This is a genomic window from Vibrio sp. 2-Bac 85 (assembly GCF_037546705.1).
In the GTDB taxonomy this organism is placed as follows: Bacteria; Pseudomonadota; Gammaproteobacteria; order Enterobacterales; family Psychromonadaceae; genus Psychromonas.
Genome location: NZ_JALAAB010000019.1, coordinates 57,672 through 108,066 on the forward strand (window position 1 = coordinate 57,672; position 50,395 = coordinate 108,066).

Annotated in this window: 41 protein-coding genes (1 of these 41 running past the window's edge); 16 read left to right on the top strand and 25 right to left on the bottom strand. The window is 37.2% G+C overall.

Features of this window, described 5'->3' with window-relative positions; all coding sequences use genetic code 11:
• From MT390_RS16790 to MT390_RS16810, 5 genes are all read right to left on the bottom strand, one after another.
• On the bottom strand, positions 1–252 hold the start of the coding sequence (locus MT390_RS16790) for an EAL domain-containing protein (RefSeq protein WP_499442243.1). 3,147 nt of this gene lie to the left of the window's left edge; the window shows 252 of its 3,399 coding nt (coding positions 1–252); it begins with the start codon at positions 250–252; its stop codon lies beyond the left edge, outside the window.
• Positions 253–632: 380 nt separating this feature from the next.
• Entirely contained in the window at positions 633–1,064 is a 432-nt protein-coding gene (locus MT390_RS16795; RefSeq protein ID WP_499442245.1) for an ATP-binding protein, read from the bottom strand.
• A 251-nt stretch (positions 1,065–1,315) separates the two neighbouring features.
• The gene (locus MT390_RS16800) at positions 1,316–2,983 is read right to left on the bottom strand and encodes a methyl-accepting chemotaxis protein (protein ID WP_499442247.1); all 1,668 of its coding nucleotides are present in this window, start codon (positions 2,981–2,983) and stop codon (positions 1,316–1,318) included.
• A gap of 251 nt (positions 2,984–3,234) precedes the next feature.
• Entirely contained in the window at positions 3,235–5,586 is a 2,352-nt protein-coding gene (gene pbpC / locus MT390_RS16805) for a penicillin-binding protein 1C (protein ID WP_499442248.1), read from the bottom strand.
• A 97-nt stretch (positions 5,587–5,683) separates the two neighbouring features.
• Positions 5,684–10,723, bottom strand: a complete 5,040-nt coding sequence (locus MT390_RS16810) for an alpha-2-macroglobulin family protein (RefSeq protein ID WP_499442249.1) — start codon at positions 10,721–10,723, stop codon at positions 5,684–5,686.
• Between the two features lie 516 nt (positions 10,724–11,239).
• Between MT390_RS16810 and MT390_RS16815 the strand changes: the two genes are divergently transcribed.
• The gene (locus MT390_RS16815; protein WP_499442251.1) at positions 11,240–12,247 is read left to right on the top strand and encodes a zinc-binding alcohol dehydrogenase family protein; all 1,008 of its coding nucleotides are present in this window, start codon (positions 11,240–11,242) and stop codon (positions 12,245–12,247) included.
• A gap of 200 nt (positions 12,248–12,447) precedes the next feature.
• Here MT390_RS16815 and MT390_RS16820 read toward each other — a convergent pair whose 3' ends face one another.
• From MT390_RS16820 to MT390_RS16835, 4 genes are all read right to left on the bottom strand, one after another.
• On the bottom strand, positions 12,448–13,395 hold the full coding sequence (locus MT390_RS16820; RefSeq protein WP_499442252.1) for a LysR family transcriptional regulator: 948 nt from the start codon (positions 13,393–13,395) through the stop codon (positions 12,448–12,450).
• A 314-nt stretch (positions 13,396–13,709) separates the two neighbouring features.
• A complete protein-coding gene (locus tag MT390_RS16825) occupies positions 13,710–15,017 on the bottom strand; it encodes a TRAP transporter large permease (RefSeq protein WP_166369954.1) in 1,308 nt (435 codons plus the stop codon).
• A 20-nt stretch (positions 15,018–15,037) separates the two neighbouring features.
• A complete protein-coding gene (locus tag MT390_RS16830; protein WP_166369952.1) occupies positions 15,038–15,517 on the bottom strand; it encodes a TRAP transporter small permease in 480 nt (159 codons plus the stop codon).
• 68 nt (positions 15,518–15,585) lie between these two features.
• A complete protein-coding gene (locus tag MT390_RS16835) occupies positions 15,586–16,542 on the bottom strand; it encodes a TRAP transporter substrate-binding protein (RefSeq protein ID WP_499442253.1) in 957 nt (318 codons plus the stop codon).
• Positions 16,543–17,484: 942 nt separating this feature from the next.
• Here MT390_RS16835 and MT390_RS16840 point away from each other — a divergent pair.
• From MT390_RS16840 to MT390_RS16855, 4 genes are all read left to right on the top strand, one after another.
• Positions 17,485–17,799: a DUF883 domain-containing protein gene (locus tag MT390_RS16840; RefSeq protein WP_166369948.1), complete on the top strand. Its 315-nt coding sequence runs from the start codon at positions 17,485–17,487 to the stop codon at positions 17,797–17,799.
• Positions 17,800–17,840: 41 nt separating this feature from the next.
• Positions 17,841–18,260, top strand: a complete 420-nt coding sequence (locus MT390_RS16845) for a hypothetical protein (protein WP_499442254.1) — start codon at positions 17,841–17,843, stop codon at positions 18,258–18,260.
• A 12-nt stretch (positions 18,261–18,272) separates the two neighbouring features.
• Complete coding sequence (locus MT390_RS16850) at positions 18,273–18,518, top strand: hypothetical protein (RefSeq protein WP_499442256.1); 246 nt, start codon at positions 18,273–18,275, stop codon at positions 18,516–18,518.
• Between the two features lie 488 nt (positions 18,519–19,006).
• Positions 19,007–20,587, top strand: coding sequence for a BCCT family transporter (locus tag MT390_RS16855; RefSeq protein ID WP_499442257.1), 1,581 nt, complete (start codon positions 19,007–19,009; stop codon positions 20,585–20,587).
• Between the two features lie 253 nt (positions 20,588–20,840).
• On the opposite strand, the gene MT390_RS16860 is transcribed toward MT390_RS16855, so the two are convergent.
• Together MT390_RS16860 and MT390_RS16865 are read right to left on the bottom strand one after the other, a co-directional pair.
• A complete protein-coding gene (locus MT390_RS16860) occupies positions 20,841–22,466 on the bottom strand; it encodes a methyl-accepting chemotaxis protein (RefSeq protein WP_499442258.1) in 1,626 nt (541 codons plus the stop codon).
• 278 nt (positions 22,467–22,744) lie between these two features.
• A complete protein-coding gene (locus MT390_RS16865; protein ID WP_166369938.1) occupies positions 22,745–23,323 on the bottom strand; it encodes a phosphoribosyltransferase in 579 nt (192 codons plus the stop codon).
• A 119-nt stretch (positions 23,324–23,442) separates the two neighbouring features.
• Between MT390_RS16865 and MT390_RS16870 the strand changes: the two genes are divergently transcribed.
• Complete coding sequence (locus MT390_RS16870) at positions 23,443–24,036, top strand: phosphoribosyltransferase (protein ID WP_299664184.1); 594 nt, start codon at positions 23,443–23,445, stop codon at positions 24,034–24,036.
• A gap of 212 nt (positions 24,037–24,248) precedes the next feature.
• On the opposite strand, the gene MT390_RS16875 is transcribed toward MT390_RS16870, so the two are convergent.
• The 5 genes from MT390_RS16875 to MT390_RS16895 all read right to left on the bottom strand — a co-directional run bounded on the left by MT390_RS16875 (position 24,249) and on the right by MT390_RS16895 (position 29,633).
• Positions 24,249–25,205 carry a sensor domain-containing diguanylate cyclase gene (locus MT390_RS16875; protein WP_499442261.1) on the bottom strand — a complete coding sequence of 319 codons (957 nt, stop codon included), beginning with the start codon at positions 25,203–25,205 and terminating at the stop codon, positions 24,249–24,251.
• A 465-nt stretch (positions 25,206–25,670) separates the two neighbouring features.
• Complete coding sequence (locus tag MT390_RS16880) at positions 25,671–26,123, bottom strand: hypothetical protein (protein WP_499442263.1); 453 nt, start codon at positions 26,121–26,123, stop codon at positions 25,671–25,673.
• 100 nt (positions 26,124–26,223) lie between these two features.
• Complete coding sequence (locus MT390_RS16885) at positions 26,224–27,141, bottom strand: hypothetical protein (RefSeq protein ID WP_499442265.1); 918 nt, start codon at positions 27,139–27,141, stop codon at positions 26,224–26,226.
• Complete coding sequence (locus MT390_RS16890; RefSeq protein WP_499442267.1) at positions 27,134–27,766, bottom strand: sigma-70 family RNA polymerase sigma factor; 633 nt, start codon at positions 27,764–27,766, stop codon at positions 27,134–27,136. The genes MT390_RS16885 and MT390_RS16890 overlap by 8 nt, the downstream gene beginning before the upstream one ends.
• A gap of 43 nt (positions 27,767–27,809) precedes the next feature.
• Positions 27,810–29,633 (bottom strand): vWA domain-containing protein, encoded by a 1,824-nt coding sequence (locus tag MT390_RS16895; protein ID WP_499442268.1) that lies wholly within the window; start codon positions 29,631–29,633, stop codon positions 27,810–27,812.
• 306 nt (positions 29,634–29,939) lie between these two features.
• On the opposite strand from MT390_RS16895, the gene MT390_RS16900 reads away from it, so the two are divergent.
• Positions 29,940–31,136 carry an MFS transporter gene (locus MT390_RS16900; RefSeq protein WP_166369926.1) on the top strand — a complete coding sequence of 399 codons (1,197 nt, stop codon included), beginning with the start codon at positions 29,940–29,942 and terminating at the stop codon, positions 31,134–31,136.
• A gap of 86 nt (positions 31,137–31,222) precedes the next feature.
• Here the strand turns inward: MT390_RS16900 and MT390_RS16905 are convergent, their stop codons facing one another.
• On the bottom strand, positions 31,223–31,636 hold the full coding sequence (locus MT390_RS16905; protein WP_166369924.1) for a GFA family protein: 414 nt from the start codon (positions 31,634–31,636) through the stop codon (positions 31,223–31,225).
• A 92-nt stretch (positions 31,637–31,728) separates the two neighbouring features.
• Positions 31,729–32,130, bottom strand: coding sequence for an NUDIX hydrolase (locus tag MT390_RS16910; RefSeq protein WP_499442270.1), 402 nt, complete (start codon positions 32,128–32,130; stop codon positions 31,729–31,731).
• A 152-nt stretch (positions 32,131–32,282) separates the two neighbouring features.
• Between MT390_RS16910 and MT390_RS16915 the strand changes: the two genes are divergently transcribed.
• Positions 32,283–33,071 (top strand): hypothetical protein, encoded by a 789-nt coding sequence (locus MT390_RS16915; protein WP_499442271.1) that lies wholly within the window; start codon positions 32,283–32,285, stop codon positions 33,069–33,071.
• A gap of 120 nt (positions 33,072–33,191) precedes the next feature.
• Here the strand turns inward: MT390_RS16915 and MT390_RS16920 are convergent, their stop codons facing one another.
• The 4 genes from MT390_RS16920 to MT390_RS16935 form a co-directional block, all read right to left on the bottom strand.
• Positions 33,192–33,839, bottom strand: coding sequence for a LysE family translocator (locus MT390_RS16920; RefSeq protein WP_499442273.1), 648 nt, complete (start codon positions 33,837–33,839; stop codon positions 33,192–33,194).
• Positions 33,840–34,008: 169 nt separating this feature from the next.
• Positions 34,009–34,539 (bottom strand): redoxin domain-containing protein, encoded by a 531-nt coding sequence (locus tag MT390_RS16925; protein ID WP_166369916.1) that lies wholly within the window; start codon positions 34,537–34,539, stop codon positions 34,009–34,011.
• A 168-nt stretch (positions 34,540–34,707) separates the two neighbouring features.
• Positions 34,708–35,283: a YceI family protein gene (locus tag MT390_RS16930; RefSeq protein WP_499442274.1), complete on the bottom strand. Its 576-nt coding sequence runs from the start codon at positions 35,281–35,283 to the stop codon at positions 34,708–34,710.
• Positions 35,284–35,816: 533 nt separating this feature from the next.
• Positions 35,817–36,452 carry an SGNH/GDSL hydrolase family protein gene (locus tag MT390_RS16935; protein WP_499442276.1) on the bottom strand — a complete coding sequence of 212 codons (636 nt, stop codon included), beginning with the start codon at positions 36,450–36,452 and terminating at the stop codon, positions 35,817–35,819.
• A 558-nt stretch (positions 36,453–37,010) separates the two neighbouring features.
• Here MT390_RS16935 and zwf point away from each other — a divergent pair.
• The 3 genes from zwf to gnd are packed head-to-tail and all read left to right on the top strand — an operon-like array spanning position 37,011 to position 40,684.
• The gene (gene zwf / locus MT390_RS16940; protein ID WP_499442278.1) at positions 37,011–38,507 is read left to right on the top strand and encodes a glucose-6-phosphate dehydrogenase; all 1,497 of its coding nucleotides are present in this window, start codon (positions 37,011–37,013) and stop codon (positions 38,505–38,507) included.
• Between the two features lies 1 nt (position 38,508).
• Positions 38,509–39,246: a 6-phosphogluconolactonase gene (gene pgl / locus MT390_RS16945; RefSeq protein WP_499442280.1), complete on the top strand. Its 738-nt coding sequence runs from the start codon at positions 38,509–38,511 to the stop codon at positions 39,244–39,246.
• Entirely contained in the window at positions 39,236–40,684 is a 1,449-nt protein-coding gene (gnd, locus tag MT390_RS16950) for a decarboxylating NADP(+)-dependent phosphogluconate dehydrogenase (RefSeq protein WP_499442295.1), read from the top strand. Before pgl ends, gnd begins: the two co-directional genes overlap by 11 nt.
• A gap of 108 nt (positions 40,685–40,792) precedes the next feature.
• On the opposite strand, the gene MT390_RS16955 is transcribed toward gnd, so the two are convergent.
• The 3 genes from MT390_RS16955 to MT390_RS16965 form a co-directional block, all read right to left on the bottom strand.
• Complete coding sequence (locus MT390_RS16955) at positions 40,793–41,413, bottom strand: HAD family hydrolase (RefSeq protein WP_499442282.1); 621 nt, start codon at positions 41,411–41,413, stop codon at positions 40,793–40,795.
• A 507-nt stretch (positions 41,414–41,920) separates the two neighbouring features.
• Complete coding sequence (locus tag MT390_RS16960) at positions 41,921–42,271, bottom strand: Imm51 family immunity protein (RefSeq protein WP_499442284.1); 351 nt, start codon at positions 42,269–42,271, stop codon at positions 41,921–41,923.
• 410 nt (positions 42,272–42,681) lie between these two features.
• Positions 42,682–44,016 (bottom strand): ferredoxin reductase family protein, encoded by a 1,335-nt coding sequence (locus MT390_RS16965; protein WP_499442286.1) that lies wholly within the window; start codon positions 44,014–44,016, stop codon positions 42,682–42,684.
• Between the two features lie 458 nt (positions 44,017–44,474).
• Here MT390_RS16965 and MT390_RS16970 point away from each other — a divergent pair, with 458 nt between their 5' ends.
• From MT390_RS16970 to MT390_RS16990, 5 genes are all read left to right on the top strand, one after another.
• Positions 44,475–44,951 carry a response regulator gene (locus MT390_RS16970; RefSeq protein WP_166369900.1) on the top strand — a complete coding sequence of 159 codons (477 nt, stop codon included), beginning with the start codon at positions 44,475–44,477 and terminating at the stop codon, positions 44,949–44,951.
• Between the two features lie 142 nt (positions 44,952–45,093).
• Entirely contained in the window at positions 45,094–46,515 is a 1,422-nt protein-coding gene (locus MT390_RS16975) for an SLC13 family permease (RefSeq protein ID WP_499442287.1), read from the top strand.
• A 191-nt stretch (positions 46,516–46,706) separates the two neighbouring features.
• Positions 46,707–47,087 carry a hypothetical protein gene (locus MT390_RS16980; protein ID WP_299664147.1) on the top strand — a complete coding sequence of 127 codons (381 nt, stop codon included), beginning with the start codon at positions 46,707–46,709 and terminating at the stop codon, positions 47,085–47,087.
• A 314-nt stretch (positions 47,088–47,401) separates the two neighbouring features.
• The gene (locus tag MT390_RS16985; protein WP_499442289.1) at positions 47,402–49,036 is read left to right on the top strand and encodes a diacylglycerol kinase family protein; all 1,635 of its coding nucleotides are present in this window, start codon (positions 47,402–47,404) and stop codon (positions 49,034–49,036) included.
• Positions 49,037–49,332: 296 nt separating this feature from the next.
• The gene (locus MT390_RS16990) at positions 49,333–50,331 is read left to right on the top strand and encodes a mechanosensitive ion channel family protein (protein WP_499442291.1); all 999 of its coding nucleotides are present in this window, start codon (positions 49,333–49,335) and stop codon (positions 50,329–50,331) included.
• The last annotated feature ends 64 nt before the right edge of the window (positions 50,332–50,395 follow it).

Here is a 50,395-nt window from a genome sequence, read left to right on the forward strand (position 1 = left end):
GCCAATCACCCCCGCAATTAAGTCCATATCAACAAGCCCAAAAACACGGTCTCGCACTAATGATAAAGGGTCTGTAGAATTAACCGCGCCACCACAATAACCGATCACGTTATAATCATTTTTCTCTGCCACATGAGCCGCGCCACGCATAATTCCCTCTTGGTATGCTGATGACATTGAACCGACTAACACTGCAATAGTAGCGCGACCATTTTTTAAAACATGTTGCTCATTAGCGGAGGGATTATGCATAGACTTACTTCCTTAGTTTAAGGTCTTACCATCGAACTAAAAATAGATCTGTTTACTTTATTCAATCTGAAAAAGTCAATTAATCGGCAATCTTTTACTTTCAACGTGGTGAACCAGTAATAAAGAAGAACAGCTCTTAGCAGCAAAATTAAAAAAGAAACAGATACATTCAGTATTATCTATAAAGTAAAAACTGTGAAGTGGGTGATAGAAGCCGCGTGAGGAATGACACTATATTTGTGTTTTTATACACTATATTTGTATTTTCATACACTATATTTGTATTTTCATACAATAAATTGTGACATATTTTTGCTATTTAAAAATATTTAACGACTAAAAAATATTGTGACAGCACGGTGAATTGCAGTGACAGGTACTTATGCTTGCCACCTCTTTTGCATTTTTTTAATTGTTTCAGCAGGAACATCATGAATGCTGATGAACTTTCCTGTGCACACTTTAATTTGTAGAGTTGCATTATAGTGCTTGGCTAATTGTCTATAAGCTTTCATCTCCCATTGCTCCACAAAGGTATTAGCGACCACCACATTGTGCTGCAACTTTAAAAAATGCTGACACTGTTGTTGGCACCAATCATGAGCTTGTTTGAGTAAGGCAGGTTGAAATAGATAGCGACCACTGTCATTAACAAAAAACATATCTGCTTCTAAGTGCTGCGTTGTATATTGCGCTTCTTTAACTATTTTTTTAGCTAAAGTACTTTTTCCACTTCCCGGTAAACCTCGAATAAGTGTCAGGGTTAATGAAGGGTTAGATAAAGGTGTAGATGAAGGCATAGGTAAGGGCATAGATGACTCTTTTTATGTGTTTTATTCCTGCAATCATAACAAAGAAGTAACACTACATTAGAAAACAGCAAAAAAGAGTTAGTGTAGTATCAGAACTCGTTATTTTATAAAACTTAATTCCTGATACCTATGTAAACTTAGCTCATGATATCCATAGAAGATTAGATTCAAATAATAAAGCACTAACCATGTTAATTAACAATATGACGCAAACGAGCATATGAATAATATACTCGTTGCTCGTCATCAAGTTACTTTATTTTAAATTGGCCCACTAATTGATTTAGTTTGTTACCTTCAATTAATACACCACGCGCAATTTTTTCAGCTTCACTGCTACCTTCTGTTAATGAATTCACAATACTTTGGATTTGGTAAACATTACGAGTGATCTCTTCTGTCACAGAACTTTGTTCCGTTGCCGCAGTAGCAATTTGAGTACTCATATCATTGATAGAGGTAATACCAGAGTTCACCGAATGTAAACTGTCTGAAATAGCGCGCGATGAATCCACAGAACGTACACTTCGCTCTTGACTCAGTGACATCGCTTTGGCAGAAAGCTCTACTAAGCGATGCAATTCACCAAGCATTTCATTGATTTCAAGGGTACTCTTTTGTGTACGACTTGCTAGGCTTCTTACTTCATCTGCCACCACAGCAAAACCGCGCCCATGTTCTCCTGCTCGCGCTGCTTCAATGGCTGCATTCAATGCTAATAGATTAGTTTGATCTGCAATCGCACCAATCACACTCAACACCTTATTAATTTCTTGCGATTGTTCCGTTAAAGCATTCATACTGCTTGCGGCACCATTAATTTCCTCTACTAAAGCAGAGACTTCTGTTAATGACGTTTCAACACAACTTTGGGCGTGATTAACATCTTCTGAAACTGCGCGGGTTGCTTCCGCTACTTGATTAGTATTGCTTGCAACTTCATTTGCCGTTGATGACATTTCTGTCACAGCAGATACAACTTGCTCTGTTTCATTGTTATGATCTTTTAATTGTGTCGCAATACCGCGGCTTTGTTGGTCCATATCACGTCCAGCTTGATTGATGCCAATTGTCGCTTCACTGATATCAGTAATGATATTTTTCAATTTATCAACAAACAGATTAAAAGAACGGCCTAATTGTGCAATTTCATCGTTTCCATTAATTTCAAGGCGTCGAGTTAAGTCTCCTTCGCCTTTAGCAATATCATTTAAGTTATCAGCCATACGTTGAATCGGTCTTACCATTTTAACTGCAGCGATATAGATGATAATGGCAGTAACAATGATTAAGGTAATCGAAATCATGAAAGTAAACATTACTTTCTCAGATAATGCTTTCTCAGCTTTATTGGAATAGTTAGCGATTACTTTTTCAATATCATCAACATAAGCACCAGTCCCTATCATCCAATTACTATTGGGGATCATAGTTGCATAACCAATTTTCTCGATTTGCTCAGAAGAACCTGGTTTTTGGAAATAAAATGAATAGATGCCATCGCCCTTTTGAGCTGCATTTAATAAACCAACAATTAATTTATTGCCTTTTGTATCTTTTAAATCAATAAAATTTTTGCCTTGCATTTCAGGTTTTACTGCATGGAAAATACTAGTGCCTTTGGTATCATAAATATAAAAATATCCCGCACTACCAAATCGAATATCACGCAGTGCGGCATCAATATCACCACCACTAGGTAGAGATTTTTGATAAGCAATAATGCCTAACGCAATTTCAGTAACTTCTCTTAGTTCTTGCTTACGCTCTTTCATCAAGGATTGACGAAATTCAGTAACATCTCGCTCAAGTCCCTCTTTTTCTACAGAATAAGAGATAGAAGAAAGTGAAACAATAATGATCACTAATGGCAATAGGGTTAGTAATAACAGCTTTTGAAGAAGATTTAATTTATTCATACTCAGTCCTGATCCTCCTTTTAAGGAAGTGAAAATAATGCATAGGGGTAAACATTTGCGCTGAGTATAAGCAATTTGCATATTTTTGCTTACTTATAATGTAAAAAAGTAATCAATTAAACCCCACTTTAGAGTTAGATCTAACTTACTTTGTTTAACCGTATGATTACAAGGCAATTTATGGGCTTTATTAAGGCAGTTAGGTTTTGTCTAGGTAGTTATTTTTACAAAATAAACTACTTAGATAAAACCTAGAATGATATTAAATCATCTTTCATGGTAAAAGTGATCCGTCCCGTTACGCCGTGTTGATCAATGGCAACAAGCTCCGCTTTTCCTTGTAATTGAGGTAATAATTTTAAAGTGAATGCACCGGCTTGTGAGGCCAACCATCGCCCATTTAAATACCAGCTAACTTTCCCCGAAGCACCCGCGGCATAGACAGTTTGTAGAATTAATTCCTGTTGCTGTCTATATATTTGTTGTTGATTTAATAAACCCACAATAGTGAGTGCATCAGCTTGTTTGGGGATCACTAAACAGTGAGGAGAATAGATGGGAATACGGTGTCCTCTTTTTTCATTAACGGCAAGCCAAGGTTCTAGCTGTCGAGGCCATACACTGACTTTTTTATGCTTTGCCACTAACGCTGCACAATGCCCAGATAAACGCAACCCGCTATTGGTATCAATCATAATGTTTTCTATCGCTTGATGAAAAGCTAATCCCGATTCTATTTGTAGCGTTCTCGGTGTGACCCCTCCTTTAGTAAGTGCAACAAAACGGCGATCACAGCTACCTTCACTTAAATGGCTCGCTCTGCCATCGGGCCAACAAATTTCTTTTTCCTGTATGTTAAATGGCCGCTCAGGCATTGCTGAAACAGATTGAAGATCCGCTTGTTTTGCATTATTTAACATGCTCAACACAGAAAATAATGCCGGCGCTGCGGTGGTTACGCCTAGTGCACCTTTTAATGGCTCTCCACTGGGTTTCCCAACCCACACACCAATACTATATTGTTCAGTGCTACCAATTGCCCATGCATCCCGGCTAGACCAACTTGTACCCGTTTTCCAAGCAAGTACTGGACGTACTTGTTGTGAAACACCCCAACTAAATTGTGCAGGAGGAGTTAATCCGGTTAAGGTTTTCCAAGTGATCCAAGCTGCTTCATCACTAACTAATCTACGTCCTTTAACTGCATTATTTTTGCTATTTTTAGGCTTTTCATTAGTTTCGGGCTTTTTAAAAATAAGTGGTTTAACCCAACCTTGATTAGCAAAACTACTGTGTAAAGTCACAAGACTTTGTAATGAAATCCCCGCACCTCCTAATATAACGGACGCATTAGCTTGACCATTGGGAATACGTAATGGATACAATACATGTGCAAGTTTATTCACAAACTTTTGTTCTCCATAGGCTTCAATCAATTGCACAAAAGGAATGTTCAAAGAGCGTTGCAATGCATCCGTTACAGTCACAGGGCCATCAAACCCTTTAGCAAAGTTACCGGGTTGATAGCGAGAATTTAAACGAGGCACATCGGCTAATAAGGATTGTGAATGAATAAGGTTGTCATCAATAGCTAAAGCGAATAATAATGGTTTTAAAGTTGATCCAGGAGAGCGGATAGCTTGAATCATATCAACGTGGCCAGCACGACTTGCATCTAACATCGAGGCAGATCCTACATAACTGACTACATGTTGTGTTTGATTATCAACCACCAGCACAGCCATCGAAACACCAGCCCCCTGTAACATCGCATATTCTTGAACGTAACTACTAATTTGCAGTTGTAAATCACGTTTAATATAAGTATTGATAACGGCTTCATTGGGGTTTTCTTGATGTAATCGCCTTGCTAACAGCGGTGCTACAAAAGGTTGCTCAGGTTTCCATACTACCACTGGTTCTTGTTTTACTTGCTTTCCCTTTTGTGGACTCCAATCGCCCTGCTTGACTAGTCGATCAATGACTTTATTTCTTGCTTGCGTGGCACGCTGAGGGTAACGATCTGGTCGATATCGCGAAGGAGCTTGTGGTAAAACCGCTAATAAAACAGCTTCAGCTGGCCGCAACGCCGAGGCAGGCTTTCGAAAATATTGATAACTTGCAGCTTGCACACCTTCTAAAGTGCCACCAAATGGGGCGTAATTAATGTAAATATTTAATATTTCTTGTTTGCTTAAATACCATTCTAATTGTAAAGCGCGCAATACTTGCTGTAGTTTTCCCAATAAAGTACGCGGATGAGGGTGTAATATTCGTGCAACTTGCATGGTGATAGTTGAACCACCAGAAACAATACGTTGATGGATTAAATATTGCCATGCTGCTCTTAAAAAACTAATCGGATTAACACCAGGATGCTGATAAAAATAACGATCTTCATAGGCAATTAAGGCTAATAAATACTCATCGGAAATATTTTCTATATCGACTTTATAACGCCATACTCCTTGCAGATCCGCAAAGGCACGTAACGGGTAACCTTGATCATCTAATACCACGCTAGCGAAATCCTGTTGCTGATCAGACAATAGTAATGGATAACAACGATTAGCAATCCATAAACTACACAGCACTAAAATCATGAATAAAAAGCACCATGCTAAACAAAGCCATGGCCATTTTAATAAGCCTTGATAGGTTGTCTTTGTCACTACACCAGTAAACCGCTGAAACACAAGCTTAATCAAGTGCTTTCACGTCAATATGCTTAATGCTTCCACCAACACCGTATACAGAAGGTTGATACATAGATTCAACACGTACCGCAGGCACCACATATTTGCCGGGGTTTACTGCACGTGACAACACGTATAACGTTTGAATCTGTTGCGCACGCAAATCCAGCGCAGCCACATAACGATCATCTCTATATTCTTGATGTACAATATTGGCAGTCACTTCCACCTGCTCACCTTCAATCATAAGATCTGACAATTTTAAACTGTTGTTTAATTGTTGGTTTTCTAACTCCACCCCAGCCGGCATCAAATTAACCAGTAATGCATCTGCCACTCTTTGTTCGCTGCGCACTGTAATGCGCGTTAATAATAATTGCCCTGATTGTAAAGTACTATTATCAGGCAGCTCTATTGCACTGTTTTTATCCACTAAGAAATGTTGTGTAGTCACTTTAATACCATGGTCAAGGTCATAATCAGGCTGTTTTTTTACGCCAGACCAATCGAAGGAAGCATATACAGCTCTAGTGCCTGTATTTTTAAAACTCGTTTGAATCCCTTTGTTTTGATTATTATCGGTTGTAATATTTTGATGATATTCACCGCTTGTTTGTAGCGCTATATTGTTATCATTAATGAGCAGATCACCCTGCCATTTGTGTGCTGTATATTGTTTTTTCATGGTCATTGCCAAGGACAAAATAGCACTACGTTCTTGAGTGCTTAACCACTGTTTTTGCTGCATGTTTAATGCTAAATCAGGTACCATCTTTAATGCTATTTGTTGTAATGAGGCGTTTACTGAAGCTGAGGTTAATATTGCATTAATAGCCATCGCTTGATCGCGCAATTCACTACCATAATCTCCGAGGTAATCTTGTCCACGTTGTTGCGTTAATGCTTGTTTAATTAAAGCATTCCCCTCTTGTTCACTACCGGCCATTAACATCGCTAAACCAAGGTGAACACCAGGTAATTTACCGATTGCCGCTGGCATATCTTTTTCAGCAATATCACGTAATGGCCCAAGGGTAATACTATTTTGTTTTGCTAACACATAAGCGGCATAGGCACGATAAGCGGCATCATAATGCTGCGGGTTAGTAGACCAAGTGTTAACACGATGGCGACTACGAGAGCTTAAATAACTTTGCAAACGTTGTGTGGCTTTATCCAACATATCCGCTGGCACCGTCACTCCATTTGCTTGCAAATCATAAAGAAAGTCGGTGGCGTAAACAGTTAACCAGTGCTGCTCTGGTGAATGATTACTCCATAAACCAAAGCTACCATCAGCGCGTTGCAATTGACTGTATCGTTGAATTGCATCTTGCATTTTTTGTTGTGCCATCTGTGCATCAATAGCTTCTATATTGCTCACTGGACTGTGCAATGCAGTCACAAATGGACGTGATTTACTGGTGGTTTGCTCTAGGCAGGTATAAGGATAATCCGCAAGATATTGCCAGTGTGCCTGTGCATCTAAATGTGGGTTTAATGCCACTGACAATTGTAATTTTTTACTACTATCAGTAAAAGCAGAGAGCGAATCGTTTGGCAATGTCATTTGCTCATTAGGCATTAACAATGCTTTCTCTGAGTGGTATTCACTGGCTTGTGTTGGGCGAACAGGTAATGTCCAGTGACGCTCAATAACAACCTTCCCTAAGGCCATACTGGCATTAATTTCACCCTTCCCTATTGCTTGCTCAGCATCTAAAGAGAAATACAACGTCTGCTTTTTATGAGGCAATAAAGTGATATTTTTAACCTGTTTCTGCACTAATAATTTGCCACCGACACTGAAGGTGAACTCGCCTTGTAGAGGTTTATCTGTGCTATTACTTAAATCTACCGCAATCTGACTATTATCACCCTGCGCCATAAATTTTGGCATCGCCACTTGCATCACCACAGGTGAAGCAACCTTGACGGTTTTTTCTGCTTTAGCAAATTGTGCTTTATTGAATACAACCGCGGTCAAATTTAGTTGTCCATCAAAGGCAGGTAATTGTAGAGGGATCTCGGCGATACCTTGTTTAACCGATACTAACCCGCTGAATAGACTTACAATTTGTACTTCACTTTGTGCTTGTTCGCCACCACGGGTTAATGCAGCATCGCCTCCCCAACGTATGTTTGCCGAGTCTCCTAATAAGGGAGTCATCACTTGATCGTAAACATCGCTTATGGCGCCTTGATAAGCTCGCTGGCTATAAAAGAAATGATGAGGGTCTTCTACCTGATACCCACTCACGCTCAATACACCTGCATCAACGGCGGATAAAGTGACTTTGGCATCTCCGGTTACAGGATTACCCTGTGCATCTTTTACCAGTACTTTGGCCGTTACTTGCTGATTTGGTATCCAACTTAATGCAGTATCAATTTCAACATTCAATTGACGATCACTTCGATTCAAAGGCAAAGCAATAATACCAAAACTACGCTTAGTGATGGATTTGGATGCATTGTCAGCTGCTGAGACAACAAAAGCAGAAATGTACAAATCATGCCTAGCAAGATTTTTCGGTACGCTTAAGGATAACGTAGACTCACCTTTGTCTATTTCCACTAACTGTTGCCATAATACTTGGTCGGATTCTATTGTTACCAATGCACTACCCGATGTAGGCGAGCCAATACGTAATATTAAGTTTTCACCTGGTAAATAAGCGGCTTTATCTAACGCCAAATTGACGCGGTCAGGTCGGATCGTCGCACTATTATTTTGCCAATCGTTATACCAATCCTGTCCAGCGCGAAAATGATAAACAGTTCGCGCTTGCGTTGTTAAGTCAGTAAGTTGTAATCGGTAATCACCCCATTCAACTTGTTGTGATAAGTTCAGTGGTGTTGAGTCGACAAAGCTAAGTATACGGTCATCAACAACATACTCTTTTTCTATACGTTGATAGTGCCAGCCATTATTATCGTTATAGCTCCAAAAATAACGTTTTTCTTCACGTATCAATTCCGCTTTCACATTACCGGAGGTAAGGGGTTTCCCCGCTTTATTCAATTTTAATAGACTGAAATTTATACCACTATTACTTGCAGATTGGTCATTATCAAAGCCTGGTTTTACCGCAATAAAGCTGGCTTTAGGCCATAATAAATTATCATAATAACGGTTAATTGCACGTCCACCCGTTTCAAAAAGACTGTAATGCAGGCGCACTTTAACGGGTACATTCCAATCACTCCAATCTTTATCCACTTTCGTAACAACTTGCCCAGTTTCATCTAACTGAGCATCTGCCAATTCGAAATTTTCATTCCGAGCACCGTTAATATCCCCCACGTAATAATCAGGCCATTGTTTAAATGGATAAGTCCAAGCTGACACACTGACCTTAGTTTGTAATTTATTACCTGCGGCGGCCGCGCCATACAAATATTCTCCCAACACATTAACGGTTAGCTTTTGTGTGGCATTGAAACTATTTAGTTTAGTGGGGTTTAATGCTTCTTCGCCGTTAAAACTTAAGCGCATACGATCCGGTAAAAAATCTTCAACTTTAAAATGAAAACGCGCACTATATTGACTGTTACCTTTAGCATTAACTTTAGCTTGCCAATTACCCATTGGACCAGATTTAGGCAGATCAAGTTGATATTGATAGTAACCATTTTTTTTATCCGTTGCTTTCAACCAAATTGATTTGTAAGTGCTTCCATCAGGTTTAAACACAGTCACACTTAATTCAGATGGCAGTACTTGCCCATCCGCATTACGCTGTAGCATATTCAACCTTAAGGTTTCACCCGGACGGTAAATATCTCGTTCAGAATAAACAAATATTTGGCTATCACTGTGCGTTGGGCCAGCTACATTGTAATCCGAGAGGTCAAAACGTGGATGTTGGTAAGGTAATACAGTTACTTGTTGGTCATTACGCGCCACAATTAATGCTAAACGGTCACTATTATTAATACTGACTTTACCCGATGAATCGGTGGTTAATGAAGAAAATCGTGTTGATTTATTATCTAAAAAATCTATCTGTACATTCGAAAGTAATTTTCCGGTTTTAATATCTTGGGCAATCACATAGGTTTTTGTCGGGAATTGACGTATTTGTAAACCGATTGCAGACACCGAAAACCAAGTAGCTGCATCGAATTCAAAGCCCCCGGGTTTACCAATAGTGGCAAAATAAACGCCGCTTTCATTTGCCCATTTTTTATCTGCAATGGCAAACTTTGTAATATGGCGTTGATTGGCTTTACCTGCAGTTTCAATGCGAGCCGTATAGATATGTTCAACCATTTCCTCACGGTTTGCATTTTGATAATGATAGGCGCCGCTATTAGCAATATAATCGAAGTCACCAATAAAACGGCTAAGTTTATCGGCTTTAACGCGATAAATATTAAGGTTCGCAGCTTCAACATTGACTGAATAGATACCTAAATTTTCAGAGTGTCCCGGTACTAATATTGCACCCGCTTGCATTTTAAAACTAACAACTGGCTGCATTGCTCTTGTGGTGACTGAATATTGTGAAGCTTTATTAAGAGAGCTGTCATTTTCAGCCATTAATCCAGCAATCACATTAATTGCATAATCAGTTTGCGGTTGAATACCGAAAAATTGTAACTTTTTCCCGTCTTTGCTCAATACGGGAGTGGCTAATTTAGGGGAAGTTTCAACAAAACGGTCAAAGTTTTGTTCTGCTTGTAAGGGACTATTAAACAATAATTCGATGGCATTGCTATTGCCCACTTCACGCTCGGAGACATCCAGTAACCTTAACGCTACTGATACTCCGGTCGATTTTGAAGTCGATGTGGCACTGACAGCGCCAGCTTGTTGCGTAACTAATTTTTCAACCGGTAATTGCTCTGCAGATAATTGTTCGGCAGTCGAGGATTCAGCAATCGATTGTTCAAAAATCGATGGTTCAGAAACCAATGACTCAGAAACCGGTGATTCAGAAGTCGATGGCTCAGCAACTAATGGTTGCTCGGTATTTTCCTGGCACCCTAATAATAACAAACAACATAAGCTGACATTTAATACTTTATTAAACCACATGAGGACTCTCCAATTACTGTTAACTATGAGCTGTTAACTATCAGCTATAAACAATGAGTTGTTAGCTATCAGTTATTATAAAAATGACATTAAGTTTATCTTAAAAATTCTATCATAAACTATTTTGTTAACGAAAAAGTGTCCATTCAGTGATCAATCATGTTCAAAAAGTGGCAACGTACAGCGAAGTCACTATTGATGCACAATAATAAATAATAGTAATCCCTCATTGCTGGCTATCTTATCCATCAAATTCAAATAAAAATCATTTAATTCAATCATTTCACTATCAATTTAATTCTTAATATGAACTCTATTAATAAATTTTATTCATAGATAGCCTTTATTATTCATAGATAGCCTTTAATTGTGGGGTATTTGTTCCATAATAATTGGAACTTTCTTCTCTGTGCAACAGCAGCAGAACCCTTCAAAATGTCCCCATTAACGTAACTAGCAGCGTAACTAACAAGCGTAACTAACAAGCGTAACTCATTAAACTGAAGAGGATTGAAAATGAAAGCAATTGGATACCAACAAAATTTACCCGTAGAAAATGAATTATCTCTGCAAGATATAGAATTAGAGACGCCTGTTGCACAGGGACAGGATATTTTGGTTGAAGTTAAAGCTGTTTCGGTAAACCCTGCTGACTTTAAAATTCGTCAGACTGCCCCTGCTCCTGAAGGTGAATACAAAGTATTAGGCTATGACGCTACAGGTGTTGTTAAATCAGTGGGCGAAAACGTAACCTTATTTAAGCCTGGTGACAAGGTTTGGTATGCTGGTGATGTAACTCGCTCAGGTAGTAACGCACAATATCATCTTGTTGACGAACGTATTGTTGGTGGTTTGCCAACTACATTATCTTACGGTGAAGCAGCGGCATTACCATTAACCAGCATCACGGCATGGGAATTGTTATTCGATCGCCTTAACGTGGCAAAAGATGATGCATCTAAAAGTATTTTAGTCATTGGTGCTGCCGGCGGCGTGGGTTCAATCATGGTGCAACTATTAAAACAACTAACAAAACTTGAAATTATTGCAACGGCATCACGTGCAGAAACTATTTCTTGGTTAGAAGATTTAGGTGCTGATACCATTATTAATCACCGTAATCCGTTAAGTGAAGAGTTTGCAGCAAAAGGCTTAGCAAATGTGGATTATGTTGTTAGCTTAAATAATACAGAGCAGCATTTAGTTGAGATTGAAAAAGTCATTAAACCTCAAGGCAAGTTTGGTTTAATTGATGATCCAGCAACATTAGATATCGTACCTTTTAAAACTAAAGCGGTTTCAGTTCACTGGGAGTTAATGTTCACACGTTCAATCTTCAAAACAGATGATATGCAAAAGCAGCATGAAATTTTAAATAACGTGGCGAATATGATTGATAAAGGGCAAATTAAAACCACAGTGGGTCAAAATTTAGGTCCAATTAATGCCGCTAATTTACGTAAAGCACATCAATTCCTTGAGACGCAAACTGCAAAAGGTAAAGTTGTTTTAGAAGGTTTTTAAGAACCATTGTTTTTAAGAACCATCGCTTTAACCTTACTTTTTAGTAATAAAGCTCATGTAATGAGCTTTATTACTAAACCCTGTAAATAATTTATTGTCTGAGCTATATTTTGGGTGTCATTGCAGTCAAAAACTGACTATTAATCTTAAATATTTACTCTGGATAATCGAAGCGAAACCATCGCTATCCAGTGCTAATTTTATTTATAAAGCTGTTTGTAATTAGGGATATGTTCAACCCAGAAAGCAGGCTCACCGATATAATTTTGCACCGTTTTAATAAACTCACTGACCAGTAAAGTTTGTTTACGATGTGGATATAGAGCATAAATGGCGGTATCCATATTTGATAGTTTATAATCAGTTAACAACGCAACTAACCCCATCTCTTTAATAGGTTTTTCTAAATTAAAAAGATCAATCAAAGTATAACCTAGTCCAGCTTGCACCGCCTCCATCATAGCGCGAACATCGCTCACTTTGTAATTGCCGCGCATTTTAAATGTTTTCTGTATATCGCTATGCGCTTGTTCACTTATTTTAATTTGATCCAAGCTCACATCGCCATTGCCATAGATAACCGCTGGTAAAGCGATTAACTGTTCAGGTGTTTGTGGTAAGCCATGCCGAGAAATAAAATCTTCAGATGCAACTAACGCAAAATGTGTATTAGCAATTTTTTTAGCAATTAAACTGGAATCATCCAATTTGCCAATTCTAAAGGCTAAATCAAAGTGATCTGCAATAATATCGCTGCGTTTATCATCTAACATCAATGTTATTTTTACATCAGGGTATTGCTGCATAAACTGGTTAATCGCAGGCTGGATGAATTGTTGCCCAAAAAACATACCCGAAGTAATACGTAACATACCTTTCGGTTCAACCTGATAGGAATCAGCAATACTTTTCATATCATCCAACGTATCCATCATAATATGGGCTTGATGCAGAATCTCTTCTCCAGCAGAAGTCAAAGAAAATGAACGTGTTGAGCGATTCAGTAGTTGCACACCCAGCGCAGTTTCTAATTTTTTAATTTGTTTCGATAATGAGGAGTTATCCATATCATGAATAGCCGCAGCTTTAGCAAAAGAGCCCTGTTGCACCACATCGATAAATAGCATTAACTGATTAGTAATTGACAATTGAAACTCCCTACAAACGGTTACTGATAACTTTAAAAGTTATAAAGGTAATATCTTACCATTCACAGTGTGACTCACACCATAAGCGATCAAAGTATTGCGGAATAATAATAATCAAAGTAAATCTGAGAGACAAAGATATTTAATACGACCAGGCGGGAGTTAACTTATTAGGCTTTTAGCTTAATACCAAAATCAGTCCACCGAAAGGTTTTCTGATTTTGGCCGTTTGAACAATAACAATGATATTAAAGCGCATTAATTCATTAATGCGCTTAAGTGGTTAGCTTAAGAGATTCGATTAAGCATTCAGATTAAGAAATTAATCCAAAGAATCTTGGTAAGAATAAACTAATCTCAGGAATGAAAGTGATTAATAATAAGGTCACAATCAATACCGCACAAAATGGCATAATACTTCTTATTACATTTTCAATCTTAGAGCCGCTCACACTGCAGCCAACAAATAATGCGGTGCCAACGGGTGGTGTTGCAATACCAATACATAGATTGAATATAAGCATCATTGCAAAGTGAATTGGATGCATACCCAGATGCTCTGCAATTGGCATAAATATAGGTGTAAAGATCAATACGGCAGGCGTAAGATCCATAAACATACCAACAATTAGCAAAATTAAATTCATTAGAATAAATATAATAATTGGATTATCAGAAATTGATAACATCCAATCGCTTATCATCGTCGGTAAACCTGTAAAAGCCATTGCCCATGACATAATGGTTGATGCACCAATCAAGAACAGCATAATACCGGTGATCAGTGTTGTTTCTTTACAAATTGTTGGAAAATGTGACCACTTAAGTGTTCGGTAACAGAGTGATAGGGTGAAAGAGTAAAGCACAGCTATACACGCGCCTTCTGTTGCAGTAAATACACCGCCAATAATCCCCCCAATAACAACAAAAATAAGCCCTAAACTTGGTGTTGCTTGCCAAATAATTCTTAATACATCTTTAGCTGTGAAGCCGTCATTGGCACTTGTTTTATAGCCTTTCTTTTTAGCGATAAAATAAGCCACAACCATACAACTTAATCCCATTAAAATACCAGGGACATAGCCTGCGATAAACAGTGCGGCAACGGATGTTCCACCCGATACGACTGAAAATACAATTAATGAGTTACTTGGTGGAATCAGTAAGCCTGCAGGACAAGATGCAACATTGACTGCTGTTGCTAAGTTTTTGTCATAACCTTCTTTTTCTAGTTCTGGACCTAAGGTTTTACCAACTGCAGCAGCGGCAGCAACTGCAGAACCAGAAACGGCACCAAACATCATATTAGCAAATATATTTACGTGTAAAAGAGATCCTGGGATCCAACCAACCATTAGCTTTGCTAGGTTGATAAGCCGCCCCGCAATGCCACCGACATTCATAATATTCCCAGCGAGAATAAAGAAAGGGATAGCTAATAAACTGAAACTATCAATACCAGTAATAATTTTTTGGCCGGCTGTAATACTTGCTACATCAAAGGGTAAAATGAAGTACATGATGGTTAAAGATGACATGGCAATAGCAATGGCAATTGGCACGCTTATCGCAATCATGAATAAAAATAGGCCTAGTAGCCAAACACCAATGGACAAGTCCATAATATGAATCCTTTTAAAATTTATTTTTTGTGAGGTTTACAAAAAAGTTCAATCGTATTTAATGTCAAATAAATAAGAATAATAACGGCTGAAATAGGTAATATTGAATAAACGGTAGACATTGGTAGTTGCAACGCAGGTGATAGTTGTTGGCCGGTTCTTCCCATCAGTGCAATACCACCTTTAAACATTGCTAAAGAGACAAATGCAAAAGAGATCCCATTGATGAGTAATTGTAATGCTGTATGTGCTCTTCCTCTAAGATAGCCATCTAATAGCGTTATCGCTAAATGTCCTTTAACACCAAATAAATAACCAGCTCCTAATAATCCAAGCCACACCATCGTATAGCGAGCAAGTTCACCAGTCCAGCTGCTTGGGTCATTTAACACATAACGACTAAAGACTTGCCAGGTGACGGTTACTACTAGCAACATTAATGCAAAAGAAGAAATAAATAGAATCAACCTATCAAGTAGGTTTCTGAAAGATGTTAACATGTAGTTATACCTCGAAGGATTTTGCCCTAGCAAGGCCAGGGCAAAATTATATTTTTACTAATACTTATTTAAAGTGCTTCAATTTTATCAATGAAGTGCGCTAACTTAGGATCTTTTTTAGCTTCATCAATCATTGGTTTAACAGCTGCGCGGAAAGGGGCTTTATCAACTTCAATAAATGTTACGCCTTCTTTGATGCCTTTCGCTTTATTCATGTTATCCGTTGCGTCCCAGATTTTGATCTGTTCTTCAAGAGACTCTGCCGCTGCTTCTTTTAAGATTTTTTGCTCTGCTGCTGTTAATGAATTCCATTTATTTTCTGAAATGATAATCACATCAGGGGTCATCATATGCTGATCCATAGAGTAAAATTTAGCAACTTCACTATGTTTCATTTCAACTAAGCTAGAAATATTATTTTCTGCACCGTCAATTACGCCCTGTTGCAAAGCAGTGTAAACTTCATTGAATGGTACAGGTGTCGCTTTACCGCCTAATAAATTAACCATTTCCATCATAGTTGGAGACCCTGGAACACGTACTTTCATGCCGGCTAGATCTGCTGGAGAGTTAATTGGTTTTTTAGCGTAAAAGCTACGTGTACCTGAATCATAAAAAGTAAGACCAATGAAACCTTTACCTTCGCTTGAAACTAACATCTCTTTTGCTGCTTCACTTCTCATGAATTTTCTCATGTGTGGAACATCACGGAATAAGAAAGGTAGCGCATTAACTTTAAAAGTGGGTTCGAAAGATTCTGCTAAACCACCGTTGATTTTAGCCATATCGATAGCACCCGTTACTACTTGCTCCGCCTGATCACGTTCAGAACCAAGTTGTCCATTTGGGAAAATCTTAATAGTAAGGTCGCCATCAGACTTTTCTTTAACTTTCTCAGCCATGATAACCATACCTTGGTGAGCAGCACTTTCTAGAGACATAGCGTGCCCTAAGTTTAGTGTTTTAGCATATGCACTTGGTGCAAGTAGCAATGTAGCTACTAAAGGTAATAAGATCTTTTTCATTATTTTCATTTCCTTATTAAAAATATTTATTTTTGTAATCATGGTTCATTAAATAAATGGGTAATGACTACAATGAGTGGTAAAAATTTTTGTAAAAACTGTGTCGTTATTAATCGTCTACCCTTGTATATTACAAACAACATTAAGTATTACAATAATAAAACATACGGGTATGATACGGATCACGCTTAGTCCCTACAAACTTAGACCTTTATCACTATTAAATGATGTTCGCATAAATATCAAAGAATCCAATCAGATGACCAAAAACAAACAAAAAACAAAATAAATAAACAAAAACAACAACTTAAATTAAATTTAAAAACAAAAATCAAGTATTTAATACCTATCACTCGTGAGATAGTATTTTCAAATTTTAATGTAGCGACAATTAACTTATTTAAAACAATGATTAAAGTTGAAATAAAGCCAACACTTGTACTACAAATAAGATTCTTAATAATTATTCAAAATTAAGTAATTCCCCCATTAACTCAATTTAGTACAAGCAGCTAATTCACAAGCAAACACGATAAGATTTATATGCTCTATTACTTCACACATTCACTGTCATATGAATCATATGTAGAAAAAATATAGATGACCTTATGTTTGAATAAGTAAAAGGATTTGAATGGCTCAAAAGGTTTGAATAAGACCAAACATCTAAGGGGGAAGTCATATTCACACTAATAGATGAAGTAAACGTCATTAGAATCACTATTTGTTGTATTGTGAAAATATTACAACGAATACCTGAAAAATTTACACGCTAGCTTTTAATGCCACTTGAATTAAAAAAGTAAGTCATTGATAAGTAGGCATTAAATAACTGGCCCATTAGTTGCAACTACCTTATTGAACACAATATGAAGTAATCAATATTACCGAGATTACATAGTTCAATCATTGTCGATTTCAATAACTGAAGAGGAAAATAAAATGGCACAGTCAAAACAAGCAACGAAAGCTGATTTAAAAAATACCTTAAAAGAAGATCACCCAGTTACTGATAAGTTACAAGATACGTTACACGATTCTGTAGATACATTAGCTGATAAAGTAGGTACAGCTGAAGAATCATTACGTGAAACTGCGCACAGCAGTTCTGAAACACTAGCAAAGAAACAGGGTGAAATAGAAGATAAATGGAATAAGTCTGCGGTTAAAAAATACGCGACAGAAAACCCAATCGCTGCTGCTGGTATCGCATTCACTGTTGGTATGCTGGTCTCATCACTATTAAAAAGAAAGTAAAAAGTGAAACCGTCAAGTAAACAATCGAAGCGAAGGTTAGTATGGATATTCCAGAGCAAAAAGACTCATTTGAAAAGCAACCTGATAACGATTTAGAAGAACAGTCAGCATCATTTCAGAACACTTATGACAGTTTAGAAACGTTATTAGGCAGTAAAGTAGTCAAGCTAATTGCCGCCAAGAATTTAGTTGCCGCTGAGGCTAAGTTAAGCCTCAGCGCGATTCTACTCTCATTTGCTATTAGCATTGCATTAATAGTGATTACAGTCATGGTATGGGCACTACTTAATGTCGGTATTGGATTCATCATTTATTACTTAAGCTTATCCCTGAGCATGCCAATTATATTATTGCTAGTGATTAATATCGGATTAGGGTTTTGGTTATTTAAACAATTAAAAAGCATATGGCAGTTAGTTGGATTTAATGCAACGCTGGCGCAACTTGCACTGAAGTCATAGCAGGATAAAAATATGAAGTTTATTATTCAGAACGAGATAGATACAGTACGTCTTACTGAGCAAGAATACACTAATGCCAGTCTCCTAGATAAGCAAGCCACACTTGATGCTAAAGCTAATATCGATACATTATTAGCATCGAAAAAGGGGCTCATGGCTTCTTTTGGTGCAGGTTTTGCCAAAGGTATCGTTAGTCAACCAACCTCCTCTACTAAGTCTATATTACCCAGTTTAATACAACTATTTATGAAGCTATAAAGTTTAGCGGCAACTTAACATTACTAATTGCCAATAAAAAAACTAAGCAAAGCAAAATTAACCCAATGGCTAAAAATCAACTTCAACGTTCACTTAAATAGCCAAAGCGTATATGGCTAGCTCGAACACTTTCAAACAACTTGCAGCTAATAAACAAAAAGATACAGTGAATAATCTAACCAAACTAAAATAGAATGACTATTGAATACCTTTACCTTAACAGTACTAATTAGCCACTGAATAATTATTTTTTGTCGTTTTATTTAACTGCAAAAAACTATGTTCTAATAGTGAATAAAAGTTAGATATTTACTGATTACATTGTACTATCGCTATGCGGTAACCGTTTCACCCTCAAAGGTGCAACAAACATTAATTAAGCTAAGCTTAATCATCAATAACAACGATTAATGACGGTTAATAATTTTTAAGCGTTTTAATTTACTTTTTAATTAACAGATGTTTTAAAGGCATAAACGAATAATATTATGGATAATCAACAACAAAAATACAGTATCGAGACTACTGACTATCAGGTAGGTCAAGATAACTTACAAAAATGGGGGTTTGATATTCACAACCCTGTCTTTGGTACCAGTGCAGGACTTATTTGCCTATTCATTGCAATCACCTTACTAGTCGACCCAATCACAGCTAAAGAAGCATTAAATAGCGTTAAAAACGGCATTATGGAACAATTTGACGTGCTATTCATGTGGGCCACTAACTTCTTTCTTCTTTTCTCCTTAGTGTTAATGGTTTCGCCATTAGGAAAAATTCGCATCGGAGGTAAAGAGGCAAAAGCTGAATATTCGACACCATCATGGCTAGCGATGCTATTTGCAGCAGGAATGGGTATCGGTCTTCTTTTTTGGGGCGTAGCAGAACCAACAGCTTACTTTACAGATTGGTGGGGAACTCCCTTTAATGTAACCCCTTATACACCCGAAGCAAAAGCACTCGCAATGGGCGCAACTATTTTCCACTGGGGTATTCATGGTTGGGCTATCTATGCCATTGTGGCCTTATCATTAGCCTTTTTTGCTTATAATAAAGGGTTACCTTTATCAATTCGCTCTGTCTTCTTTCCTATATTCGGTGATAGAGCATGGGGATGGTTAGGGCACGTTGTTGATATCTTAGCGGTATTAGCAACACTGTTCGGTTTAGCGACTTCTTTAGGATTAGGTGCACAACAAGCAACCAGTGGTATTAATCATGTATTTGGTACCGACGGTGGCTTGGGCATGCAATTTATAGTGATTGCTTTTGTTACTTTTATTGCTATTTTATCGATCATTCGAGGTATTGAAGGCGGTGTAAAATTACTTAGTAATATCAATATGATTTTTGCATTTGCTCTACTTTTATTTGTGGCTTACGTAGGTTTTGACATTATCGTAGTCACCATTCCAGAGACCTTTATCGCTTATGCTGAAAATATTGTTGCATTGAGTAACCCTCATGGCCGTGATGATACAGTTTGGATGCAAGGGTGGACCGTCTTTTATTGGGCTTGGTGGATCTCTTGGTCTCCATTTGTAGGTATGTTTATTGCTCGTATTTCTAAAGGCCGCACCGTTCGCCAATTTCTATTCTGCGTGATCTTTATACCCACTTTTATGACCATTATTTGGATGGCTATCTTTGGTGGTATTGCAATTGATCAAGTTATTAATAAAGTAGGTGAGTTAGGCACCAATGGCTTAACAGATATATCGTTAACGTTATTCCACGTATACGATGCATTACCTTATGGTGATGTCATCTCTGTGATTTCAATTGTTTTAATCCTGATATTCTTTGTTACATCTTCTGACTCAGGGTCATTAGTTATCGATAGTATTACTGCAGGCGGTAAAATTGACGCACCGGTTCCTCAACGAATTTTCTGGGCAACGATAGAAGGTGCTATTGCAGCTGTAATGCTGTGGATTGGTGGTAAAGAAGCACTACAAGCATTGCAATCAGGTGTAGTAACCACCGCACTGCCCTTTACTTTTGTACTGTTGATTATGTGTGTGAGTTTAATCAAAGGCTTAAATAGCGAACGATCTCTATACAAATAACGCACTGCTACAGGACTAATCTTAATAACTTTAGTCGGTAACAAATTAGAGGTTAACGTAGCGCTATCAGGGGAGACCTTGCTAGCGCTTTTTAGTAGATTCATCATGCATCTTCTATTATCTATTGCTCTCTTATCGCCCGCTAACGATCAAAACCTATAAGATGGGTACGCTTGCGTTAGTTACTAAAAGCTCCGTCACTAAAACAGTGACAGGGCTTTGATTGGAGAATGATGGTATGTAAGTTAAGTGACTAAATAGTAAAGTAATCAGTATCTTTTTTCAGGCTCTTGGCTAAATTCTCAAGCAGCTCAGCTTGGTTAACATTATTTTTCAATGTTTCACTCGTTTCTCGAGACATCACCGTTATCTCTTCCATTCCTTGTGCCACGTTATCAATGGTAGCAACCTGTTCATTGGTAGCGCCGACAACCTCTAATACCTTAACTAACGAATCATCAGCCTGCCGTTGAATATCATTCAATAATTCATTTGCTTGATGGGTCAGTGTTAACCCTTTTTCTACTTGCGGTACCGTTGTTTCCATCGCAGTAACAGAAGCTTGCGTATCACCCTGTACTTGATTAATCATGGTTTCAATTTCCCCCGTTGCCTCACCTGTTCTTAATGCCAGTTGGCGAACTTCATCGGCAACAACTGCAAACCCTCTACCAGTTTCACCAGCTCGGGCTGCCTCAATAGCTGCATTTAAAGCTAAAAGATTGGTTTGATCTGAAATACCACGAATAACGTTAATAATTTCGCCAATTTCACGGGTTCTTTCTTGCAGTACGTTAACTTGTGTCACTGTTGCTTTTACAGTATTAGAAATTTTTTCAATTTCAGTGGCAACATTTTGAACCGCTTCTCGACCTCGTTTTGATAACTCAACCGTAGCTTGAGAATTACTTTCTGTTTGTTTCACTGTATCAACAACATTGTGAATACTATGACTCATAGAATCGAGATCGTTTTTAGCATGATTAGTTTGCACAACCTGTTTATCAGCGGCATGCAGTGCTTGCAAGGAGCCAGCGGTTACAGATATTGCACGTTCTGATAACTCAGCCGAAGAAGCCACAATACTATTCACAGTCGTTTTTAGTTGCTGTTGCATCAAACCAACCGATGCCAACATGCTATTTGGACAACATGAGTTTATCTGCCCAGTCAAATCACCCTTTGAAATTCTGGCCACAACTTTAGCCGCTTCCTGAGGATCGCCGCCCACTGACTGCCTAACTTGAAAACTAATGCGATAAGCAACCGCTAAACCTATTACCATCGCAATACTGGTTAATATAATCATCCAGCTCTGAAACGAGCTCGCAACTTCACGAACTTCCTTAGTGGCTTGTTGGTTAACCTTTTCCTGATAATCAATAAATTCGTTGATAATACTCAGCCAGTCTAAAAATGCACCTCTTGCTTGGTTAAGTAAGACATCATTCGCTAATACAATATTGCCACTTTGCTTTGCGCTTATCACTTGCTCTATCAAAGGCATAGTTTTCTGTTCAATTTGATTAATCGAGGTATAAATGCGTTTTTCTTCTGCGCTAACATCCGCAGACGACATTTGTGATTGCATTTCTGCAGCAGATTGTTGATAGAATTTATCTAGTTTTTGTATATTAGCAATATCGGTATTTAATTCACTTTCGTTTCTTGCAAACACAACATCTCGAATCGCAATCGCTCGGTCGTGAACACTGCCTCTAAAATTAATAGCATAACGCTGCTTAACCGAATTGACATCTGTCATTTCAGTGATCGTAGCATCAATAAAATTAACCCTATGTATACTGATAGCGGTTAACACTATCATCATCAAAATCACCACGCCAAAACCAATAATTAAACGTAAATTGATAGTCATAAAGTTCCACTCTGAAATAGTATAAGATTTTAAATTAGACACTTAGCCTAGTCTGCAATCTCCAATTATGCCACTTTATGTCAGTCGAATATCGACAATTAAAAATCCAATGGGAGTTTTGTTTATTATTTAGCCTTTATCATTGCAGATACAATAATCAATCGGGGGGAGACGACCGGTTTCGCTATAGAAATAGCAGCTATATGTTTGATATAAAACCAGTGCTTAACGTAACACTGGTTTGTAGGATAGTTGTTTATGGAAAAATTTTACCGAAACTACTTATCTTCAGCAGGTAGGAAATCTTTGATAATTTCATAGAGACGCGGACGTTGCGCAGCAATTTCCTGTGCACATAAACCTTCAAGAGAATGCGGGTATTTTAACCAAGCATCGGTTTCATGAATATAATAATCTGGCACACGGTTGGTTAGATTACGTGATGGTTTGTAATATGGCACCGCCACTCTTACATCTTCAGGCATGTTAAGTCTGGTTTTTCTTTGTAACTCTTGAATTATCGCTTCAATAGAACGACCTGTGTCAAAAACATCATCCACCAATAATAATTTATCGTGATGTTGTAAGTTTTTAACTAAATAGTTCAAACCATGTACACGTACTTCCTTTTGCTGTTGGTCGATGGCAGCAGCATAAGAAGACGTTCTGATAGCAATATGATCCGATTGAGTTCCGTGCACGGCTAAGAACTCCTGCACCGCAATACCAATTGGCGCACCACCACGCCAGATAGCAACAATAAAAGTAGGTTTAAACTCACTGTCTAAAATTTTACGCGCTAAAGCATAAGAATCTTCTAATAGGGTTTGTGCGGTTAAATACTGTTTGTCTGACATGTTATTTCCCAGTAAAACATTTAAAGATAGTGCCACTAAAGATTGAATTAAAATCTTGTTTATGTTCTAATTTTTCGATAAATTATTTTGTAAATTTAACACATTAAGTTGGTAATTTCTTGGCTAAATACAGTGAAAAAATCTTTTTAGATGAAGACACGCTAATCGAAGAATCCTTTCAATTAGCAACGCAAATTATGGCAAGTGATTTTAAGCCAACCTTTATTGTTGGCTTATGGCGCGGTGGTAGTTCGGTAGGTATCTATGTGCAGGAGTGTTTGCAAACATTAGGTGTCAAAACTGACCATATCTCTATCCGTACTTCCTACGGTGGTTTTGATAGTTATCATGATCAAGATAGTGTAAACCAACCTATTCATGTACATGGTTTAACTTACTTAGTAAAACAGCTAAATGCCGATGATAAGTTACTGATTGTAGATGACATGTATCGCTCTGGTAAAAACGCTGATGCGGTAATCAACGAGCTTAAAGTTAGACTTAAGCGAAACATGCCTTCTGATGTCCGTATTGCAACCGTATGGAAAAAAGCATCATTACCGGAAAATATAGGCCCGGACTACTTTGTTAATCAGACCGATGATTGGGTTGTATTTCCCTATGAGTTACAAGGGTTATCACTTGAAGAGATCAAAACTCATAAATCATTTGCTTTTAACCATATAGATGCTAAATCATTTGTTAAAAGTTAATTTATGAAGCGTTAATAAACGAGCATTAATACTCAAATATTAAGAACTGCTTACTACTAAAGGACTAATATAATATTGGTCCTTTTTTATTTGTTGCTCATAAAGTATTTAATTAAGAAGTGTTTAGTGAAAGTAGTTCGCAGTTAAAAAATTTAGCTTAAAGTTTTCATATTACATAGAGTGTATTAGCTACGCATTCAAAGCACTAAGCTTTACCTTTTTGCACCTTTACAGACATACATTTGCTGATCTGCTTCTGATAATAATAGGTCTATGGAGCTATGTTTATTAGGATCAAACTCAACAAAACCCGTTGAAAACGAAACATTACAGCGCATTTCACTTTGTTGCAGGTAATCTGATAGCGACTGCTTAAAGTTAACCATTATTTTTTGTGCCTCTCGCTGTGAAGCATTGTTTAAAAGTAGTACAAACTCGTCCCCAGCAAGCCGAGCGACAATATCTGAATCACGAAATGAGCGGTTTAATAAAGCAGCAAATGAATGTAATATTTTGTCTCCAACTGCGTGCCCCAAGCTATCATTAATAACCTTAAAATCATCCAAATCTAAATAAACAAGTGTAGAAGTAAACCCGTTTCTCTCGCTTAGCGTTAAACTATTTTGAGCTAATGAGATAAAACCACGTCTATTTAATATTCCAGTTAGTTCATCATGGGTGGCCATTTGTAATGCAGAAAGCTCATGTTCAACGGTCGCCGCTAAATCTTTTAATGCTGCAATATCTTGATCATCAAAGTCCCTTGCATGATTGTCCGCAATACATAAAGTACCGAGTCGGTAACCCCCTACTACTAAAGGGCATCCCGCATAAAACTCTACATTTGGCTCTTCAATAACTAGCGGATTATCAACAAAACGATGATCGTTGCTTGCAGATGGAACAACTAAAACTTCACTATCGAGAATTGCATGGCCACAAAATGAAATATCACGCGACACTTCAGTTGCCTCGATACCAATACTAGACTTAAACCACTGCCTATTTTCATCAACCAAAGTGACTAATGCAATGGGTACATTAAACATACGCTTAGCCATTCTCGTTAGCCTATCAAAACGTTCTTCAGCGGGAGTATCTATGATCCGTAAGCTGTGAAGTACCTCAAGTCGATTTATTTCGTTAAATGGAATATCTGGCTGTTTCATTAAATAGTCCTAGTGATACTAATCAAAACTTGAATTCAAGTAATCAAGTGCGCTATTTCACCTATTAAAATATAGATCACTTATTAGATATGATTCGTATAATAAGTTAAGGCATAGCTAAAAAGTGACTTCACCATTAAAAGCACTACTTTATAGGTACACCCATAATTGTATTGTAGTCAACTTGGGAGGAATATTGCAAAATATATCTTCTTATTGTCATCAATGTGAGTTGAAGCATAATTAGGAAACCTCTGCACGGACTAATGAAATCTAAACTTATTTTTTCAATATGTTGCAAATAAACCTTGTTATAGACTTTTGTGCAGTTCAAAAAGGTTTGTATTGGGCGGGATCCATTCAATAAAAAGAGCAAGATCATACAGACTCGCTTTATTGAATGAAGTTAAGAAGAATGGCTGTTCGTTATTTTTACTACTGTAGCTATTGAGACTAAAAAACTGGTTATCTAAAGCGGATCAATACGTCCATTTTAGTAGACATAGAGGCACTTAAAGTTTGTTTTTGGTCAGTTGCTAAAATTACCATGCCATTATGCTTTGCTATATTTTTGAATAAATTATTAAGATCAAAACCGATATCGCGTTGATGTGAATTTTTTACTATCGTTTTTTTATCAAATAATAAATCAGACTGTTCAAATAATAAGATATTACGGCTTGTTCTAGCATCAACAAATAATTGGTCAACTTGTTCATTTGAAGCTTTATCGCTGATCGCAGTAGAGTGCTGCACAATACTTTTTGTAATAGCAGCTAGTTCTGCCGTAGCAGCACTAATCTCAGCATCATCCGCTCCATTTACAGTAATCAAAAAACGTGTTTTATGGTTTACGATCTGAGGCATATCATTTAAAAAACGGTGATAACTCTTACTTTGATAATCTACTATTAACATTTATATTCCTATTTACATTGTCATTTTTCTGCACCTAGTTTAACAGCTTATTTAATCAAAGGATCACAACTATTTCATATTGCATTACTGATTAAATAAGTTACTTGGATTCAGACAATAAGGCTTCATAACTTATTGTTAATTCTTTTGTCATTTCTGGGTAATTAGTTAATAACTCGTTAAAAAGTCTGTCTGCTTGTTCTTTTTCATCTTTATCCAAATACAACGCAATTTGCTGCAACGTATTAGTTATGTTTAATTTCTGGCTCTTTGTTGCTACCGAACTATCTGCAATTGAGTTTTCTATAACAGTATTATCCTCAACTGAGTTTTTTGTAACCGAGTTTTCTATAACCAAACCATTTGCAGCGGAATCATCTACCATTAAGTTTTCTTTAGCATTATTTATACTGTCAGAGTTATTAGCACTATCAGTATTGAACTGAGGAGCTTCCTGCGACTGGCGTTTAGATTGCATCATGATCTTATTTCCAGCCCTTTCCATTAAAGCTTCAGACTCTACTTGAATACTTTTTCTTTGCAGTAATTGCTCTTCAATTTGCTGCTGCTCTTGCATTGAGGTTTTATCTGACATTGGCGCTATGCTTTGCATTGGCTGTAAATTTTGTAAGTACAACACGCCCACCAAAACTAACGAAGCAGCCGTTGAAAGCTGTCCATACCATGTTTTGTAAAGAGGTTTCTTTTGAGGAAGCTTATTTGGAGACTCATTGGTGGTGCTATTTTTTATGGTGTTATGGTTTATCAAATGCTCGGATAATGGTGTTACATTATTTAATCTAGAGTCAATATCAGTCGAAGAATTCTTATTCGGTTTTGACTTATCTAAGTCTAACCTTGTTGTTGCTACCGTTGTTTCCTCGACCTTTTGCTCAGTGGCATTAGTTTGTGCTTCCGCTAATGTTAAAATTTTCGAGTTCAAGTCAGTACTCGGCTGCTCTTTTGCACCTTGATGATAAAGGGATATAAGGTCGTGATCAGTTAATTTATCACTCATAAAATTTCCTCATATTATGCATCACACAATGCTTTAATTTATTTAATCCATAACGAATGCGACTTTTAATACTGTCATGGGACTCGCCAACTAATAATGCAATTTCATTCACCGCAAAACCTGATTCATGCTTAAGTAAAAAGGCTTCTTTTTGCTCTCTCGGCAGTTGCTGTAAACACCATTTAACTTGTTTTATCTGTTGCGTTGCATAGATATCATCCTCGACAGCAGTATCTGTTGTATTCGATAGAAAATCTTCACTTGATTGACCACTTTGATCAAGTTCACCATTCTCAACTACTGAAGGATGTTCTATTTGCTCTACATTAGTCGAGAACACTTTGTTTTGGGAGGTATGACGTCGGTAATAATCGATTAATTCATTATGTGCAATTCGGTATAACCAAGTACTAAATTTACTTTGCACTTGATAACTAGGGCTGGCTTTGATCAATTTACTCCAGACCTCTTGATATAATTCTTCTGCTAACTCAGGTGTTGACACTTGGCGTAAAAAGTATCGATAGAGGCTATTTTTGTGACGAGTGTACAGCTGACTAAAAGCCTGTACATCGCCCTGGGCATATTGTTGCATCAGCATTTCATCTGCGATCCCTGTCATCATATCCTTAATTACCATTACCCTTTTATAATCTGAATCCAAGACCTTATTGTAAAGCTTCTGCTGTTCTTACTAGCTGAATAAATTCAGCTCGGTAACCAAAAAGATCTTCACCTTTACTCTCTAAGGCTAATTTTATGACATCTTGATACTGCCATTGCCCAGTGTATTTTGCACCTTTTAATAGTTGTGCAAAACCGGCAACTGCACTAGCAAACTTAAAGTCATCACTTGCTGATGTCGGTTGGTCTTCGAGCATCACAGCTTGAGTTATTAATTGACTAACTTCGCTATTAGGCTGTTTGTAACGTACTTTCACAAATGCTAATTCTTGGTTGTTTGGCTGATTGTTTGGCTGATTTTGAGACTGACCTTTTAGTGAGTCAGTTTGATAACGCGATGCATCTATGTATTTATGATGTGTGTTACTTAAGGTAATTTCATATAACGCAGTAACCCTATGACCGGCTCCTAACTCAGCCGCGTCAACCTTATCATTATTAAAATCTTCACGGGCTAATAAACGATTTTGATAACCAATTAATCGATATTCAGCAACTTGCTGTGGATTAAACTCTACTTGAATTTTCACATCTTTAGCGATTATCTGCATGGTACTACTGATTTCATCAACTAATATTTTGCGTGCCTCATTAATATTATCAATGTAGGCATGTTGACCATTTCCAATCTGCGCTAATTGCTCCATCAATGCATCATTATAATTCCCCTGTCCAAAACCTAAGGTTGTTAAAGCAATGCCTGACTCACGTTTTTTGGCGATCATCTCTTTTAACTTATCAATTGATTGAGTACCGACATTAAAATCACCATCGGTAGCTAATATCACTCGATTCACGCCCCCTTCTTTATAGTTTTTTTGTGCTATTTGATAGGCAAGTTCAATACCTTGTGCGCCATTGGTTGATCCACCCGCAGCTAATTTGTTAAGCGCATTAGTAATCGTTTGTTGATCACTTCCAGCGGTAGCTGGCAATACAACTCCTGCAGCACCGGCATAAACCACAATCGCTACGGAGTCGTTTTCATCAAGCTGCTTAGTCAGCATCGATAAACTTGTTTTAAGCAAAGGTAATTTATCTGCGGCATTCATTGACCCAGAGACATCCAATAAAAATACTAAATTAGCAGATTTTAGGTCAGATTTTGCTATCTCAAATCCCTTAATACCTATTTTTAATAATTGTCGTTGATTATTCCAAGGAGCATTAGCGACTTCCGTATGTACTTTAAACGGACTATCGATATCGGTAGGTGCACTGTAATGATAATTAAAATAATTAATGAATGCTTCCTCACGTACCGCATCTGTAGGAGGCAACTGTCCATGATTAATAAAACGACGCATATTACTATAACTGCCACTATCAACATCAATTGAGAATGTAGACAATGGTTCGCTTTTAACCTGTTTAACAGGGTTTGAAAGTGAACTTAAATAATGCTCATTATTATCTTGTGTAATGGTAGATTGTGTAATGGTAACTTCTGGATTGGTTATTGGTGGCTCAATCATCTTCGATAAAACCGTTGAATCGACTATTGCCATATCACTTAACTGCATGGATTGAAGGCGAGATTGTTTATGCATTAATTGTTCTGCATGCGACTTAGCAGCTTGGGACTCAGTAGCTTGGTATACGGCGGTATCTTCAATCGCCATTTTTTCCAGCTCAAGTAATTCAATAGGAACTGTTTTTTCGTTGCCTTTAACATTCTCTTTCACATTGCCCATATTGGGTTGATTACAGGCAGTTAAAGTACATAAAATAGCGCCACTCAATACAGTTAAACGGTATTTTTTCATGCTATGAGTTGCTTGTGAGCTTTGTTGTAAGTTGTTCATCATATTATCACCTTTAATATCACTTTTTATGTCAATAGACGTTTCATCAACCTCTGCGATTGATGGTTAATAAACCTTTGTTATTGATATAAACGGATGACTTGTAAAAGTGGGGTTAAATAAATAAAAATAATTTCATACAAGCAACAACAAGCAGATTTTTTATCTGTAGCTATGCATTAAATCTCTACTTAAATAACCATTATTTTAAATCATTTTCACTCAACTATTTAGTGACGATTAGATGCGTTTAATTACTATTATCTGTTATCATCTGCGCTCTTTTTTTTATAATAATAGAGTCTGATTATGCATTCCATTTCGCCTCAACGGTCCCGACTTGCTTCTGCTATTCTAATTATTGGTATTTTATTTATTGCCGCTAATTTACGTGCGCCAATTACCGGTATTGGCCCAGTGTTAGATCAAGTTATTAATAGTTTTAATCTAAGTGCTTCTCAAGCTGGTATGTTAACCACATTACCTTTACTCGCATTTGCGATTGCCTCACCTGTTGCCACTACCTTAGCCAAGAAACAAGGTCTTGAAATTTCATTATTTATTGCATTGTTATTGATTGGGTTAGGGTTAAGCTCTCGTTTGATTGATTCGGTGATATTGCTTTACATTGGCACCGCGATAATCGGTGTTGGTATCGCCATTGGTAATGTTTTATTACCCAGTTTAATTAAGCGTGACTTTCCACATAAAGTAGCAGTGATGACTTCGGCTTATGTGCTAGCAATGGGTATTTTTGCCGGCAGTTATTCAGCACTGATTATTCCACTTGCGGCTTATCAGGATTTAGGTTGGCAGATTGCTTTGGCTTGTTTTGGGTTAGTCACCTTATTCAGCGCACTTATTTGGTTACCGCAATTAAAATTACATACCAAACCGACTAAAGACCTCACCCAAGCACTTTCGCCAGGAAGAATTTGGCACCATGCCTTAGCGTGGCAAATAACACTATGTTTAGGACTGAATTCCTTCTTTACCTACATAATGATTGCGTGGTTACCCAATATATTGATGGAAGGTGGGCATGATGCACAGCAAGCGGGAGTGTTACATGGCACTTTTCAACTTGCTTCTGCTGTACCCGGGATCATTTTGATTCCCCTGCTATCAAAACTAAAAGATCAACGAGTGTTGGCGTTATCATTAGCGATATTAGGTTTTATATGTGCATTAGGATTATTATACCTACCGGAATTTGCTTTTGTTTGGTCGATAACAATGGGGTTTTGTTCAGGTGCTATTTTTATCCTCGGACTATCATATATTAGTTTACGCACCCATCATTCAGGACAAGCAGCCTCACTATCGGGAATGGCGCAATGTATAGGCTATCTACTAGCAGCGATAGGACCAATGCTTGCAGGTTTATTACATTCTCAATTTGATAGCTGGACTCCAGTATTGTGGTTATGCGCATTATCCAGTTTATTATGTGGTGTTTTTGGTTATTTGGGTGGACGTAACATCACCTTCAATGAACATCTTTAATCAGATTGGATTAATATGATACAAGCCCTAACTTATAGAGCTCTCATCAAGTTAGAGATAGGTTTAGGCTTGTAAGTAAAACTATTTTATTTAGGTATTGATGTCTCAAAGGCAGGAATATCCGCTAATGCCTTCAACCATGGAGCTGCAGAACGACACCATATTTGTGCTTTTGGCGTCAACAACTCACGTTGTTCAATCGCACCTAGGCGTAAACCATAGATTTTATCACCCTCACCGACCGATGTTGCATACAATGTTGTTGCACAGTTTTCACAAAAACCTTGCGCTCGCTTATTACCACTTTCCGCTGTCTTAACGTATTCTTTAGGCTTTTTTCCGATAAAAGTAACTGCATTGGGTAATGACATTACCGCACTTCTAAAAGGTCCACTGGACATCACCTGACAATCACTACAGTGGCAACTTACTACTTTAGTTTCATCTATTTCTGCGTGGTAAACGATATCACCACAGTGACACTTTCCTGTAATTTTCATAATATTTCCTAACTAATCTTATTTGATGGAAGCTATTAAAACAGATCTTCGCTTAAAAGTATCTGCATAAAATTTGCAAAAAGATCAATGTCTTATTGTATTAAATTCTGATTCTTAAGCCATTGCATTACTTGAATAGATCCCAAGGAACAACGCGATTTATTTTCAAAGTCGATAAATGCGATCTCAGCTATTTCAGATTGAGCACAAAGCTGTCCTTCAAAATCAGCAAAATAACAGGTTAGTTTCACAACCGCTTCAGCCTTTTCGCCATCGGCAGGTGCTTCAAATGTGCCGGCGTATTGAATCGAGTCGGCTATGATATCAACAGAAACTTCTTCTTTTATTTCCCTAATCAATGCTTGTTGATCAGATTCACCTATTTCGCGTTTACCACCGGGTAAATAAAAAAGACTTTTATCTTTAGAGCGTGCATTAAGTAATTTCCCATCAACGATCATCAACCAAGCAAGCTTATCGATTACTTTTTTCATATTATTACCCATTAATTATTTTTGATTCGCTACTTTACACGCCAAGGTTAAAAATATCTAAAACTCCCTTCACGTATAGTGCTTTTAAATCATTATGATCAATGCTATAAACTGATTTAAATATAAAATTAAGATACTTAAAAGGACTTATTGTGAAAAAAATATTATTACTAACTTGCCTACTCCTATCATCAAAAAGCTATGCTTTGGAGCTAGCTAAATATCCTATTGAACTCAGTTCAAGAGAAGGTGTTAATGTTGTTATCGCACCGACAACAGATAAAAAACAAGCATTAATAAAAATCACCGGTATTAATCATGAGATTGACGGCATTACATTTCTGACTGATTTTAAGCCTCATGGAAGTAATAACGCATACAAATATACCTATGATGGTACCGAGCGCGGCTTAGTCAGTGTGGGAGACAGTTATGGTTGTTGCTCGTACACACTGTATATACCGGATACCCGTGACGGCATGTATTTATCAAAAAAAGAACAGTCTGATCCAGTTATAGTCGCCGATTTAAAAGCGCAGTACGAGCAGCAATTAAAGCAAGGCACACAAGCTAAACTGGCTACTTTTAATCGTCAGAAGCACTTGAATTATCAGCAACAGAAAGTCGCTGAAGCCAATACTGATATTAATAAACAGTGCGGGCTAGCAATAAAAACAAACGTGGAATGGACTGCTATCGATGATAAAACCTTGCAGCAATATGCTGTAGGTGCTTTTTGTGCTCAAGTTGCCGAGCAAATGGCTTATATGTGTAAAAATGATCAAACCTTTAAAACTCAGTTTGCACAATTTAATAACATTGAATGTGAATTTGGTAATACGCTAAAACTACGTCAAAATAATAAAACTCTAACCTTCAAAACTGCGCCTAAAGCACCTAATCAAGGTAAGTTTATTGAAGCCTATTTACTCAATTTATAGTTATTAGCTTTTAGTTATTATTAGTACTGATTCAGTTGAGGTTAATTGTTTAGTAAAACCGGCCTCAACTGAATGCTTTAAATAATCAGTATGCTCATTACTGTTCGAATAGTTTTATACTTACCCTTTCCTATCGAATCCAGCAGAAGCCGCTAATGCGCCGCCTAATGTAATAAAAACACTACCAACAACACGGTTAATAATGTTCATGGTACGAGGCTTAGCTAATAATGGACTTATTTTGGACCCTAAACCCGCATACATAAACATAGAGCTACAATCGATTAAAAACCAAGTGCTGGCTAATACAATATATTGTTCAACTTGAGGTAATTGTGCATCCATAAAACTTGGGAACAAAGCGATAAAAAACAGCAGATCTTTAGGGTTACTAATACCAACCATAAACCCTTTACGAAAAAGTGTAACACTGGAATAAGAGACTAATTTAGTGTTTATTGTAGTCTCAGATGGAAGGTCAATTTTACCTTCTTTCCATGCACTCCAACCTAAATAGATCAAATACAGCGCACCAAGCATTTTGATAACAAAAAAGAGATGTTCTGAAGCGGCCAAAATAGCGCCAAGTCCAACTGCTGAAATACTCATCAAAATAAGAGCGGCTATTGCGCCACCTAAAATAGTAGGGATTGTTTTCTTGTTGCCAAACTTAACACCATCAGCAATACATAATAGCGCCGATGGTCCAGGGCTGAATATCAATATACTAATCACACTGATATAAACTAACCATGTACTCCATTCCATAAAGACCTCGTTAATAATAAGCTTTATAGGCTTATCAACTAAAATAATAGCAAACAGAAAAATAAAAAGACTAAAACAATAAGGGCTAAAAAAAAGAAAGTGCTTTCTTTTATTTTAGCCCTATTTTTCTAGTTTAAACTAATACAAACTATACCGTTATACTCGTTTATTAATGTGTTCCACGAATTGGATAATCATTTTCAGGCGCTTTAATAAACTCTAACCCACCCGCTAAAACAGCTAAATCAGGTCGACTGAATGGACCATTTGAAATATCTACTAGCTGTACTTGGCCTTTAGTATTAATAACAAACAAACCTGGTTCAGCAAAAGCATGATCCGTCTCTTTTTCAGAACGAGGGTCTGAAATATAGACACCCAAAGCTTTCATTTGCTCAATGCTCAAACCATGGTAGATAGGAAAGCTTATTTCTAAAGCAGGTAATTGCATTTCAAGCTGTTCTTTACTGTCTGCCGAAACGGCAACAATTTCTACTCCGTTAGCTGCAAACCTTTCTTTATAAGTTTCTAATAAGTTCAGGTATTTAGTACATAATGGGCAATGCTTTCCACGATAAACTACCACCATTCTCCAATCTGCATTTGCACTAATCTGGCTGATATCAACCGCTTCACCGTCAATACTTGTAACCACGGTACTCGGAAATAGCGCACCAGCTTGCATTGTTGAATGTGTCATTATATTTCTCCTAATTAGTTAAATTCTAAATTGTAAAATTTCAAGATTTTCGTTGTGTTAAACAACATGAAAATAGCCGATTATGAATCAGTCCATATAGACTTTGTAATTCAATTCAATAACCAACTGTTTGCTTGTAACGATAAGTAGAACGGAATTTCGACGTTTTTATTGCACAAAAATGAGGTTAAATGTTACCGGAACGGCAGTGCTAATTGATGGCAGCTTAGCAACTTCCCGCAATTGCTCGATGCCTTTCTCTAATCCAAAACTACTTGCATTAATAACAACCGGTCTTATCGAGCTAACCAATAATTTTCCATCATTAAGTTTAACCACTTGTACTTCGTTTGATACTTCCTGTGAAGCCCCATGCAAGTCGAGGTCTAACTTAACGGTTTCAATATAGCTATCGCCTACATTTAAGTGCGCAACTTTCTCTATATCAATAGCACCGCTAACTTTTGCTTTTGAAAATGTTGATGTTTCAAATAACATCGCTTTAACTCTATCATTACGAATACCAATATTCGTTTCTGCACTAGTAAGATCAATATTGAGTTCAACTGCGCCAGTATCGCTTATAGCGCCAGTGAGCTTTTTAAAGTGATGTACTTCGGCCGTTTGTGAACTTTTTACAGAGACAAAATTGACGCTAGATTCATTCCCTTGCAGTTGCCATTTTGCAAAAGCACTAGGTGATAAAAAAACAAGTAGCAATGCGACGCTCGATATAATTTTCATGAAAAACTCCATTAATTTTTAATTATGATAAAAAAACCTACAGACACCATCGCCTCAACATCTTTGTTAAGTTGCATAATACCGATTGTAATCATTGAATCATAAATTCAACACAATAAGTAAAAGTCCATATTCACGGTGGATATGCGACATTAATATTGCTATCAACGTGCGCGACCACAATATCAAAGATAATTATTTAATCAAACAGTTAAAAAATGTCGGCCAATTGAAAATAAGCCTTATTGAAAAAATTTATAAAAATTTATAAAAATTTATAAAAATTTATAAAAATTGATAGAGGTTGGTAACGGTTGAGGGCTATTGGATTCTGTGGAGAAATTTAGCAATCAGTAAAAAGCGACAACTATAAATTACAATCGAACAGCTTGGCCTAATAGCATGGTGGGGAAGTGGCACTCTGATTAACACTAAATCAGGAGAAAACAGCGCCACTCTTTTAGTCGCTTCTATCAAATGATTAAGAATTAATAGCGAACCTTACTAGTGAGTGTTAGTAGTGAGGGACTGCGCTAGATATCATGACTAAAAATAGCTTGAATCACTGGCACTAAGGCATTAGCAAAAAGTTTATGTTGCTCTACATCCCAATGAATTCCCTCTTTATTACATGAGGTAACGACGCTACCTGCATCAAAGAAGCTACACCCTAGTTTTTCTGCGCTACGTTGATAGTATTCTGCTAAGGATAAGGATTTAGCAGTCCCACCTGCAAACATATCAGCGAATTCACCAACCTCATAAATAGGAGGAGGAGAGATCAATAAAACTTTAGGTGCCTTTTTTTTGCAAGCAGTGTCAAATTTATGTACCGTTTCAACTAACACAGACACACCGCGTGAAATGTCATCGGGAGACAGGCCAAAACGATGCTTTAAATCATTGGTACCGAGCATGATCAGCACCAAATCAGGCACATGAGATTCTAAACATGGACGTAAATATTGCAGTCCATTTCGGCCAGCATTAAAAGGATCATCATGCACAGTTGTACGCCCAGGTTGCCCTGCCTCAATAACTTCAAAATGAGCAGGAAGCGCGTTTTTTAATAAGCTTGTCCACCTTTCAGTTAAATCATAACGTCGATCCTCATCGGGTACTGTTCCCCAAGTATTTGAATCACCAAAGCATAGTATTGTTTTCATCATTATCACCGTCGTCATTTTATAAAATGAAATTCATTAATCATACCCGTTATCATCCAAGATGCAAAAATCAGCAAGAAGAGAATTGAACAAGTTCAAGGCATAAGGTTGAAGATATAGGATTGAATATATAACGTTTAAAATCAATACCCTATAAAAATTTAATCACTAAAATGAAGATAATCACCTTGCGGTTCACTAACTAGAAAACCAATACTGCATTGTAACATTCGATAAGGATTGACCATTGTCGTCATGTCCAAGGCCCGAGTTAGCGACTGAATAATGCATATTGATGGGTAACGAGTAGATGTTGATAATAATTTATTATAAAAAAGATCCTTGCTAAACAAAACATGTTTAGAATATGGTATCTCAGTAAACAGTCTATAGAAGCAAAACTTTATGTTTTAAACAGTGTCCATATCATTGGCTGTTAATCAAACAAAAAATTGTTTAACACTAAGTTAAAGTTTAAACACAAAAATGAAATCTATATCCGCGATAACCTAATAATCAGATTTTTTAATCTTTTTCGCCTATTTAAATAAGGATAGATTAATGTTAACTCTTGATAATAACTGCATTGTGATTTTTGGCGCATCTGGCGACCTGACACAACGCATGTTAATACCCGCCCTTTTTAAGCTTTATATGCTAAAAGAATTACCAACCTCATTTGCTATTATCGGGGTCAGTAGAAGTGATTATAGTGACCAGAGTTTTCGAGATAAGTTAATTAAGCATATCGAATCTGACCCTGATGTTGATCAAGCAGCACTGGATAAATTCTCTAAACACTTATTTTACCAAGCGATAGATCCTGCTAAAGTAGATCAATATGCAGTCCTTAAAGAGCGTATTGAATCCTTAGAGACACAATTAGAAATACCAAGTAATACCCTCTATTATCTTGCAACACCACCTAGTCTTTACTCCGTCATCCCTAAAAATCTTGCTGCGCATGGCATGAATAAAGAAGATAACGGATGGAAACGCTTAGTTATTGAAAAACCCTTTGGTTATGACCTTGAATCTGCAATAGAACTGGACAAAAGCTTATATCAAGACTTTACCGAAAAACAACTTTATCGCATAGACCATTACCTAGGCAAAGAAACAGTACAAAACATGTTAGTTTTACGCTTTGCAAATAGTATTTTTGAACCTTTATGGAATGCTAAATATATCGATTATATCGAAGTCACTGGCGCAGAAGATTTAGGCATAGGAACACGTGGAGGTTACTACGATAATTCTGGTGCAATGCGCGACATGATCCAGAATCATTTATTACAAGTGATCGCAATGGTCGCAATGGAACCGCCAGCAGTGATTAACGCCGATTCAATGCGTGATGAAGTTGTCAAAGTTTTGCAATGCCTAAAACCTCTCACCGACCATGACCTAAAACATAACCTAGTGTTAGGGCAATATACAAAATCACATGTGCGTGGTAAATGCTTATCAAGCTACCGAGAAGAAGAAGGTGTACCTAATGATTCTCGTACTGAAACCTATGTAGCATTGAAGATGTTTATCAAAAATTGGCGTTGGGACGGAGTGCCATTTTATGTACGTACCGCTAAACGCATGCCTACTCGTGTTACTGAAGTAGTTATTCACTTCAAAAAAACACCACATCCGGTTTTTTCAGCAAACCCACCAGATAATAAACTGATCATTCGTATTCAACCCGATGAAGGTACTTTACTTACTTTTGGTTTAAAAAAACCAGGGTCTGGTTTTAACACCGAGGAAGTTTCCATGGACTTCCATTACAAAAACTTAAAAAACACACAACTATTAACCGCTTATGAGCGCTTATTATTGGATGTTGTAAAAGGTGATGCGACCTTATTTTCTAGAAGTGATGCCGTTCACGCCTGTTGGCAATTTGTGCAACCTATTCTTGATTATAAAAAACAATCCTTTGATCTTTACGGTTATGCCGCAGGGACATGGGGGCCGATTGAGGCAGAAGCGCTGTTTGAAAAAGATCAAACATGGCGTTCTCCTTGTAAGAATTTAACTGATACTGACTACTGTGAGCTTTAATGTGAATAATATAATTTTCAATTCCACTCAAGCATTGCTTGATAAACTTGCGACTGATTTACAACAACTCAGTCTTAGTGAGCATAAAATCCATATCTCTTTATCGGGAGGTTCTACGCCTAATCTGTTATTTGATTATATAGCAAGTTCCGATTACGCAAACACCATCAATTGGCAGCAATTGCATTTTTGGTGGGGTGATGAACGCTGTGTTGCCCCTGACCACGAAGAAAGTAATTACGGTCAATGTAAACAACGTTTATTTGATCATATCGATATACCAGCAGAAAATGTTCATCGTATTAAAGGTGAAAACCCTCCCGCTGAAGAGGAGCTGCGCTATGCTCAAGAGATACAAGACATAATCCCTTGCGGTGATGATAATATTCCACAATTTGATTGGATCATTTTAGGAATGGGGGGAGATGGACACACAGCATCTATTTTCCCAGGGCAAACTAATTACGAAGAAACCAACTTAACTTTTATTGCAACACAACCGCAATCTGGTCAACTACGTATCTCTAAAACTGCACATTTAATAGAGCAGAGTAAACGCATTACTTATTTAGTGATGGGCGCGAGTAAAGCTGAGATGATTTATACCATAAATACTCAAGCAAACAGTGGGGACATCTACCCTGCAGCTCATATTTCAACTAAATCAGGATTAACCGAGTTTTATTTAGATCCAGAATCCGCAACACTATTACAAAAAGGAAACAATGATGAATGCTGATATCGCAGTCATAGGCCTAGCCGTGATGGGGCAAAACCTAATTTTAAATATGAATGACCATGGTTTTAAAGTGGTTGCTTATAATCGTACCGTGTCAAAAGTTGATCAATTTTTAGCATCAACAGCAAAAGATACCAATATTGTTGGCGCACACTCCTTAGAGGAAATGATGAGCTTATTAGCAGCACCGCGTAAAATAATGTTAATGGTGCGAGCTGGTGACGTTGTTGATCATTTTATAGATGCCCTACTGCCACTCCTAGATAAAGGAGATATTATCATTGATGGCGGTAATTCTAATTATGTTGACAGTAACCGCCGTGTTCAAAAACTAAGCGAGTTAGGCCTTCATTTTGTAGGTGCAGGTGTTTCAGGTGGTGAAGAAGGTGCGCGCTTTGGCCCCTCTATTATGCCAGGTGGCGACATTAAAGCGTGGCCGCATATCAAACCTATCTTCCAAGGTATTTCTGCAAAAACAGATCAAGGTGAACCTTGTTGTGATTGGGTAGGTAATGCTGGCTCAGGCCATTTTGTAAAAATGATCCATAACGGTATCGAATACGGTGATATGCAGTTAATCAGTGAAGCTTATCACTTCATGAAAGAAGCATTATTGATGTCACATGAAGAGATGGAAGCCACCTTCCGTGAATGGAATGAAACAGAGTTAAATAGTTACTTAGTAGAAATAACCATACAGATTCTGGCCTTTAAAGACACTGATGGCGAACCACTGGTTGAAAAAATCATGGATACCGCAGGGCAAAAAGGTACCGGTAAATGGACAGGAATTAATGCCCTTGACCTAGGTATCCCTTTAACATTAATTACTGAATCTGTTTTTGCGCGTTACTTATCTTCTATTAAACAACAACGTGTTGAAGCAAGTAGCTTATTTAACAAATCTATTTCGCCTATCAAAGAAGATAAAGCAAAATGGATTAATGCACTACGTGATGCACTGTTAGCGAGTAAAATCATCTCCTATGCACAGGGCTTTATGCTGATGAGACAAGCATCGGACGAAAATAATTGGGAGCTAAATTACGGTAACGTGGCATTAATGTGGCGCGGTGGTTGTATTATACGTAGTGCATTTTTGGGTAATATTCGAGATGCCTTTGCGACACAACCTGAACTCAACTTCCTAGGCTTAGACCCTTATTTTAAAGATATTCTAGAACGTTGTTTACCAGCATGGAGAGACGTCGCATCTAGCTCTCTGCAGATTGGCCTACCAATGCCATGTATGACCTCTGCATTAACCTTTTTAGATGGTTACACGACGGCGCAATTGCCAGCGAATATGATCCAAGCACAACGAGATTATTTTGGCGCGCATACCTTTGAGCGAATAGATAAACCTGCTGGTGAGTTCTTCCATAACAATTGGACAGGACATGGAGGTGATATTTCTTCCACCACCTATGATGCTTAAATAACCTTAACCGCACTCAAGTTTAAGGTAGCAACGCCATAAGCAAAGGCGTTAAATCATCGAGTATGTTGATGATTTAACGCCTTATTATTTGCACATCAATCATACTTAAAGTTTGCCAATCAATTCCGACATATGTTGTACTTGCAACATCGCAAGCGGACTTTGTTCAACTACATTAGGTGCGTAATAAACACTCTTCATCTGGGCTGCATTGGCTGCCTGTAAACCGACTAGACTATCTTCAATCACATAACAATTAGCCGGGTCAACCTGCATGGTTTCTGCTGCATGTAAAAATAAACCTGGGTCAGGCTTCCAAGAGCCGACTTCATAGGCGCTGAATATTTTACCTTTAAAATACTTATACAACCCTGTCACCCGTAGTGCCTGTTCTATTTTCATTCTAGGGGCTGATGAAGCAATACAATAGGGAATACTCAGCGATTCAATTAACTCAATAACACCTTGATTAGGGGTTAAGTGAAGGTCAAAAAGTTGAGCTACTTTCTTTCTATATTCAACTTCGAAATTATCAGGAAAGGTGGTTGAAAATACTGCCTCTAAGCTCGACATGATCACATTAAGCTTAACACCTCGATACTCAGCAACAAGTTGTTCAGCACTTGCCTCAATATCTAATTCTGCCAGCTGTTGCTGCATCGCTAGGTTACAGAGAAACTCACTGTCGACCAATGTTCCATCACAATCAAAAATCACTAAATCCATAACACCCTCATGATCACTTTATAAAAAGAATTAGATACTCACCTATTTATAACTACCGAACTTACAACAACTTATCTTATAGCCACTTACCTTACAATGGCTTATCTTATAGCTACTTACCTTATAACAACAACCTTACATCACTTTACAAATGACAAAAGTAACATTAAAAGGCGAACAATAATAATTGGCAGGAAGAGTCTGGATGAGTAATAGTTAAGTTTATCGCAGTTATATTGCTGCGCAGTTACATTGCAGCATAGTTAACTGAATAAATAACTGAATAGAACGTGAATAGAAAGTTAAAAAATTGAATAGAAAGCCGAATACATAGCAGAACAGTTCACTGTATACATAGAGTACGTAACTAAATACCTGACTCACAGGTGGCTAAGAATCATTGTTAATAAGAATAGCAGGGAAGGTGAGCAAATAGTAAACAAGTAATAATTCGCTATTTACTCAATATTATCTCTTGATAATCAAATATTTTATTTAAAGAGTCTTTCAAACGGATGCGTTAGGTACAAAGTCATACTGCGCATAACGTTCAATAAAAGTATCTAAACGCGCATCATCATCATAAAACTCAGACACCATTTCAGCTACGTCATGCAATGCATCTCTATCTTGGCTGCGAATACAAAACATATCATGGTCGCTACACAGCGTTAATTTTGCTAAAAGATCGGGGTTTTTCTCGGTTAACATATTTTCAATTACCATTCCCCAGTCATCGCTATCACCTAAAAAATCATGAGACTCAAATGCTTTCCATTTTAAGTCCCCCAAGGTCAAACTGTGTATTTTTTGGAAACTTGAAAATAAAAAAGGTTGAAAAGCATTCGGTTGTTTCATAATAAATCTCTTTAATAAACACGGTTGATTTGAACTTCATCCTAGCCCTAAAAATGATAAAAAATAATGCTATGCATCATACTTTTGTATTTAATAATTTATATAACCCTCAGAATGAATAGGTTTTATTGATGAGCAAGTAATCTCATGCGAATTGGACTGTACTAGCGAATGTTTATAGCGACCGACTCATGTTTGTAACCGCCAAAGACCTTTGACAACACTTCCATAATCACGCTAACACCTTGATTTTGTTTTTTAATGTACGAGTTTAGGTGTATGAATTTAAGTGTATCAATTAGAATAAATTACTATTAATACACTCATCAAAACATGTAGCAGCAGTATTACTACTGTAAATAATTAACTACTACTGCAAATAATTAATTACTACTGCAAATAATTAACCACTAACGCATCTGAAATAACTCATAATGAAATTTACTTTTGCTTAATCCAAGCTCATCAAATGCATGCTGCAATGCACTAGAAAAAGATTGAGGCCCACAAAACCAAACATCTGAATCCGCCCAATCCATTGCCATTTCAGTGATCTGTTTAGCATTTAAAAATCCCTGCTTATTCACATCCCAAAAGTGTAATTTAACATTTGCTTGTTTAGCTAATGAGCTAATGTATTGAATAAAAGTAGGATCAGGGCTTTGCGTACAATAAAACAGATCCACAGAGCAAGACTGTTCTGTATTCGCCAGCGCTTCCATTCTCGCAGTAAAGGCAGCGATACCAATTCCCCCTGCAACCCAAATTTGATGACCGGTTTTAGATTTAAAGTTAAAACAACCGTAAGGGCCTTCTAATGTGACCGGATCACCCACTTTAATGCTGCTATTAAGTCTATCCGTAAAATCGCCAATCGCTTTAATATGAAAACGCACAGAACCCGATGAGTTTGGCATACTCGCAATAGTAAATGGATGTGGTTCTTGCCCCAAAAATGTAACAAAAGCAAACTGCCCAGGTTCATGACCAGGCCATTGCTTTGAAGTCCCCACGCAGAGACTTAATACGTGGTTACTTTTATAAAAGTGAAAGCTTTCAATATGGCCCTGTATTTTATTTTTTTGTCCAATATTACCTATTAAGCTTTGTATTGCAGCCCAACAACCGATGACGATTAATAACCCAACAAACCAGCCTATAGGTTGCTGCCAATAACTAAACTTCACTAATACTAAACTATGAAATACAAACAATAGATAAACAACGGACATTAGTTTATGTGTTGTCAAAAATATTGGGTAACTGATCTTTTTGAATAAGGCGATAGCAATCAATAGTAGCAGCACATAAAAACTCCACTCACCTACCGATTCTGCGGAATGACGTAAGCTATGTAATAGCCCTTCAAATGAAGATGCATCAATCGTTGACAGCATTCGCCCTTTTCCACCAGGCTTATCTAATAGCCCCCAGTTGACCAAATATTTTGAACCTTTAGTCCAAAACCAATGGATAAGAATAAACACCAAACTACTTATGCCTAACCATTTATGTAAACGATATGACTTATCTAAACCATTTAATAACTTTTCTAAGGGCTTTAAACGCAGTGCTAGCAGCATAATAATGCTCATCGTAGCCATTGCTAAAATACCACTATACTGCATCAATACTTTACGAATGGGAAAGTAAGACCAGGGAAGTAATTGAAAATTTTCGGCTAATACCCATAACAGGGTCAATGAACCAAAAAAAACCGGTATAAACCATTTTATTCTACGCATAACCCTCGCCTTCTAAGAACTTAAATAAGGATTGTAATAGCGACTTAAATAGGCGCTCAAAATGACGCAATTCACCTACTATTACCATGGTTATACTATAGCAAATAAATAGTTCTCAAATATGAATTAAATGTGGATTTAAGCACTAATAATCCAACTGGTAAAAACGCTAAAACACCTTTTAAAGACGCCCTTATCAAACTCAACTAAAAGATATAGCGATCCTGCCTTTACTTGATCTGAACACCTATTTCGACTGTTGAGGCTATGCTATACCTTTGTCCATATCTTTGTTAACGCTTAGATATGAACATCGTTTTGTTAGCGCTAATTACCTTACTATTGAAGATCGTTACTTTTTATTTTACTGGAGCTAATTACTTTTTTATTGGAGTGAATGACTTTTTGTTTTATTAGCAATGATTACTTTTATTGATGGCTGTGTAGGAGGAATTAAAATGGAAAAAATTAATATTATTTGCGTTGACGATGATCGCGAAATCCTAGAGGCCGTCAATCGAGACCTTAGCTTTTTTAGTGAAATGTTCACGATCAAAGAGTGCCAATCTGCAGAGCAATGTGAGCAATTATTAGAAACCTTCGATGCTCAGCAAGAATATGTCGCTTTAATTATTTCAGGGCATTTTTTACCCGTTAAATCAGGCGTTGCATTATTAACAGAAGTAGCAACCGACAATCGCTTCATTGGCACTAAAAAAATTCTGCTTACGGGCCATGCCACACAAGCAGATACTATCAAAGCGATTAACAGCGCCAAGGTTGATGGCTTCTTAGCCAAAACCTGGGACTCTGACGAGCTAATTCAAATGGTGAAGGAGTTATTGACACAATTCATCCTTGAAAAAGGAATTGACTATGAACCTTTTATAAAGAAACTCGATGCCCCTACTCTGTATCGATTACTTAAATCATAAATTTTACTGCATTAGTTTTTGATAATAACGAGTTCGTAATAACAGTAGACAATAAAATAACGCGAGGGTACAAACAGAATTACTTCAATAGCTTAACATTAACATCAACGTAAATTGGATCGCTTTGTGGGAGGCATATTAAATGATAAAAAAAAACTTGAAGTACATTCTGCCTATTTTATTGCCCTTAATTATTATTTTATTACCCGCAAATAGCTTTGGACTCGCTGGTTTAACATTAGTAGAGCAACGTGTGATGGCTATTTTTGTAATGGCTGCTTTGTGCTGGGTCTTGGAGCCGATTCCAATTTACGCCACTTCCGTGTTAATTATTGTATTAGAATTGCTGCTTATTTCCGATCACGGATTATGGTTTGCCACCAATGACACACCACAACTGCAAGGGCATTTACTTAGCCAAACTGACATTATGGCCACCTTCGCATCACCGATTATCATGCTTTTTCTCGGTGGTTTTTTCTTAGCTATTGCCTCGACCAAATATCGTTTGGATATTAATTTAGCCCGCGTACTGTTGCGCCCATTTGGCCACCAGCCTAAATATGTAATGCTTGGAATAATGTTGATCACCGCTGTTTTTTCAATGTTTATGAGTAATACCGCAACCACCGCTATGATGCTATCTATTTTAACCCCAGTGTTAGCATTATTTGGTGATAAGGACATGGGTAAGATAGCCTTTGCATTATCGGTTCCTGTTGCAGCTAACATCGGCGGTATCGCCACGCCTATTGGTACACCACCTAATGCGGTCGCGCTTAAATACTTAGTCAATGAAAACAGTGTTAGCTTTGCAGAATGGATGGCAATGGGTGTGCCCTTTGTTGCGGTGATGTTATTGCTAGCTTGGTTGTTACTAAACCATCTATTTCCTGCTTCCGTTAATGCCATAAAACTAGATATCGAAGGCACATTTTTAAAAACGCCCAAGGCTTGGCTCGTTTATGGAACCTTTTTATTAACCATCATATTATGGTTACTAGGAGACTTGCATGGAATGAGCTCTTACGTAGTTGCTATGTTACCCGTCGCCATATTCTCTATTTTTAATATCATTAGTAAGGAAGACTTAAAGCATATTTCCTGGGATGTTTTATGGCTTGTTTCCGGCGGCATAGCCTTAGGTTTAGCATTAGATAAAACAGGACTGGCCGCACGCACCATCGAAGCGATTCCATTCCATCACTTTCACCCATTAGTGCTGATTGTTGGCGCTTCTATGTTGTGTTTATTGATGGCTAATTTTATGTCTAATACAGCTAGTGCTAACCTGCTATTACCTTTAGTTGCCACATTAGGTGCATCGATGCATTCATTACTTCCCTATGGCGGTCAAATGGTCCTCATATTATCAGTAACCTTTGCAGCCTCTTTAGGTATGTCTTTACCCGTCAGTACACCACCTAATGCTCTCGCTTATGCTAGTGGACATATAAGAAGTTCTCAAATGCTTAAAGTAGGAGTGATATTAGGGATTAGTGGTTTATTAATCAGCTTTTCTATGTTTTTTGTACTGCATCAATTGGGCGTTATTATTAACTAATTACATTCATCTTTATTGTTATTGTTAAAAGAAAAGGGCCAGTAACAATCAGCATTATGGCCTATTACAAAATCATCATTATTTTTTTAACTTTCATCAACGATACAGCTCAAAATTACTGGTTTTAAATAAATCAACTATGTAAGGTATTGGACTCAGTATTGTTCAGGAGCTTAGAATAGGAGCTAAAAGTGAACGGAATCTTTTGTGGTTATTACGATCAAGAAATGGAACAAGATGTTCCGTTGCAGCCGACCTTAAATGAAGCGTTACATTTTTTTAGAAACTTTCAATGGGAGAATAAACAACCAACATCCACGATGAAAATGTTAATGTTACAAATTCCAGAGCTTGACGATACCTCTTTACAGATTTCTAGCTTAGAGAAAGATAAATGGATTATTTCGGCCAAGGTTTCTCAACGCCGACGCTTTTTAGGCCCCTTTTTTAAACAAGATGTTTTTAGTCTTTTTATGGATAAAAATGCACTTGAAACAGAGAATTTAATCCGTGATTTTTACCAACATTCATTAAGTGAATTTATTCAGTTATTAAAAGACAATAACCTCTGACTTTCTCAGATACCAAGAAGCTAAAAAACTCCCGACAATAGCTACAACAAATACGACAGCAACTAAAACAAAAACAAAAACAACTTACCAATTTAAGCACCACCATTGCCATTGTAATCGAGCAGTATTAACAATCACTCATGTAAAATTTACACAACCAGTTTAAATTTTCATTTAGAAAAAACAATAAAACAATATTTATCAGTAAGTTAAAGTTTGGTACGGCCTTTGCAAATACACTCAATTATTGATTGCTTTGATAGATGGGTGCGCCCCTCTGGTAATGCTATCGTTTTTTCATAAGGGGATTAGTAATGCCTATTTATTTTTATTACATCGCATTAACCTTCATTTTTGCTTTATTGGGTTATTTCAACACTTTTTTACTGTCTTTTATTTTATATTGGATCAGTGCCTCTCTCGCCGTTATTTCAATTGCTTACCTGATTAAGATGCCCAGTATATTTAGAAAAAATAGCGATGGACGCATTCCCCTCTATATCAATGTTTTATTATGGCCATTTATTGCAGGTGTTTATATTTATAATGGCATTGCCAGGAGGCTGGATAAGACCCCTAAAATACATAAAGTAGGCAAAGGTTTATTCGTCGCAACGCGTTTAAATACACAAGACTTTATATCCGGAGACATCAGTGATATTCATGCAATTGTAGATATGACCGCTGAATTTAGTGCCTTAGATTGGGGAAGTACTGCATTAGAACTAGATTATTTGAATATTCCAACATTAGACCATCAAACACCGGATCTCGATTCTTTACAGCAAGCAATCACTTGGATCGACAACCATATTAATGACGATAACAACGTAGTGGTTCACTGCGCTTTAGGCAGAGGACGTTCGGTATTTGTTGCCGCGGCTTATTTATTAGCAAAAAATCCGGACTTAACCGTTCGAGAAGTATTAGATAACATATCAAGTGTGCGAACCCAGGCAGGCTTAAACAAAAAACAGTTAAGACGCTTAGCGCAATATCGAGAACAGAAAAGCCTTAATACTTATCCAACGGCTTGGTTAATTGTAAATCCGGCTGCAGGTGGTGGGAAATGGGAGCAATATAAAGTCGATGTTATCAATCAACTTAATAAACACTTCTCATTAACAGTAAGAGAAACAACCACAACAGTATCCGCTAAACACTATACCGAACAAGCGCTGGCGGCTAAGACTTCGACAGTCATTGCTGCGGGAGGAGACGGCACTTTAAGAGAAGTTGCTGAAGAGGTGGTGAATACCAATATCACATTTGGTTTTTTACCTATGGGCACCGCGAATGCATTAGCCCACCATTTATACGGCCACCTGTCTAAAATAACCCCCGTTGAGCTTGCGCTATCACACATATGTAATAAGCAAACAGTTAAAATTGATACAGCAAAATGTAATGGTAAAACGGCGCTGTTATTAGCAGGGATTGGTCTTGAATATGACATGATCAATTTTGCAGACAGAGAAGTAAAAGATGATAACGGGCAATTTGCATATTTAAATGGTTTTTGGAAAGCCTATTCAGAGGGAAAAACCTATCATGTTGATGTCGCCTTTGATGATCAGGATTTTACCCCTATCGAAACCACAAGTTTTGTAGTTGCTAATGCCGCTCCCGTAACAAGTTTGCTAGCACAAGGTAACGGTGCACCTAACATTCAAGACGGTTACCTTGATGTTACATGGATTAACTCAACACAACAGGTAGGCAGTAAATTAATGGGGTTAGGTGAATTGATTTCAGCTGGATTGAGCTTTAATAATGACCAACCAAGGCCAGTAGATAGTGAACAAAATATTCGGGCTAAGCGTGTTAAAAAAATAAAAATCAATAGTAAAGAAACGATTAAATACGTCATTGATGGTGAATTATTTGAAAGTGATACGCTCAATATTTGTATTAACCCCAGTGCGTTAACGGTTTTTTTAAAACAATAAAAATAACAGCGCTTAGTGAACCTGTTCACAATAGGAAATAACACTTAGCGCTTTTACTTCAAGCCCCCTTCCATCAGCGCAACAGTCATTGCACTTAACTCTATATTATCCTCAGCAAAGAAGATGCGGCTCTAGGAATAACTGACAATTTTTTTTGTAAAATTTACTATTTCGCTTTTTGAAACCCATCAAAAAACCAATAAATTAAATAATATCAGCAAGTTAAGTTCGGGCCTAAAATTTGCAGTGTAATTTGTATGTATGAGTTTTATGTATGATTTTTCTAGGAGTACGACGTGGACTTATTAAATATTGATCAATATTGGAAGCTGATTGAAGAAAAGCTAAATACTTGGATAGAGACAGGTATTCAGCATATACCCAATTTAATCGTGGCAATTATCTTTATTATTTTCTTCTCTTTATTCGCACGTATTGCCGGTAATGTAATGCGTAAAGTATTAAGGCGCGCATTTGACTCCCACCAAATAGCTGATTTAATCACAGCGATTCTTAAAACCTGCTTAATATTGATGGGTATTTTCATTTGCTTAGACTTTGTTGGCTTAAAAGGTACAGTCACCTCGTTATTAGCGGGTGCAGGGATAATAGGTTTGGCAATCGGTTTTGCCTTCCAAGATATGACTGAAAATCTAATTGCCGGCATTGTAATGGGTATACGAAAACCATTTAAAATCGGCGATATAGTCGAAGCTGATGGTGTATTTGGAACTGTTAAAACCATTAACTTACGTAATACCTTAGTTGAAACATTTTTTGGCCAACTAGAAATCATCCCTAACAAAATATTGTTCAGAAATATATTAACCAATTACACAGTGATTGGAGAAAGACGTATTGAAGTCCCCGTTTCAATTTCCTATGCAGACGATCCCGACCAAGCTGCGAAGCTGTTAGTTAACGCATTAAATGAATGTGACTTTGTGATCAAAAAACAGGAAACCAATGTATACGCTGAAAGCTTTGGAGATAGCGCTATTAATTTATTAGTGTGGTTTTGGATTGATTACCCAGGCCAAACAGGCTTCATGGCAGCAAGACACCAAGCTATTTCTGTTATTAAAAATACGCTAGAAGAAGCTGATATCTTGATCCCATTCCCTATTCGTACACTGGATTTTGCAATTAAAGGGGGAAAACAGTTAGGTCAGCTATTAACTGAACAAACTGATGCTGAACAAGTTAACGACAAACAAAGCGCTACATCAACTAACGAAACGCATAATAAACAGACTCATGCAGATGCTAAATCAAACACGACAAATAATTACTAAGTAATCTAATCGTTAATATCTAGTCGTTAATAATACCAAAAGAATTTAATTTGTGATCAGATTC

Coding starts and splice junctions, on each gene's coding strand:
- MT390_RS16795 (WP_499442245.1), bottom strand. CDS start 1,064: ATGCCCTTACCTATGCCTTCATCTACACCTTTATCTAACCCTTCATTA.
- MT390_RS16800 (WP_499442247.1), bottom strand. CDS start 2,983: ATGAATAAATTAAATCTTCTTCAAAAGCTGTTATTACTAACCCTATTG.
- pbpC (WP_499442248.1), bottom strand. CDS start 5,586: ATGATTTTAGTGCTGTGTAGTTTATGGATTGCTAATCGTTGTTATCCA.
- MT390_RS16810 (WP_499442249.1), bottom strand. CDS start 10,723: ATGTGGTTTAATAAAGTATTAAATGTCAGCTTATGTTGTTTGTTATTA.
- MT390_RS16815 (WP_499442251.1), top strand. CDS start 11,240: ATGAAAGCAATTGGATACCAACAAAATTTACCCGTAGAAAATGAATTA.
- MT390_RS16825 (WP_166369954.1), bottom strand. CDS start 15,017: ATGGACTTGTCCATTGGTGTTTGGCTACTAGGCCTATTTTTATTCATG.
- MT390_RS16830 (WP_166369952.1), bottom strand. CDS start 15,517: ATGTTAACATCTTTCAGAAACCTACTTGATAGGTTGATTCTATTTATT.
- MT390_RS16835 (WP_499442253.1), bottom strand. CDS start 16,542: ATGAAAAAGATCTTATTACCTTTAGTAGCTACATTGCTACTTGCACCA.
- MT390_RS16840 (WP_166369948.1), top strand. CDS start 17,485: ATGGCACAGTCAAAACAAGCAACGAAAGCTGATTTAAAAAATACCTTA.
- MT390_RS16845 (WP_499442254.1), top strand. CDS start 17,841: ATGGATATTCCAGAGCAAAAAGACTCATTTGAAAAGCAACCTGATAAC.
- MT390_RS16850 (WP_499442256.1), top strand. CDS start 18,273: ATGAAGTTTATTATTCAGAACGAGATAGATACAGTACGTCTTACTGAG.
- MT390_RS16855 (WP_499442257.1), top strand. CDS start 19,007: ATGGATAATCAACAACAAAAATACAGTATCGAGACTACTGACTATCAG.
- MT390_RS16860 (WP_499442258.1), bottom strand. CDS start 22,466: ATGACTATCAATTTACGTTTAATTATTGGTTTTGGCGTGGTGATTTTG.
- MT390_RS16865 (WP_166369938.1), bottom strand. CDS start 23,323: ATGTCAGACAAACAGTATTTAACCGCACAAACCCTATTAGAAGATTCT.
- MT390_RS16875 (WP_499442261.1), bottom strand. CDS start 25,205: ATGAAACAGCCAGATATTCCATTTAACGAAATAAATCGACTTGAGGTA.
- MT390_RS16880 (WP_499442263.1), bottom strand. CDS start 26,123: ATGTTAATAGTAGATTATCAAAGTAAGAGTTATCACCGTTTTTTAAAT.
- MT390_RS16885 (WP_499442265.1), bottom strand. CDS start 27,141: ATGAGTGATAAATTAACTGATCACGACCTTATATCCCTTTATCATCAA.
- MT390_RS16890 (WP_499442267.1), bottom strand. CDS start 27,766: ATGATGACAGGGATCGCAGATGAAATGCTGATGCAACAATATGCCCAG.
- MT390_RS16895 (WP_499442268.1), bottom strand. CDS start 29,633: ATGATGAACAACTTACAACAAAGCTCACAAGCAACTCATAGCATGAAA.
- MT390_RS16900 (WP_166369926.1), top strand. CDS start 29,940: ATGCATTCCATTTCGCCTCAACGGTCCCGACTTGCTTCTGCTATTCTA.
- MT390_RS16905 (WP_166369924.1), bottom strand. CDS start 31,636: ATGAAAATTACAGGAAAGTGTCACTGTGGTGATATCGTTTACCACGCA.
- MT390_RS16910 (WP_499442270.1), bottom strand. CDS start 32,130: ATGAAAAAAGTAATCGATAAGCTTGCTTGGTTGATGATCGTTGATGGG.
- MT390_RS16920 (WP_499442273.1), bottom strand. CDS start 33,839: ATGGAATGGAGTACATGGTTAGTTTATATCAGTGTGATTAGTATATTG.
- MT390_RS16925 (WP_166369916.1), bottom strand. CDS start 34,539: ATGACACATTCAACAATGCAAGCTGGTGCGCTATTTCCGAGTACCGTG.
- MT390_RS16930 (WP_499442274.1), bottom strand. CDS start 35,283: ATGAAAATTATATCGAGCGTCGCATTGCTACTTGTTTTTTTATCACCT.
- MT390_RS16935 (WP_499442276.1), bottom strand. CDS start 36,452: ATGATGAAAACAATACTATGCTTTGGTGATTCAAATACTTGGGGAACA.
- zwf (WP_499442278.1), top strand. CDS start 37,011: ATGTTAACTCTTGATAATAACTGCATTGTGATTTTTGGCGCATCTGGC.
- gnd (WP_499442295.1), top strand. CDS start 39,236: ATGAATGCTGATATCGCAGTCATAGGCCTAGCCGTGATGGGGCAAAAC.
- MT390_RS16955 (WP_499442282.1), bottom strand. CDS start 41,413: ATGGATTTAGTGATTTTTGATTGTGATGGAACATTGGTCGACAGTGAG.
- MT390_RS16960 (WP_499442284.1), bottom strand. CDS start 42,271: ATGAAACAACCGAATGCTTTTCAACCTTTTTTATTTTCAAGTTTCCAA.
- MT390_RS16965 (WP_499442286.1), bottom strand. CDS start 44,016: ATGCGTAGAATAAAATGGTTTATACCGGTTTTTTTTGGTTCATTGACC.
- MT390_RS16970 (WP_166369900.1), top strand. CDS start 44,475: ATGGAAAAAATTAATATTATTTGCGTTGACGATGATCGCGAAATCCTA.
- MT390_RS16975 (WP_499442287.1), top strand. CDS start 45,094: ATGATAAAAAAAAACTTGAAGTACATTCTGCCTATTTTATTGCCCTTA.
- MT390_RS16985 (WP_499442289.1), top strand. CDS start 47,402: ATGCCTATTTATTTTTATTACATCGCATTAACCTTCATTTTTGCTTTA.